At 66.4% G+C, this 57,671-nt stretch carries 50 protein-coding genes and 2 tRNA genes (1 of these 52 running past the window's edge); 24 read left to right on the top strand and 28 right to left on the bottom strand.

All coding sequences use genetic code 11. The features are described from left to right. Positions 1-48 precede the first annotated feature (48 nt). Genes ACORJG_RS05380 through ACORJG_RS05370 form a run of 3 tightly spaced genes read left to right on the top strand, consistent with a single transcriptional unit; the run spans position 49 to position 1,906 of the window. Positions 49-393: a hypothetical protein gene (locus ACORJG_RS05380; protein ID WP_303713433.1), complete on the top strand. Its 345-nt coding sequence runs from the start codon at positions 49-51 to the stop codon at positions 391-393. Then, positions 390-755 carry a hypothetical protein gene (locus ACORJG_RS05375; RefSeq protein ID WP_427792208.1) on the top strand — a complete coding sequence of 122 codons (366 nt, stop codon included), beginning with the start codon at positions 390-392 and terminating at the stop codon, positions 753-755. Before ACORJG_RS05380 ends, ACORJG_RS05375 begins: the two co-directional genes overlap by 4 nt. Beyond that, positions 737-1,906, top strand: a complete 1,170-nt coding sequence (locus ACORJG_RS05370) for a site-specific integrase (RefSeq protein ID WP_427792206.1) — start codon at positions 737-739, stop codon at positions 1,904-1,906. Before ACORJG_RS05375 ends, ACORJG_RS05370 begins: the two co-directional genes overlap by 19 nt. 87 nt (positions 1,907-1,993) lie before the next feature. Here the strand turns inward: ACORJG_RS05370 and ACORJG_RS05365 are convergent. Then, positions 1,994-2,070 (bottom strand) — tRNA-Lys (locus ACORJG_RS05365). A gap of 233 nt (positions 2,071-2,303) precedes the next feature. On the opposite strand from ACORJG_RS05365, the gene ACORJG_RS05360 reads away from it, so the two are divergent. The 4 genes from ACORJG_RS05360 to ACORJG_RS05345 all read left to right on the top strand — a co-directional run bounded on the left by ACORJG_RS05360 (position 2,304) and on the right by ACORJG_RS05345 (position 9,802). Continuing rightward, positions 2,304-2,561 carry a hypothetical protein gene (locus ACORJG_RS05360; protein WP_427792204.1) on the top strand — a complete coding sequence of 86 codons (258 nt, stop codon included), beginning with the start codon at positions 2,304-2,306 and terminating at the stop codon, positions 2,559-2,561. 56 nt (positions 2,562-2,617) lie between these two features. Next, positions 2,618-4,405: an autotransporter assembly complex protein TamA gene (locus tag ACORJG_RS05355; RefSeq protein WP_427792203.1), complete on the top strand. Its 1,788-nt coding sequence runs from the start codon at positions 2,618-2,620 to the stop codon at positions 4,403-4,405. Continuing rightward, positions 4,402-8,640, top strand: a complete 4,239-nt coding sequence (locus ACORJG_RS05350; protein WP_427792200.1) for a translocation/assembly module TamB domain-containing protein — start codon at positions 4,402-4,404, stop codon at positions 8,638-8,640. Before ACORJG_RS05355 ends, ACORJG_RS05350 begins: the two co-directional genes overlap by 4 nt. Before the next feature lie 85 nt (positions 8,641-8,725). Beyond that, the gene (locus ACORJG_RS05345) at positions 8,726-9,802 is read left to right on the top strand and encodes a PA0069 family radical SAM protein (RefSeq protein WP_427792199.1); all 1,077 of its coding nucleotides are present in this window, start codon (positions 8,726-8,728) and stop codon (positions 9,800-9,802) included. Here the strand turns inward: ACORJG_RS05345 and ACORJG_RS05340 are convergent, their stop codons facing one another. After that, on the bottom strand, positions 9,803-11,047 hold the full coding sequence (locus ACORJG_RS05340) for a class I SAM-dependent RNA methyltransferase (RefSeq protein ID WP_427792197.1): 1,245 nt from the start codon (positions 11,045-11,047) through the stop codon (positions 9,803-9,805). It abuts the gene before it with no gap. Between the two features lie 156 nt (positions 11,048-11,203). Here ACORJG_RS05340 and ACORJG_RS05335 point away from each other — a divergent pair, with 156 nt between their 5' ends. Beyond that, on the top strand, positions 11,204-11,872 hold the full coding sequence (locus ACORJG_RS05335; protein WP_427792195.1) for a glycine zipper 2TM domain-containing protein: 669 nt from the start codon (positions 11,204-11,206) through the stop codon (positions 11,870-11,872). 73 nt (positions 11,873-11,945) lie between these two features. Here ACORJG_RS05335 and ACORJG_RS05330 read toward each other — a convergent pair whose 3' ends face one another. From ACORJG_RS05330 to ACORJG_RS05305, 6 genes are all read right to left on the bottom strand, one after another. Next, the gene (locus ACORJG_RS05330; protein WP_427792193.1) at positions 11,946-12,671 is read right to left on the bottom strand and encodes a TlyA family RNA methyltransferase; all 726 of its coding nucleotides are present in this window, start codon (positions 12,669-12,671) and stop codon (positions 11,946-11,948) included. A gap of 11 nt (positions 12,672-12,682) precedes the next feature. Then, on the bottom strand, positions 12,683-15,424 hold the full coding sequence (locus ACORJG_RS05325; protein WP_427792192.1) for a valine--tRNA ligase: 2,742 nt from the start codon (positions 15,422-15,424) through the stop codon (positions 12,683-12,685). A gap of 137 nt (positions 15,425-15,561) precedes the next feature. After that, positions 15,562-18,939, bottom strand: a complete 3,378-nt coding sequence (locus ACORJG_RS05320; protein ID WP_427792190.1) for a class I SAM-dependent DNA methyltransferase — start codon at positions 18,937-18,939, stop codon at positions 15,562-15,564. Between the two features lie 157 nt (positions 18,940-19,096). Beyond that, positions 19,097-20,320 (bottom strand): imidazolonepropionase, encoded by a 1,224-nt coding sequence (hutI, locus tag ACORJG_RS05315; protein WP_427792189.1) that lies wholly within the window; start codon positions 20,318-20,320, stop codon positions 19,097-19,099. Between the two features lie 439 nt (positions 20,321-20,759). Beyond that, positions 20,760-21,650, bottom strand: a complete 891-nt coding sequence (locus tag ACORJG_RS05310) for an agmatinase family protein (protein WP_427792187.1) — start codon at positions 21,648-21,650, stop codon at positions 20,760-20,762. Between the two features lie 20 nt (positions 21,651-21,670). Further along, complete coding sequence (locus ACORJG_RS05305; RefSeq protein ID WP_427792974.1) at positions 21,671-22,372, bottom strand: UTRA domain-containing protein; 702 nt, start codon at positions 22,370-22,372, stop codon at positions 21,671-21,673. An 86-nt stretch (positions 22,373-22,458) separates the two neighbouring features. Here ACORJG_RS05305 and hutU point away from each other — a divergent pair, with 86 nt between their 5' ends. From hutU to ACORJG_RS05290, 3 genes are read left to right on the top strand one after another with little or no spacing between them, the layout of a single operon-like run. Then, entirely contained in the window at positions 22,459-24,135 is a 1,677-nt protein-coding gene (hutU, locus tag ACORJG_RS05300) for a urocanate hydratase (protein ID WP_427792186.1), read from the top strand. Positions 24,136-24,139: 4 nt separating this feature from the next. Beyond that, entirely contained in the window at positions 24,140-25,672 is a 1,533-nt protein-coding gene (gene hutH / locus ACORJG_RS05295; protein WP_427792185.1) for a histidine ammonia-lyase, read from the top strand. Positions 25,673-25,724: 52 nt separating this feature from the next. After that, positions 25,725-26,213 carry a hypothetical protein gene (locus ACORJG_RS05290; RefSeq protein WP_427792184.1) on the top strand — a complete coding sequence of 163 codons (489 nt, stop codon included), beginning with the start codon at positions 25,725-25,727 and terminating at the stop codon, positions 26,211-26,213. Positions 26,214-26,248: 35 nt separating this feature from the next. Here ACORJG_RS05290 and ACORJG_RS05285 read toward each other — a convergent pair whose 3' ends face one another. The 3 genes from ACORJG_RS05285 to ACORJG_RS05275 are packed head-to-tail and all read right to left on the bottom strand — an operon-like array spanning position 26,249 to position 29,925. After that, positions 26,249-27,010, bottom strand: coding sequence for a peptidase (locus ACORJG_RS05285; protein ID WP_346528417.1), 762 nt, complete (start codon positions 27,008-27,010; stop codon positions 26,249-26,251). 51 nt (positions 27,011-27,061) lie between these two features. Beyond that, positions 27,062-28,081 (bottom strand): type 2 isopentenyl-diphosphate Delta-isomerase, encoded by a 1,020-nt coding sequence (fni, locus tag ACORJG_RS05280; protein WP_427792183.1) that lies wholly within the window; start codon positions 28,079-28,081, stop codon positions 27,062-27,064. Positions 28,082-28,110: 29 nt separating this feature from the next. Further along, complete coding sequence (locus ACORJG_RS05275; protein WP_427792182.1) at positions 28,111-29,925, bottom strand: PPC domain-containing protein; 1,815 nt, start codon at positions 29,923-29,925, stop codon at positions 28,111-28,113. A 94-nt stretch (positions 29,926-30,019) separates the two neighbouring features. On the opposite strand from ACORJG_RS05275, the gene ACORJG_RS05270 reads away from it, so the two are divergent. From ACORJG_RS05270 to ACORJG_RS05250, 5 genes are all read left to right on the top strand, one after another. Continuing rightward, positions 30,020-30,943 (top strand): bifunctional methylenetetrahydrofolate dehydrogenase/methenyltetrahydrofolate cyclohydrolase, encoded by a 924-nt coding sequence (locus ACORJG_RS05270; RefSeq protein WP_427792181.1) that lies wholly within the window; start codon positions 30,020-30,022, stop codon positions 30,941-30,943. 99 nt (positions 30,944-31,042) lie between these two features. Beyond that, positions 31,043-31,729, top strand: coding sequence for a LemA family protein (locus ACORJG_RS05265; protein WP_427792179.1), 687 nt, complete (start codon positions 31,043-31,045; stop codon positions 31,727-31,729). A 7-nt stretch (positions 31,730-31,736) separates the two neighbouring features. Further along, positions 31,737-32,594, top strand: a complete 858-nt coding sequence (locus tag ACORJG_RS05260) for a TPM domain-containing protein (RefSeq protein ID WP_427792177.1) — start codon at positions 31,737-31,739, stop codon at positions 32,592-32,594. After that, positions 32,594-33,277 (top strand): TPM domain-containing protein, encoded by a 684-nt coding sequence (locus ACORJG_RS05255; RefSeq protein ID WP_427792176.1) that lies wholly within the window; start codon positions 32,594-32,596, stop codon positions 33,275-33,277. The genes ACORJG_RS05260 and ACORJG_RS05255 overlap by 1 nt, the downstream gene beginning before the upstream one ends. Positions 33,278-33,349: 72 nt before the next feature. Next, positions 33,350-34,105: an endonuclease/exonuclease/phosphatase family protein gene (locus tag ACORJG_RS05250; protein ID WP_427792174.1), complete on the top strand. Its 756-nt coding sequence runs from the start codon at positions 33,350-33,352 to the stop codon at positions 34,103-34,105. Here ACORJG_RS05250 and ACORJG_RS05245 read toward each other — a convergent pair. Next, the gene (locus tag ACORJG_RS05245; protein WP_427792172.1) at positions 34,090-35,568 is read right to left on the bottom strand and encodes a phospholipase D-like domain-containing protein; all 1,479 of its coding nucleotides are present in this window, start codon (positions 35,566-35,568) and stop codon (positions 34,090-34,092) included. The two genes, ACORJG_RS05250 and ACORJG_RS05245, sit on opposite strands and share 16 nt — an antisense overlap. A gap of 161 nt (positions 35,569-35,729) precedes the next feature. On the opposite strand from ACORJG_RS05245, the gene ACORJG_RS05240 reads away from it, so the two are divergent. The 3 genes from ACORJG_RS05240 (at position 35,730) to ACORJG_RS05230 (ending at position 39,396) form a co-directional block, all read left to right on the top strand. After that, complete coding sequence (locus ACORJG_RS05240) at positions 35,730-35,921, top strand: hypothetical protein (protein WP_427792170.1); 192 nt, start codon at positions 35,730-35,732, stop codon at positions 35,919-35,921. A 285-nt stretch (positions 35,922-36,206) separates the two neighbouring features. Beyond that, positions 36,207-38,651 carry a tipN gene (locus ACORJG_RS05235; RefSeq protein ID WP_427792168.1) on the top strand — a complete coding sequence of 815 codons (2,445 nt, stop codon included), beginning with the start codon at positions 36,207-36,209 and terminating at the stop codon, positions 38,649-38,651. Between the two features lie 133 nt (positions 38,652-38,784). Further along, positions 38,785-39,396 (top strand): hypothetical protein, encoded by a 612-nt coding sequence (locus tag ACORJG_RS05230; RefSeq protein WP_427792167.1) that lies wholly within the window; start codon positions 38,785-38,787, stop codon positions 39,394-39,396. Here the strand turns inward: ACORJG_RS05230 and ACORJG_RS05225 are convergent. Beyond that, positions 39,382-40,551: an MFS transporter gene (locus ACORJG_RS05225; RefSeq protein ID WP_427792165.1), complete on the bottom strand. Its 1,170-nt coding sequence runs from the start codon at positions 40,549-40,551 to the stop codon at positions 39,382-39,384. The genes ACORJG_RS05230 and ACORJG_RS05225 overlap by 15 nt on opposite strands. Before the next feature lie 49 nt (positions 40,552-40,600). On the opposite strand from ACORJG_RS05225, the gene ACORJG_RS05220 reads away from it, so the two are divergent. Together ACORJG_RS05220 and pip are read left to right on the top strand one after the other, a co-directional pair. Further along, positions 40,601-40,969, top strand: a complete 369-nt coding sequence (locus tag ACORJG_RS05220) for a DUF423 domain-containing protein (RefSeq protein WP_427792163.1) — start codon at positions 40,601-40,603, stop codon at positions 40,967-40,969. A gap of 41 nt (positions 40,970-41,010) precedes the next feature. Then, complete coding sequence (pip, locus tag ACORJG_RS05215) at positions 41,011-41,973, top strand: prolyl aminopeptidase (RefSeq protein ID WP_427792161.1); 963 nt, start codon at positions 41,011-41,013, stop codon at positions 41,971-41,973. A 63-nt stretch (positions 41,974-42,036) separates the two neighbouring features. On the opposite strand, the gene ACORJG_RS05210 is transcribed toward pip, so the two are convergent. From ACORJG_RS05210 to ACORJG_RS05175, 8 genes are all read right to left on the bottom strand, one after another. After that, positions 42,037-42,513 carry a DUF6173 family protein gene (locus ACORJG_RS05210; RefSeq protein WP_427792159.1) on the bottom strand — a complete coding sequence of 159 codons (477 nt, stop codon included), beginning with the start codon at positions 42,511-42,513 and terminating at the stop codon, positions 42,037-42,039. A gap of 29 nt (positions 42,514-42,542) precedes the next feature. Continuing rightward, entirely contained in the window at positions 42,543-43,700 is a 1,158-nt protein-coding gene (rodA, locus tag ACORJG_RS05205) for a rod shape-determining protein RodA (RefSeq protein ID WP_427792158.1), read from the bottom strand. Beyond that, positions 43,697-45,694, bottom strand: coding sequence for a penicillin-binding protein 2 (gene mrdA / locus ACORJG_RS05200; protein ID WP_427792156.1), 1,998 nt, complete (start codon positions 45,692-45,694; stop codon positions 43,697-43,699). The genes rodA and mrdA overlap by 4 nt, the downstream gene beginning before the upstream one ends. Next, a complete protein-coding gene (locus tag ACORJG_RS05195; RefSeq protein ID WP_427792972.1) occupies positions 45,691-46,185 on the bottom strand; it encodes a hypothetical protein in 495 nt (164 codons plus the stop codon). The genes mrdA and ACORJG_RS05195 overlap by 4 nt, the downstream gene beginning before the upstream one ends. A 20-nt stretch (positions 46,186-46,205) precedes the next feature. Then, entirely contained in the window at positions 46,206-47,339 is a 1,134-nt protein-coding gene (gene mreC / locus ACORJG_RS05190; protein ID WP_427792154.1) for a rod shape-determining protein MreC, read from the bottom strand. Between the two features lie 117 nt (positions 47,340-47,456). Then, entirely contained in the window at positions 47,457-48,497 is a 1,041-nt protein-coding gene (locus ACORJG_RS05185) for a rod shape-determining protein (RefSeq protein ID WP_003168146.1), read from the bottom strand. A 252-nt stretch (positions 48,498-48,749) separates the two neighbouring features. Next, entirely contained in the window at positions 48,750-49,367 is a 618-nt protein-coding gene (locus ACORJG_RS05180; protein WP_427792152.1) for a glutathione S-transferase family protein, read from the bottom strand. Positions 49,368-49,380: 13 nt separating this feature from the next. Continuing rightward, a complete protein-coding gene (locus ACORJG_RS05175) occupies positions 49,381-50,103 on the bottom strand; it encodes a TVP38/TMEM64 family protein (protein WP_427792150.1) in 723 nt (240 codons plus the stop codon). A gap of 122 nt (positions 50,104-50,225) precedes the next feature. Between ACORJG_RS05175 and ACORJG_RS05170 the strand changes: the two genes are divergently transcribed. After that, complete coding sequence (locus ACORJG_RS05170) at positions 50,226-51,431, top strand: pyridoxal phosphate-dependent aminotransferase (protein ID WP_427792149.1); 1,206 nt, start codon at positions 50,226-50,228, stop codon at positions 51,429-51,431. A gap of 4 nt (positions 51,432-51,435) precedes the next feature. On the opposite strand, the gene ACORJG_RS05165 is transcribed toward ACORJG_RS05170, so the two are convergent. Then, positions 51,436-51,849, bottom strand: a complete 414-nt coding sequence (locus ACORJG_RS05165; protein WP_427792147.1) for a hypothetical protein — start codon at positions 51,847-51,849, stop codon at positions 51,436-51,438. Further along, complete coding sequence (locus ACORJG_RS05160; RefSeq protein ID WP_427792970.1) at positions 51,849-52,823, bottom strand: polyprenyl synthetase family protein; 975 nt, start codon at positions 52,821-52,823, stop codon at positions 51,849-51,851. Before ACORJG_RS05160 ends, ACORJG_RS05165 begins: the two co-directional genes overlap by 1 nt. A gap of 142 nt (positions 52,824-52,965) precedes the next feature. Between ACORJG_RS05160 and ACORJG_RS05155 the strand changes: the two genes are divergently transcribed. Then, positions 52,966-53,736: a tRNA1(Val) (adenine(37)-N6)-methyltransferase gene (locus ACORJG_RS05155; protein WP_427792145.1), complete on the top strand. Its 771-nt coding sequence runs from the start codon at positions 52,966-52,968 to the stop codon at positions 53,734-53,736. A gap of 61 nt (positions 53,737-53,797) precedes the next feature. On the opposite strand, the gene ACORJG_RS05150 is transcribed toward ACORJG_RS05155, so the two are convergent. After that, on the bottom strand, positions 53,798-54,499 hold the full coding sequence (locus ACORJG_RS05150; protein ID WP_427792143.1) for a hfsB: 702 nt from the start codon (positions 54,497-54,499) through the stop codon (positions 53,798-53,800). A gap of 49 nt (positions 54,500-54,548) precedes the next feature. After that, a complete protein-coding gene (locus ACORJG_RS05145) occupies positions 54,549-55,940 on the bottom strand; it encodes a GumC family protein (RefSeq protein WP_427792142.1) in 1,392 nt (463 codons plus the stop codon). Positions 55,941-56,117: 177 nt separating this feature from the next. Here ACORJG_RS05145 and ACORJG_RS05140 point away from each other — a divergent pair, with 177 nt between their 5' ends. After that, on the top strand, positions 56,118-56,840 hold the full coding sequence (locus ACORJG_RS05140; RefSeq protein ID WP_427792140.1) for a polysaccharide biosynthesis/export family protein: 723 nt from the start codon (positions 56,118-56,120) through the stop codon (positions 56,838-56,840). A 51-nt stretch (positions 56,841-56,891) separates the two neighbouring features. Here ACORJG_RS05140 and ACORJG_RS05135 read toward each other — a convergent pair whose 3' ends face one another. The 3 genes from ACORJG_RS05135 to ACORJG_RS05125 all read right to left on the bottom strand — a co-directional run. Continuing rightward, positions 56,892-57,167: a GNAT family N-acetyltransferase gene (locus ACORJG_RS05135; RefSeq protein ID WP_427792969.1), complete on the bottom strand. Its 276-nt coding sequence runs from the start codon at positions 57,165-57,167 to the stop codon at positions 56,892-56,894. 207 nt (positions 57,168-57,374) lie between these two features. Continuing rightward, positions 57,375-57,451: transfer RNA gene (locus tag ACORJG_RS05130), tRNA-Pro, on the bottom strand. 67 nt (positions 57,452-57,518) lie between these two features. Beyond that, positions 57,519-57,671, bottom strand: the end of a protein-coding gene (locus tag ACORJG_RS05125; protein WP_427792138.1) for a DUF192 domain-containing protein. 324 nt of this gene lie beyond the right edge of the window; the window shows 153 of its 477 coding nt (coding positions 325-477); its start codon lies off the right edge, out of view — the gene reads right to left on this strand; it ends in the stop codon at positions 57,519-57,521.

Below are 57,671 nucleotides of genomic sequence, written 5' to 3'. Positions count from 1 at the left end.
CGGCGCGGCCGGGCCGGCCCATCCCGACCTGTTCCAGGAAGCGACGGCATGATCATCGACCTGCGCCGCGCCATCATGAACCGCGCCTGTGCGGCTCTGGAAGACGCCCGGGCGGCGGCGATCGCCGAGGCCTTCGACCTCCAGCCGGGCGCCGCGTGGATTCTGGCGCGCATGGAGGAAGAGCCCGCTGCGCTCTCCCGCTCGGCCATCCGGCGCTATCGGCCGCGCAGCGACCTGGCGGTTCTTCGCCGCCTCCCGGCGATCGGCCCGCTGATCGAGGAGATCGCTCAAGCCCTTGGCGCCGACGCCCTTCTCACCGAGCCGGGCGGCTACCGTCTCACGCCGCTCGGCCGCATCCGCATTCGCAAAGCCCTCAAGGAGCCAGTGCTGTGACCGCCGCCCTGTTCCCGCCCGGCCATCCCCGCCACATCCCCGAAGCCTGGCCCGCCCTGCTCAGTCGAGACCAGCTCCGCGCCTATGTCGGCGGCATGAGCGACGAAACCCTGTCGAAAGTCTGCCCGGTCGCACCGGTGGAGCTCGGCGCCAACCTGTTGCGCTATCCACGCGACCAGGTCGACCGCTGGGTCGCCGGACTTCAGCCGCGTCCCGGCGGATTGCGCAAATCGCCGCCTGAGCCCAAGATCGAACCGACCCCGCCGGATGACCCGGTCGGAGCCGGTGATCATGCCGCCCGCGCGCTCGAGCGCATCAGGGCGCGCGCCAAAGGGAGCCGCCGTTGTCGGACGATGGACTGATCAAGGTCAGATACGTCCAGCGCCAGAAGGCGGCGGATGGCGGCGATCTCCTGTACTTCCGCAAGGGCGGATACCGAGAAGGACCGCTGAAGTCGCCTTTCGGAACGACGGCGCTCCGAGACGAAGTGCAGCTTATTCTGGACCGGATTGCCAAGATTGAGCTGGCCAACTCGACGCCCCGTCCCGGCACGGTCGGCGGCATGCTCAAGGCCTACAGAAAATCCAGCGAGTTCCTGACCCTCGCCCAGATCACTCGCTCCGGTTACGAAGACTACATCGAGGAGCAGATCGCGGACATCGGCGACGTCCTCCTGAGCGAGGTCACTCGGTCCTGGATCATCGGCCTGCGCGATGCCTGGGCGTTGCGCGGCCACAACGCCGCCAACAAGCGGATGCAGGTGCTGAAGAACGCCCTGGCGCCTGCCATCCTGGACGAGAAGGACGGCCGCATCGCCGGCGATCCTTTCCACAAGGTGGCCAAGGTCAAACGGCCCCACGAGGCCGGCGAGGCAAATCCCGCCTGGCACGATCACGAAGTCACAGCGGCGATCGAGGACGCGATCGCGCGCAACACTCCGGGCTTGGCCCGCGCCATCGCCTTGGGACGCTATGGCGGTTTCCGGCGCGGCACGATCTGCAACCTGCCGCTTCACGCCCGCCTCAAAGGTCATGACGATCACGGCGAGGTCGAGCGTCGCCTCTACTGGATGACCGAAAAGCGGATCGTCCTGTCCGACAAACGTGAGGATCACCGGCTGACGGAGCTCCTCGCCCGCACGCCCAGCCGCGCTCTCACGATCGCCTACAACGCCAAGGGCATGAAGTGGAAAGAGCGTCAGCTCAATCAGGCCATCGAGCGCCTACTCGACCGCCTCGCCCAGGCCGGAAAAGTGCGCGCTGCCACCGATGACGACGGCAACATCTACTGCCCCCTGACCATCCACGGCCTGCGCCACGCGCGCGGCGTCGAGCTGGCCCTGGCCGGCGCCTCCGACAGCGAGATCATGTCCCAACTGGAGCAGGCCTCCGAGGCCGCAGCGAAGATCTACCGCCGCCAGGCCGAACGCAGACGAATGGCTGACTCTGCCCAGGACAAGATCGACAACGTCATCAAGCTTCGCACGCGCAAAAGCGCCAAGAACGCGGGGTGAACGCGAAGTGTATATAGCGCTGTATATGTGCTGTATATGCCTTCGCCGGTTTCAGCGGTTCCACCCGCTAACCCTTTGAAAAGCGAATGGTACGCCCCCCCGGGCTCGAACCGGGGACCCTCTGATTAAAAGTCAGATGCTCTAACCAACTGAGCTAGGGGCGCACATCGCGTCTGCGAAGAGGCGCGGAACATACGGATGGGTTCCGCGACGGGCAAGAGGAAATTTCACTAAATTTTCCGACGTTAAAACAAGACTCTCGCCGCCCGGAAATGCCCCTCAAAAGCGTCTGGCTGATGTCGATTCATTCCGGGTTCACATCGATCAGTTAAATGGGAACCGGCGTGTCTTCCCGGCGTTTCCAGCCCTCAAGAGGGGCCAAATCATGAACCGACCCATGTTGAATCGTATTCTGCTCGGCGCCGCACTGTGCGCCACCGGCTTTCTGTCCGCCTGTGAACAGCCCTATCGCGAACCGGAACCGGTGGAGGCCCCCGCGCCTGCGGAGGCGGCGGCCGCCGAAGACGCCGCTGCGCCCGTCGTCGCAGAGACGCCCGCCGCACCTGTTCCTGTCACGCCGGTAGAAGCCCTTCCGCCTGATCATCGTTCATCGGAACAGACAGTCCAGCCTGAAAGCGATACGCTGTTTTACTGATTCCTCTGGCGAACGGGACTAAGCGCCCGAGATCGTCTCGCAACCAGGGTCCGGATTTGACGTCGAGGCTTCCCCTCCTTCTTGCCGGCGCAGCCTTATGCGCTCTCGCAAGCCAGGCCGTCGCAGAACCTCGCGCGCAGATTCGCGGTGATGTAGACGGTGATCTGAAGCGTCAGCTCCAGCAGGCGATCGGTGACGTGGACGGCGCGCCGTCCAGTCGCTTCGAGGCCCGTCGCCGCGCCCATGCGGCGCTGACCTCCGCCCAGGCCCTGTTACGGTCCGAAGGTTATTATCAGGCCGAGGTCGAGGAACTTGTCGAGGGCGATGACAAGCCTGTCGCCGCTATTCAGGTCACGCCCGGCCGCCGCTTCCTGCTGGGCAAGACCTCGGTCGACTGGAGCGCGCCCGCGCCGGACGCTGAGACGGGAGCCGCGGTCATCGAGGACATCCGCCTGGAACCGGGCGAACCCGGCCGCGCCGCCAATATACTGGAGGCTGAAGGACGGATCATCGCTGATCTCACCCGTCGCGGCTATGCGGACGCCACGGCCCTGCCCCGCCGCGTCGTCGTCGATCACGCCACATATCTGGTCGAGCCGGGCTTCAACATCGCCTCAGGCGAACTGGTTCGCCTGAACGGCATACAGTTGCGAACGCGCGGTCCCAGCAAGGAGAGCTGGGTCGAGGGACTGGTCCCCTGGAAGGAAGGCGACCGCTATGATCCCGAGGACGTCGCCGAGCTGGAGCGGCGGCTTCAGGATACCGGCGTCTACGATTCGGTCAGCGTCTCCCTGTCGCGGCTGGATGATACGCGCCCGGACGGGCTGCGCCCGGTCGTCGTCAGCCTGGCCGACCGTCCGGTCAGCCTGCTGGAAGCGGGCGCCACCTATTCGACCTATGAGGGCATCGGCGTCGACGTCTTCCGCACGCGCTACAACCGGTTCGGTCGCGCCGACACCTTGCGTTACGGCGCGCGGATCGCCAGCATCGACAGCCGCATCGGCGGCGAGTGGTCCCAGCCGCACTGGCGCAAGCCGGGCCGCACGCTGAAGCTGTCGTCCTATATCGTCAACGAACAGACCGACGCCTATGACCGCAACGCCCTGACGCTGGCGGCGGACCTGTCCCAACGGCTGGGTAAGACATCCTGGTTCAGCTATGGCGTCGGCGTCGATGCGGGTCGCTATAAAGAGCACCGCTTTGATCCGGTCAGCCAGGCGCCGATCACCTTCGACCGCGATCTGGCCATCGTCACCCTGCGCGGCAGCGCCTTCATGGATCGCACCAACGATCCGCTGAACCCGACGCACGGTTATCGACTGTCCCTGTCGAGCCAGCCGACGGCGGTGACGGGGCAGGACACTGTGCTGTTCCTGCGCAACGAGGGCATGGCCACGACCTATCGGCCCGTCGGCGCAGACGCCAAGACGGTGCTGGCCGGTCGGGTGCGCATCGGATCCATCATCGGCGGCGAGGAACTGACCGTGCCGTCGGATCGCCTGTTCTATTCCGGCGGCGGCGGCTCGGTGCGGGGTTATTCCTATCAGAGCATCAACCCGCGTCTGCCCAACAACCGCCCACGCGGCGGCCTGTCGCTGTTCGAGTCGTCTTTTGAAGTGCGGCGCGACATCGGCGAGAAATTCCAGGCCGTGGCTTTTGTCGACGGCGGCGCCGTGGGCTTTCAGGCAACGCCGAACCTGAACAACATGCGCTATGGGGCGGGCGTCGGCGTCCGCTACAAACTGCCGTTTGGCCCCGTGCGCGCCGACATCGCCTTCCCGCTGAACAAGCGTGAGGGCGACTCTGAATTCCAACTCTACCTCAGCATCGGCCAGGCGTTTTGACCGACACACCTCCGCCTCACGAAACGGGCGCAGACGCCGCCGAAACGCCCGCAAAGAAGGCGAAGCGCAAACGCACGCGCCTGCAATTGGCCGCCTTCATCGGCGCAATGATCATCGCGGGCCTGTTGGTGCTGACCATCGTGCTGGCAGTCGGCGGACGGATGTATCTGCTGTCCGATTCCGGGCGCAATCTTGTCACCAGCTTTGTCGCCGGCAAGCAGATCAGCCGCTATGGCCGCATCAACGTCGAGGGACTTCAGGGCGACCTGTTCAGCGATTTTCGCCTGAAGCGCGTCACTGTGACCGACGAAAAGGGCGTCTGGCTGGAAGCCAGCGACATCCATGTCGACTGGTCCTATTGGCCGCTGCTCGCCCGTCGCTTCCACGCCAAGGACATCAGCGCGGGCCAGATCCGCGTCCTGCGCCGTCCGGAGCTTGAGCCGCCCAGCGAACCTGGCGGGCCGCAGCCGATCGACATCAATATAGATCGCTTCAGCGCCAATATCGAGTTGATGGAGGATTTCTCCAAGGAATACGGCCGCTGGAGCCTCAACGGCGACGCCGCCATTCCGCGCAAGGGCGTGAAGAAGGCCAACGTCGACGCCAAGAGCCTGAACCGTCAGGGCGACTTCCTGCGTCTGGCCGCCGCCTTCGGCGACAAGCCCGGCGACCTGCGTGTCAATCTGCGCGCCAATGAAGCCCAGGGCGGCCCCATCGCCGGTGCGCTGGGCTATTCGCCGAACCAACCCTTCTCAGCCGTCGCCGTGGTCAATGGCGAGGTCATTGATGTGACGGTCCAGACCGGCCAGTTCCGTCCCCTGCTGGTCAAGGGGACCTATGGCGACAAGGGCGCCAAGGTGTCAGGCTATGCCGACTTCTCGGGATCGGACCTGCTGGAGCCCTTCATCGACCGCATCGGCCGTACGGCCCGATTCGGGTTCGCCATGACGCCGGACGCAAAGCGTGAAGACTATCAGGGCGTGGCCTGGCGCCTGTATGCTGACAACATCGAATCCAGCGCGCGTGGCCTGATCCGCACCACGGACAACACCGCGCCCGAAGGCGTCAGCCTGGAGGTGAAGACCCCGTCCCTCAGTCGTCTGGTGGGCAGCCCCGTCGCCGGTCCCGCCGCCTATACGGGCGTGTTCAGGGGCGACGCCAATGTCTGGACCCTGCAGGGGTCGGCCAGCCTGCAACAGGCCGACATCGCCTCCTATCGCGCGACGCGCATTTCCGGCCCGGTGAATATCGCCGCCAACAAGGGCCGCATCGATGTGACCACGGACGTTCAGGCGGCCGGAGGCTCGTCTGCGGGCATCATCGGCGGCCTGCTGGGCGCCGCGCCGCGCATCCAGTTGGAAGGCACACGCATGGCCGACGGCGCCATGCTGCTGAAGAAGATCGACGCGCGCGGACAGGGGCTGACTTTGACCGGATCGGGCGGACGCACGTTGAATGGCGGGCTGAACTTCAACGGCCGCGCCGACCTGACGGATCTGGGCCGCATCCAGCCCGGCGCACGCGGCGCCTTCGGCGGGCCGATCCGCGCCGGATCAGCGAAGACGGGCGCGCCCTGGACCCTCAGCTTCGACGGTCGCGGCTCACGCATGGCCATCGGCATGGAAGAGTTGGACCGCCTGCTCGGCGCGACGCCGCGCCTGCAACTGGCCGGGTCGCTCAACAACAACGTCATCTCCATCGATCGCGGCGAGCTGACCGGCGCAGCAGGGCGCGCGGGCGCCAAGGGCCTGATCGAAGGCGCCAAGCTGCGGCTGGCCCTGAACTGGAACGCCCATGGTCCGTTCGGCGTCGGCCCGGTCGCCATCGACGGCGCCATGTCGGGCGACGGCGCCCTGACCGGCACGCTGGCTCAACCGCGCGCCGACCTGCGCGCCGCCTTCGACAAGGTTGAGGCGGCCGGCCTGATCCTGACCAAGGCCGATCTGATCCTCAGCTTCCGCAAGGGCGCCGACGCCTCTGACGGGCGCGTGGTGCTGAACTCCGGCTCCAACTATGGACCGGCGCGCGCCTCGGGGAACTTCTTCCTGGGCGGACCGCGTCTGCGCCTGTCGGACGTGGACGTGAACGCGGGCGGCATCACGGCGCAGGGCGACGTCGCCTTGTCGAACAACTTCCCCTCCAGCGCCGACCTGACCTTCACCGCGCGCCAGGGCGCCTTTCTGGCGACGGGCGAGGCCAACGGCCGTGTGCGCCTGACCGAGGGCGCGGGCGATCAGACCGCTGTGCTGGACGTCACCGGCCGCAACATACGCATGGCGGGCCAGGACTGGACCCTTCGCAACCTGTCGCTGAAAGGTCAGGGCACGCTGGACCGCCTGCCCTTCACTCTGGCCGCCGATGTGGGCGGCGAAAACCCGGTGCAGTTCAACGGCTCGGGCGAGTACGCGCGTCAGGATCAGGCGCACAGCCTGACCCTGCGCGGCGGCGGTCGTGTGCGCGACATCCGCTTCAACACCCGCGCGCCCGCCGTCTTCGCGCTCAACGGCGACGGCCGAGTGGCTCGCGTGGATCTGGGCGTCGGCGGCGGCTTCCTGACCGGCGAACTGAAACAGGACAGCAAGGGCAGCGCCATTCAGGCCGACCTGAACAATGTCGAAATGGGCTCCCTCGTCCCTGACCTGCGCGGTCAGGTGACCGGCCGCCTGTCTCTGCAGGGTCAGGGCGACAACCTGAGCGGAACGGCCAATGTCGATCTGAGGCAGCTTCGCAGCCTCGACGCGCCCAGCGGCCTGGCCGTAGACGGCGCGCTGAACGCCGATCTCAGCGGCGACACCCTGCGTCTGCGCGCGCAGGCCCGCAACGGCGCGACGGTTCAGGCCTCGGCCGATGTCACCCTGCCGGTCGAGACTTCGGCGGCGCCCTTGCGTCTGGCCATCGCGCGCACCCGCGATCTGTCGGGTCAGGTATCCATCCGTGGTCAGGTTCAGCCGATCTGGGACCTGTTCCTGGGCGGCGCACAGTCGCTGTCAGGTCAGGTGAACGGTCAGGCCACCCTCGCCGGCACCCTGAACGCACCGCGCCTGAACGGACGGCTGGACCTGAACGAAGGAGCCTTCCGCGACAGCATCACCGGGCTGCGCCTCGAAAACGTGACCCTGGCCAGCCGCTTCAACGACAGTCAGGCCGTCATCGAACGCTTCCAGGCCACCGACGGCCAGAAGGGCGAGGTGTCGGGCAGCGGCGATCTGGGTCTGCGTGAAGGTTCGCCTTCGACCCTACGTCTGGAACTGGCGCGCTTCCGCGTCATCGACAACGACATGGCCAAGGCTCGCGCCAACGGCCGCCTGACCGCCGTGCGCGGCGCCGACGGCAACATCCAGCTGACCGGCGACATCAACATCGACGAAGCCCAGATCTCGCCCGACATGCCCGGCTCGACCGGCATCGTGAAAATGGATGTGGTCGAGATCAACCGCCCCGGCGGCGACACGGTCGAGGTCGAGAAGAAGGCCAAGGGCGGCCCGCAGATCGGCCTGAACATCAATCTGACCGGCCGCGAAATCTATCTGCGCGGGCGAGGTTTGAACGTCGAACTGCGCGCTGACGCCCGTGTGCGCGGCACCATCGCCCAGCCGGACCTGAGCGGCACGGCAAATGTGGTGCGCGGCGACTATGAGTTCTCTGGCAAACGCTTCGTCTTTGACGACCGCGGCTCGGTCACCCTGTCGACCGATCCGGCGCGCATCCGCCTGAACCTGGAGGCCGTGCGCGAGGACCCTGCCCTGACCGCCATCATCAAGGTCACCGGCACAGCCGTCGCGCCCAAGATCGAACTGACGTCCAAACCCGAACTGCCGCAGGATGAAATCCTGTCGCGGGTGCTGTTCGGTCGCTCGGCGGCTCAACTGTCTCCGTTCGAGGCGGCGCAACTGGCCTCGGCCGTGGCGTCCCTGGCGGGCGGCGGCGGTTTTGACGTGGTCGGCAACCTGCGTGAGCTGGCCGGGCTGGACCGACTATCCTTCAGCGGCGAGGCGTCCAGCCTGACCGTCGCCGGCGGCCGCTACATCACCGACGACATCTATCTTGAGGTCATCGGGGGCGCCGAGCGCAGCGCGGCGGTCAAGGTCGAGTGGCAGGTCCGACGCAACCTGGCCGTCACCTCCCAGTTCGGCGGCGAAGGCGACACCGCCCTGTCCGTCCGCTGGCGCCGTGAAGGCCCCCGCCCCGGCGGCGACCGTCGCGACCGCCGTCCCAACGCCTCAGCACGACGCTAGAATAGACAACCCGCCCTCAACCGGCGGGTTGTTTTTCGCCTATTTTGTTCTTGCTTTGTTCCATTCCATTCCGCATCATGCGGCCATGAACAAGGCGATCAATGGACGCGGCGCTCGTTCCAACGCCTCGGGTCGGTATGAAGCCGACCGACGCGAGGCCTGGGACGACGGCTGGACGGATCAGGATGAGGCGGTCGCCCCGCTTCGCACCACCCTGTCCCCGGAACACGCCCGCACCATCATCGCCCGCAATACGAGTCCCGACGTCGGCTTCGATCGCTCCATCAACCCCTACAAGGGCTGCGAACATGGCTGCATCTACTGCTACGCCCGTCCGTCCCATGCCTGGATGGGCCTATCCCCGGGCCTGGATTTCGAGAGCCGGATCTTCTTCAAGCCGGACGCCGCGCGTCTGCTGGAACAGGAGCTCTCAAAACCCCGATACGTCTGCCGGCGCATCCACATAGGCGGCAACACCGACCCTTATCAGCCGGTGGAACGCGACACCCGGTCGACCCGCTCGATCCTTGAGGTCATGCAGCGTTTCAATCACCCGTTCAGCATCATCACAAAGTCTGTGTTGATCGCGCGCGACGCCGATATTTTGGGCGACATGGGGCGTCAGGGGCTGGCCTCGGCCTTCGTCTCCATCACCACCCTGGACCGCAAGCTGGCGCGGGCGATGGAGCCGCGAGCCTCCACGCCGGCGAAACGGCTGGAGGCGATCAGCCGCCTGGCCGAGGCGGGATGCCCGGTCGGTGTCGGTTTCGCCCCGGTCATCCCGGGCCTGAACGATCATGAACTCGAAGCGGTACTGGAGACGGCGCAGAAAGCGGGCGCGACCTCGGCCATGTATGTGACCCTGCGCCTGCCGCTCGAAATCAAGGATCTGTTCCGTGAATGGCTGGCCGACGCCCGCCCCGACCGCGCGGCGCGGGTCATGTCCCTGATCCGCCAGACACGCGGCGGCAAGGATTACGACCCCGACTGGTCTCAACGCATGAAGGGGACCGGCCCGGTCGCCGAACTGATCGCCACGCGCTTCAAGGCGGCGCTCAAACGCTATGGGCTGGATGCTCCGCGTCAAACGCTGGACATCAGTCGGTTCCGCGTTCCACCCGACGCCCGGCCGCAACTTGATTTGTTCGACCTGGCCTCGTGATCAGCGCCGGAAGACGCCAACCAGTTCGATGTGCGTCGACCAGATAAACTGGTCGATCGGCGTAACCTTCTCTAGCCTGAACCCAGCGTCGACCAGAACGCGTGCATCGCGGGCGAAGGTCTGGGGGTTGCAGGACACGCCGACGATGACCGAGGCCTTGGTCCCCGGCAGTTGCTGCGTCTGCTCCAGAGCGCCCGCGCGCGGCGGGTCCATGACGATGGCTTCGCAGCCCTTCAGATCATAAGGCGACAGCGGACGGCGGAACAGGTCGCGCGCCTGGGCCTCAATGCCTTTCAGCCCCTGCGCCGTGCTGACGCCTGCCTTCAGCGCGGCGATGGAGGCGGGGGCGGAATCAGCGGCGGTCACGCTGGCGACCTCAGCCAGAGGGAAGGTGAAGGTTCCTGCGCCGCAGAAAAGGTCAGCGACCTTTTTGGCGCCCCTCACCGCCTCGACCGCGCGCGTGACCATGGCCGCTTCGGCGGCGGGCGACGCCTGTAGAAAGCCGCCCGCAGGCAAGGGCACGGAGGCGCGGCCGAAACGCACACGCGGCTGGCGCGCCATGACCAGCGTATCGCCATCCAGACTGAGCCGCGCCAGATCAGCTTCGGCCGCCGCCGCAATAGCCAGCGCCAGTTGGTCGCCGTTCAAACCGCCCGAACGCTTCTCGACGCCCGTCACATCGACGTCCAGTCCGCTGTCGGTCAGGGTGACGTGCAGGGTCGGCGCCGATTTCGGATGGCCCAGAAAAGGCGCTGCGACCTTGGCCAAGGCGGGCAGAGCCGCTGTCAACTGCGGGTCCGACAATGGACAATCGGTCAGTTTAACCACGCGCCACGATTTACGCGCCTTGAACCCCAGAATGACGCGCCCGTCCGGTCCCATACGGGCGTGCAGCGCCAGTCGGCGGCGGCTGGCCAGCGACGTGGCCACGGCGGCCTCGACCTCAGTCTCCAGCCCTTCACGTGCAAGCGTCTGGACGACCACTTCGCGTTTCCACGCCAGATAGGGTTCATCGGCCCAGTGCTGCAGCGGCGCGACGCCGCATTCGGCATAGGTCTGCGAATGAATCGGACGCCTGTCGGGACTGGCCTGGATCAGATCGAACCGATCGGCCCGACCGTCCCTGACCTCGGCGGCGACCACCTCACCCGGCAGAGCGCCCGGCACGAAGACGGGGCCGTCGGCGGTGTCGGCGATCCCGTCGCCCTGATGGCCCATGCGGGATATGGTCAGCGTCTGCGTCATACCGGCGCTTCTAGCGGCTTCCGCACGAAAATCGAAACATGAACGAAGATGAACACCGCGATCAAAAGCCGTTCAGCTTCACCGCCCTATTCATGGCTGCAACAGACGCCAGCCTGATCCGTTCAGGGATGACATCTGTCGAAGGATAAAAATACGATGATCGCTCTCATCTCGAAAAAAGCCTCGGCCGCCGCCATCGCCGCCCTGGCCTGCGCCTCGGCCGTCGCCCTGCCCGGCGTCGCCTCGGCTCAGAGCTATGGCTATGACTATCCGCCCGCCTATGGCTATGGAAACGGCAGCTACAATCAGGGGACCTATTACGACCCCTGCGCCCGCGATCAGCGTCAGCGCGCCACGACCGGCGGCCTGCTGGGCGCCGCGATCGGCGCCGTTGCGGGCTCGCAAATGGCCGCGCGTGGTCGCCGCACCGAGGGCAGCGCCCTGGGCGGCGTTCTGGGCGCCGCGATCGGCGCGGGCGTGGGCAACAGCTCGGCCGCCTGTGACAGCAGCAATCGTCGCGATGTGCGCTACCCGACCTCCGGCTATTCCGGAACCTATGTCCCGCCGGCCTATGGTTACGACAACCGAGGCTATGACAATCGCGGATACGATAACCGCAACTATGGCTACGACCGTCGCTATGACGATCGTCGCGATGGTTACGACTATTATCAGGAGTATCCGGACACCCGCGCTTCCGCGCCGCGCGACGCCGATCAGTGCCGCCTGGCCGAGAGCAACATCCGTCTTCCCGACGGTCGTATGGAGACGCGCTATGTGCGCACCTGCATGGACCAATCGGGCCGTTATCGCGTCGTCGATTAAGTTTCAGCCCCCCTGTCAATCGACGATGTGAAGAGGGCCGCCGGATCACCGGCGGCCCTCTAATCTTTTGCGTTCAGGCCTTTTGCGCCCAGAGCAGGAACTCGACGTTGCCATCGCCGCCGGTGACCGGACTGTCGGCGACCTCGCGCACACGCCAACCGCCAGCTTCCAGCCAGTCGCGCACACGGGCCACGGCTGCGGCGTGCGCCTCGGGGTCCTTGACCACGCCCTTCTTGCCGACCGACTTGGGACCATCCGCCTCGAACTGGGGCTTCACAAGCGTGATCAGGTCCGCGCCCGGCGCCGCCAGATCAAGGGCTGCGGGCAGCACCTTCGCCAGACTGATGAAGCTGGCGTCACAGACGATCAGGGACGGCGCGTCGGTGATGATGGCGGGGGTCAGGTCGCGGGCGTCGGTCTTTTCCAGATTCACCACGCGCGGATCGGCGGCGACCGAAGGATGCAGCTGCCCTGTCCCGACATCCACGGCGAAGACCTGCGCCGCGCCGCGATCCAGACAGACCTCGGTGAACCCGCCGGTCGAGGCGCCGACGTCCAGCACCGCGCGCCCCTCGACCGCCACCGGCCACAGGTCCAGCGCACGCTCCAGCTTCAGGGCGCCGCGACCGACCCAGCGATGGGCGGCCTCGGCCTCGATGACGGCGTCTTCCGCAACCTTTTCCGAAGGCTTGGCGATCAGGCGGCGGTCTGCCTTCACCAGCCCCGCGTCGATAGCGGCGCGGGCGCGGGCGCGACTATCGAAGACGCCCCGCGCGACGAGAAGCTGGTCGATCCTCACGGCTGAAGTCCTTACAAGGCTTCCAGCCGCTTCAGCGCTGCCTGTAGGCGAGCCTTGCCTTCTTCGGCCTCGGCCAGTTTGGCGCGTTGTTCCTCGACCACCTCGGCGGCGGCGCGGGCGACGAAGTTGGGGTTGCCCAGCTTCTTGTTCACATGGCCGATGTCAGCGTCGAAGACGGCGATCTCCTTTTCCAGACGTACACGTTCGGCGTCCAGATCGATGATCCCGGCCAGCGACAGGGCGACCGTCGCCCCGCCCGAGACGAAGGTCACGGCTCCGGTCGGCGCGGCCTCGACCACGGCGACCTCGGACACGCGGCCCAGGGTCAGGATCAGGTCGCGATGGCGCGCGATGCGCTCGGCCGTGGCGGCGTCCGGGGCGACGAAGGCCAGCGGCGGCTTGGCCGACGGCGGCACGTTCATCTCGGCCCGCAAGGCGCGGATCTCACCGATCAGATCGACCAGCCAGCCGATCTCCGCCTCGGCGTTTGCGTCGACGAAGGCGTCCGGCAGCACCGGCCAGGTCTCGCCCATCAGCAAACCGTCGCGAGCCGGGCCTTCCCTGCCCAGTTCCGCCCACAACTCTTCGGTGATGTAGGGCATGACCGGGTGCAGAAGTTTCAACGTCTGGTCGATGGTCCAGGCCGTCATGGCGCGGGTCTCGGCCTTGGCGGCTTCGTCCGAACCGTTGAACACCGGCTTGGCCAGTTCCAGATACCAGTCGCAGAAGACGTTCCAGATGAAGCGGTACAGCGCGCCCGCCGCATCGTCGAAACGGCCGCCTTCGATAGCGTCGGACACCTGACGCTCGGCCTTGGTCAGCTCGCCGCGAATCCAGCGGTTGATCGTCTGTTGCACGTGTGCGGGGTCGAAGCCCTCGACGCGGCGCGCCTCGTTCATCTGGCTGAAGCGGGCCGCGTTCCACAGCTTGGTGCCGAAATTGCGGTAACCTTCAATGCGCTGCTTCGACAACTTGATGTCGCGCGTGCCCGACAGGATCGCCATGGTGAAGCGTAAGGGGTCAGCGCCCAGCTCGTCGATGATGTTCAGCGGGTCGATGACGTTGCCCTTGGACTTCGACATCTTCTGGCCCTTCTCGTCGCGGACCAGACCGTTGATGATGACGCGCTTGAACGGGACTTCGCCGTCCATGAAGTGCAGGCCCATCATCATCATCCGGGCAACCCAGAAGAAGATGATGTCCGCCGCCGTAACCAGGTCGCTGGTCGGATAGAAGCGCTCCAGATCCTCGGTCTTTTCCGGCCAGCCCATGGTCGAGAAGGGCCACAGAGCGGAACTGAACCAGGTGTCCAGAACGTCCTCATCCTGGGTCAGCACGACCTCGGAATCATAGTCCGACAATGCCTGTTCGCGGGCGTCCTCTTCCGTCTCGGCGACGTAGATCTCGCCGTTCGGGCCGTACCAGGCGGGGATGCGGTGGCCCCACCACAGCTGGCGGGAGATGCACCAGGGTTCGATGTTGCGCAGCCATTCGAAGTAGATCTTCTCATAGGACTTCGGCTCGAAGACGGTCGCGCCCTCCTCGACCGCCTTCAGGGCAGGCTGGGCCATGACCTTGGCGTCGACGTACCACTGGTCCGTCATCCACGGCTCAATGACGACGCCCGAACGGTCGCCGTGCGGAACCATGTGCTTGGTCTTCTCGATCTCGCGCAGCCAGCCTTCTTCCTCGGCGCGGGCGACGATGGCCTTACGCGCGGCGAAGCGATCCATGCCTTCATATTCGGCGGGCACGTCAGGCGTGTCAGCGGCGGTGATCCGGCCGAAGGCGTCCATGACGTTCAGGGCTTCTAGTCCCGCACGCTTTCCGACGCCGAAGTCGTTGAAATCATGGGCAGGCGTAATCTTCACTGCGCCCGATCCCTTGGTCGGATCGGCGTAGTCGTCGGCGACGATCGGAATGCGGCGCCCCGTGATCGGCAGGGTCACGAACTTGCCGACCAGACCCTTGTAACGCTCGTCCTCTGGGTGAACGGCCACGCCGGTGTCGCCCAGCATGGTCTCCGGCCGGGTCGTGGCGACGACGATGAAGTCGCGCGTCTCGAACTCGGTGGCCTTGCCGTCTTCATCGAAGGCGATCGGGTGCTGATACGTCACGCCGTCCGACAGACGATAGGCGAAGTGCCAATAGGCGCCGTCGACCTCTTTCTGCTCGACCTCAAGGTCCGAGATGGCGGTCTGGAAATGCGGGTCCCAGTTCACCAGCCGTTTGTCGCGATAGATCAGGCCGTCCTTGTGCAGTTGAACAAAGACCTTGCGGACGGCGGCGTTCAGCCCTTCGTCCAGCGTAAAGCGTTCGCGCGACCAGTCGCAGGATGAGCCCAGACGGCGCAGTTGGCGGACGATGGTCCCGCCGGATTCGGCCTTCCACTCCCACACCTTCTCGATGAAGGCGTCGCGGCCCATGTCGCGGCGGCCGATATTGCCCTCAGCCGCCAGCTTGCGCTCGACCACCATCTGGGTGGCGATACCCGCGTGGTCGGCGCCAGGCAGCCACAGAACGGCCTTGCCCTTCATGCGGTGATAACGGGCCAGAATGTCCTGAAGCGTATTGTTCAGGGCGTGGCCGATGTGCAGGCTGCCCGTTACGTTCGGCGGCGGAATGACGATCGAATAGGCATCTGCAGAGCCGTCGGTCGGCTTGGCCGCGCGCGGGGCGAATAGGCCGCTGTCCTCCCACTGGGCGTAGATGCGCGGCTCGGCGGCCTTGGGTTCGAACGTCTTCTCAAGCATGGTCATCTCGTTTCCCCGAGGCGTAGCGCGAATGCGCCGCCGATCGGGGCTGGAATTCTTCGGTAAAGCAAAGGGCGGTCCCGCCGGAACCGCCCTTATGTGACTTAATGATCGCCGCGCCCGACGGCTAGGTCAAATCAGAAGCCGCGCGGCGAGAACCACCCCTGCCCCGCCCGCTGAACCGATCCCACAACGGCCAGGATCGCCAGCATCTGCTCAACGCGATCCGTCTTGCGGCGACCGTTAGGTCCGGCGAAACGGCTCGACAGTTCCCGCAGCGACAGCGGGCCGCCCTCCAACCGCAGAATATCCAGCACCTGTGCGGCCAGCTCTGCGGGCGCGTCCGGCAAGGGGCGAATATCGGCGGCTCGTGGGCGCGGCGCCGACGCCGCTCGGAGACGACGCGCCGGTTTCACGCGATCCTGCTGATAGTCCGGACGCAGAAAAAGGACATCTCTCGTCGCCTCCTGCTCGGCGCGGGCCCTGTTCAACGCCAGCAGAGCCGTCAGCGCGTCCTCGTCCGCCATGTCCGAGGGCCAGCCGTAAGCCTGATAAACCACAGCGTCCAGGCGCCGGTGCAGATGATCCAGAGGCCGGAACTGAGCTGAATCTCGCTGATTATAGAGCGCCGTCATCGTCAGGCAGCAATCCTGAGCGATCAACTCATTACGCAGCGCGTCGATTTCCTCGGCGATGGCTCCGATCTCATGCCCCACGAAGCCATCCAGCGGCGGGAAGGGAAAGGCGTCGAAGCAGACCTTCTTGTTATAGACCGGGCGATCTTCCAGACGCCCGCCCATCGCCAGCGCCCAGACACGGTGCGCCCGCGAAGACAGCACGCCCAGAATGCGCGGATCGTCCGAGGCGATCGCCACCACCGTATTGTCAGGCAGGACATCCGCATCGAGAAAGCGGAACCAGCGATGCTTGGATCTCTCGACCGTGGCGATGTAGCGAGGCAGTCCGTTGAGGGCCTCACGAAAGGCGCCTCTCGGCTCGCCGAACACCCACCAGTTGTCGCGATAGGCCGCCCGGCTGTTCCGGTCGCGCTCGACCTTTACCGTGTCTGTCAGATGCTGGAAAATCCGGGGGAGATCACGTCGAACCTCGTTTTCGCCAAGGCCGTACAGGTCGATCACCTTCACGCCTCGGGGTCGGGCCGCCAGATCGCGCCCATTGCGATAGGCACGGATCGGCGGCGCCTCTTTCATGCCTCGCGTCAGTGCAGCAGCCTCACGTGCGGAGACGATAAAGCCTGCGCCATGCAGTTTCACGCCCGGCGAACACAGCAGGGCGTTGGCTCTTAGGGGCTGCGCATGGGACAGGGCGCGGCCTATGGTCAGATCTGCGCCGATGTCGCCTCGCTGTTCATCAAACTGAGGGACAATCATCCCGCTCGCATCCAGCTTCTCTTCGCGGATGGTCAGCAGGCGCCCCTGCCCGTTGGGCGCGCCGCGCTCGGCCACCGTCATGGCGATGCGAACCTCGGCGCCCCGTTCTGCCCCCTTGCTCCACGGATGGTCGGGAATGGCGAAGACCAGCCGCATGGGCGGCTCGCCGTTCAGGTGGTGCTCCAGCACGCGCCGTGAGAAGGTCTGGGTTATGGAGTTGGTGGTGATGAAGCCGAATCGCCGCAGCGGGCTCTTGGGCGCCGTCAGGATTTCAGCCGCGCGATCCCACCATGCCATGACCAGATCCGCCGAGCGGAAACGTCCCTGCCGGATCTGCCACAGGGCGTCGACATAGCCGTCGCCCAGATCACGACGCAGATTCTTGCCCGCCATGAAGGGTGGATTACCGATGATAAAGTGCGCCACAGGCCATTGGGTCGGCTGGGGATCGCGATATCGGACGACCTCCGTCTCCTGATTGAAGCGCCACAGACTGATCGGCCGCCCACGCGCATCGCGATGAAGGTCTTCGCCTGCCGACACCAGCAGGGCGTCTGCCCTGATGATCCGCTCGCGGCCGCGCCGTGGGGCCAGTTCGCCGGAGGCGGCCAGTTGCGACGGTGCCTCTCCGTTGCGGATGCGCCATTGCAGATATCCGACCCACATGACGATCTCGGCGATGGAGGCCGCGTGATCGGATTTCTCAATGCCCCAGAACTGATCCGGACCAACCCTGCGTGTCACGTCGGCGGCAGATGTGTCGTCTCCCAGTTCCCTCAAGGCGGCGAGGACCTGACGCTCCAGGTCCTTCATCATGGTCATGGCGAAATAGAGGAAGTTGCCGGTTCCGCAGGCCGGGTCCAGAACCCTGATCCTGCACAGGTCATGATGGAAGCAGCGCACCGCCTTTCGCGCCGTCGCCGCATCCCCCCTGCTGAAATCCGCCGAAGCACAGGCCTTCAGCGCCTCCCAGTCTGTGCGCAGCGGGTCGATGATGGTCGCTTCCACCAGCCGCTGCACATAAGCCTTTGGCGTGTAATGGGCGCCGAGTTCCGTGCGGTCGCCCGGCTCCAGCGCCTGCTCCAGAAAGGTCCCGAAGATATCAGGCTCGACAGCCGACCAGTCGCAGCCCGCCGCGCGGATCAGCACCTCCAGATCCACCTCGCTGAGAGGCAGGGCCGCCTCTTCGCGAAACAGCCCGCCGCCGAACGCAGGCACGTCCTGTCGCAGGGCGGCGCAGTGCCCGCCGCGCGCCATGCTGCGAAAGACGGCGGCGGCGCTGAGGTGAAAACGGGCCGAATGGCCGCGATAGCTTTCCAACAGCGTCAGAAAGCCCCGGTCACGGATCAGGCCCACGCTGTCCGCATACATCGCCAGGATGCACTGCATCACGAACATGAAGATGCGGCGATCCGTGACCGGCTGGAACGTCTGCGCCGGATCATGCAGCACCCGCGCCCGCATCGAGCGGACAAGCTGTCCGAGCAGTTCGGCAACTTCCTGCGTCGCCCCATTGATCCGGTGTTGAGGATCAAGGCTGCGCGGATCATTCCACACCCGGCGCAGACGTTCCCTGATCTGTGGATCGCGCAGATCCGTCAGGTCGATGCGACTGCTCTGCGCATCCGGAAACGGCGCATAGCCCTTCCCGCTGCGCTCGAAGTCCGCCCACAGGTGGATGGCGACGCCGACATCGACCATCATCAGGAACGGCGGGCATTCAGGCAGTGCCGCAGCATAGTCCTCAGCCTGAACCCGAGCCCGGCTCATCAGGCGGTCCAAACCCTGCGCGCCTGCCTGTGGCGCCTTTCGCCCCCGACCGTTCAACAGCATCGCCAGTTGACGCACATCCAGATCACCGTCCGGCGCGCGTTTGGGCGACTGTTTCATCTCCATCACGAAAGAGCCGCTCTTGAAACAGTCGATGAATCCGCTGTGGTCAGCGCCGCTCCGTGTCCGAAATTTCACCGCGCGCTCGAAACAGTAATCGCGGTCCCCGACCACCTGCTGCCCCGGCGCCGCGACGCCCAAGACGGCGCATAGCTGGATGATGAAGCTCTGACAGTTCGCCCTTTCGCTGATCGTCGCCTCGCTCCAGCGCGCAATAAAAATCTCGACGTCCATAGGCGGTCCCTCCCGTGAAGAACTCACCCATAACGGGAATATGTAAAATATGGCAACTAAGAGTTGCGTTCAGCGAACATACAACCCGAGCCGTCGCCTCACATGAAGACGCCCCGGCTCCGTCATGAAGCCGGGGCGTCCTATGAAATCAGACCGTTCAGCCCTGGGCCGCGTGTCCCGCCAGATAGCGACGGTGCAACAGCGGCTTGCCCAGCCAATAAGCCAGTTCCGCCGGGCGGCTGATGTCCCAGACGGCGAGGTCGGCGGCCTTGCCCGCCTCCACCGTGCCGATCTCGTCCTGCAGACCCAAGGCGCGGGCTGCGTTGCGGGTCGCGCCCGCCAGCGCCTCTTCCGGCGTCAGGCGGAACTGGATGCAGGCCTGATTGATCGCCGCTGTCATCGAAGCGACCGGCGAAGTGCCCGGATTGCAGTCCGTCGCCACCGCCATCCGCGCGCCATGCTGACGCAGCAGGGCGATCGGCGGCGCCTGCGTCTCGCGCAGCATCAGGAAGGCGCCCGGCAGCAGCACCGCCACCACGCCCGCCTCGGCCATCGCCTTCACGCCCGCCTCGGTCGTGTGCTCGATATGGTCGGCCGACAGCGCCTGATAGCGGGCGGCCAGCGCCGCCCCGCCACCGTCCGACAACTGGTCGGCGTGCAGCTTGACCGGCAGGCCCAGTTCCTCAGCCTTGTCGAAAAGGCGGCTGACCTCCTCGACCGAGAAGGCGATGGGCTCGCAATAGGCGTCGACGGCGTCGACCAGCCCCTCGGCATGGGCGGCGGGCAGTATCTCATCCACAGCCTTGTCCACATAGACGGCGCGGTCGGCCTTATGCTCCGGCGGGACGGCGTGCAGACCGAGATAAGAGGTGCGCACCCGCACCCCCGCCTCGCGCCCGATGCGGCGGGCGACGCGCAGCATCTTCAGTTCGCTGTCATGATCCAGACCATAGCCGGACTTGATCTCGACCGTGGTGACGCCGGTGGCCTTCAACCCCTCCAGCCGCGCCAGAGCCGAGGCGTAGAGCTGATCCTCGCTCTCCTCGCGCGTGGCGCGCACGGACGAGACGATGCCGCCTCCGGCGCGGGCGATCTCTTCATAGGTCGCGCCTTCCAGCCGCCGCTCGAACTCGCCCGAACGGTCGCCGCCGAAGACCAGATGGGTGTGGCAGTCGACCAGCCCAGGCGTGACCCAGCGCCCGCCCAGACGGTCGGTTTCCACAGCCTTGTGCACAGGCAGGTCCGCGCGCGGTCCGACCCAGACGATGCGCCCATCCTTGATCAGGATTGCGGCGTCTTCGATGGCGCCATAGGGAACGCCGCCCTCCGTCATTGCGGCGACGTGGCAATCGGTGATGAGACGATCGTAAGTCAGTGTCATTCGTCAGTTTCCAGCCTTCCAGCGGCCTGTCTCAAAGCTTCAACCATCTGTGGATCGACGACCTCGGCAGGGGTCAAATGGCTGATCACGTACCAGCGCCCCCAACGCCAAGGTTCGAAAGGCATATCGCTAACTCTAATGCGGCGGGCAAAAGCGATCACAACACCATCAGCGGGCGTCTCACCACAATTGGTACTGACATTGGCCACACTTTTCCTAGGAGGAGTACTTCCTTGAATGGAAAGCACAGAGCGGAGCTGGCTCCGAGCCTCCGTTTCAGGTTTAGCTCTAGCTAGGAAAACGGCGTCTGCATCGCTCAACAAACCCTGCTGAAAGTCCAGATTCTCGGCGTAGGTCGGCACAAAGTACGAGCAGGACCAAGCGGGAGCAGCGCCTACACATCCTAGCAGGAGAACAAGGGTCGCCACCCAACGTCCTGTCATCGGGCGGCGACTCCAGCCAGAATTTCACAGAACCAGCGCCCGGCCGTCAGAGAGCCGAGATCGCCGACTTCCAGCGACGGGTCGTATTCGGTCAGGTCGACGGCGCGGACCTTGGCATGGGCGCCGATGGCGCGGGCGGCGTCGAAGAAGTCGTGCACCGACACCCCGCCCGGCCGCGCGCCGGGGCTGGCGGGCCACTGGCTGCGGTCGATCACGTCGATATCGAAGTCGACGTAGATGACCTCGCACAGAGACGACAGGCGCTCCAGTTCCTCGACCACGATGTTGGCCAGGCCGCGCTGGCGGCATTCGCGGGCGGTGCGGACGCTGATGCCGGCGGACTCGGCTTTCTCGTGGGCGCGGCGGGTGTTGGCGAAGGGCGCGAGGCCGACTTGGCTGATGCGGCGACCATCCATGCCGTCATCCAGCAGTGCCTGTATCGGGTTGCCGTTGGTCAGGCCCTGGTCGGTGTCGCGCAGGTCGAAGTGGGCGTCCAGCGTCAGCACGCCGACGCGCTCTAGTCCCAAAGCATGGGCGCCCGGCCGGGTGATGGCGTTGTTGCCGCCGACCAGAATGGTCAGGTCGCGATGGGCCTGCGCCGCCACCGCATCGCGCACCGGCTCGAAGGCGTCGAAAGGCGAGACGGCTTTCAGCGCCACATCGCCCGCGTCGTGGACCCTAATCTCGAGTTCCATGCTCGTCTCGACATCATAGGTCGACAAACGCGGCAACACGCCTCGCAGGGCCTTCGGCCCCAGGTCGCAGCGGCCCGGCGTCAGCGACCGCTCGTTCAGCGGCGCGCCGATCAGGGCGACAGGGGCGTCGGGATGGTTCCCCACCAGATCGCCGACAGAACGCCAGCCCAGAGCTTCAGACGGTTCGCCCATCAGGGTCATCCTTTGGCCAATCAGCCTTTAGTCGGAGAAAAGCGCGCGACCAGATCATAGGCCGCGCCGGGGAAAATCTGCGAGGCCCAGGTCACGCCCTGACCGTCGCGCCAGGTGCGGCGCTCCAGCCTCAGACAGGGCGCGCCGTCCGCCAGCCCGAGCCCCGCCGCCGTCTCATGATCGGCGCCGACGGCAGAAATGCGGTGCTCGGCCTCGGTCCAGGGCATGTGGGCCAGCAGCCAGCCGCCCGGCGGCTGCGTGGTGAAGTCGGCGGCTTCCGCCTCGGGCGCCGCCGTCAGGGAGATCAGGCGCCGCTCGAACACGAACGGCAGGTCATCCGCCAGATGCAGGGTCTGCAGTTCGATCACCCGCTCGCCCAGTCCCCCTTCATCCTCTCCAGCGGGCCGCACGATCCGGCCCAGCAGGCGGTGGGAATAGGCCAGCCCCCGCCCCTCGACCTCTGACTGAATGTCGGGAATCGCGACCAGAGCCGAGGAATGCACCGGCGGATGGGCCACCACGGTTCCCGCGCGGCGACGGCGAACGACCAGCCCCCGCGCCGCCAGATCGGACATGGCGCGCGACACCGTCATGCGGGCGCAACCGTATTCCGTCGTCAGTTCAGCCTCGGTCGGAATGCGGAAGCCCGGCCGCCACTCGCCCGAGGCGATGCGGCGCTCGATGTCGCTCGCGATGCGACGATGAAGCGGCTCCTGATCCATCATGCGAAACTGCCCCTTGCGCGCATTAATGTCTAGACATAACACTGAGCCCAACATTCGACGGCCGAAGCCGCATGGAGGATTCGATGTCCACGCCCAACACTCGCCAGAATACCAGAGTGATCCGCAGTCCGCGCGGGCCGGAAAAGACCGCAAAAACATGGGCCGCCGAAGCGGCCATGCGGATGCTGATGAACAACCTCGACCCCGAAGTGGCCGAGCGTCCTGAAGACCTGGTCGTCTATGGCGGCATCGGCAAGGCCGCCCGCAACTGGCAGGCCTTCGACGCCATCGTTGACCAGCTTCAGAAGCTGGAAGCCGACGAGACGATGATGGTGCAGTCGGGTAAGCCGGTCGGCGTGTTCCGCACGCATCTCGATGCGCCGCGCGTACTGATCGCCAACTCCAACCTGGTGCCCAAATGGGCGACCTGGGACCATTTCAACGAGCTCGATAAGAAGGGTCTGGCCATGTACGGCCAGATGACCGCCGGGTCGTGGATCTACATCGGCACCCAGGGCATCGTTCAGGGCACCTATGAGACTTTCATGGAAGCGGGTCGCCAGCACTATGGCGGCGACTGGTCGGGCAAGTGGATCCTGACGGCGGGCCTGGGCGGCATGGGCGGCGCCCAGCCTCTGGCCGCCACCATGGCCGGCGCATCCTGCATCACCATCGAGTGCCAGCGCAGCCGCATCGAGTTCCGCCTGCGCACCCGTTACGTCGACGTCATGGCCGAGACCCTGGACGAGGCGCTGGCCCTGTTGGAGCAGTCATTCAAAGACAAGAAAGCCTTGTCGATCGGCCTATTGGGCAATGCGGCTGATCTTCTGCCTGAAATGGTCAAGCGCGGCGTCCGCCCCGATCTGGTGACGGATCAGACCAGCGCCCACGACCCGGTCAACGGCTACCTGCCCTCGGGCTGGACCGTCGCCGAGTGGGAAGAAAAGCGCGTCAGCGACCCGGCCGCCGTCGAGACCGCCTCCCGCGCGTCGATGGCGACCCACGTCAGGGCCATGCTGGACTTCCAGAAGATGGGCGTCCCCACGACCGACTACGGCAACAACATCCGTCAGGTCGCCTTTGACGAAGGCGTCGAGAACGCCTTCGACTTCCCCGGCTTCGTCCCCGCCTATATCCGCCCGCTGTTCTGCCGCGGCATCGGCCCGTTCCGCTGGGCCGCCCTGTCGGGTGATCCCGAGGACATCCGCAAGACGGATGAAGCGATGAAGAAGCTGTTCCCCGACAACGCGGGCCTGCACCGCTGGCTGGACATGGCAGGCGAGCGCATCGCCTTCCAGGGCCTGCCGGCGCGCATTTGCTGGATCGGCCTGGGCGATCGCCACCGCGCGGGCCTGATGTTCAACGAGATGGTCGCTTCGGGCGAACTGAGCGCCCCCATCGTCATCGGCCGCGACCACCTGGATTCAGGCTCCGTCGCCAGCCCGAACCGCGAGACCGAGGCTATGATGGACGGCTCGGACGCCGTGTCCGACTGGCCGCTGCTGAACGCCCTGCTGAACACCGCGTCAGGCGCCAGTTGGGTGTCGCTGCACCACGGCGGCGGGGTCGGCATGGGTTATAGTCAGCACTCGGGCGTCGTCATCGTCGCCGACGGCACCGAAGAAGCCGCCAAGCGGCTGGAGCGCGTGCTGTGGAACGACCCGGCCACCGGCGTCATGCGCCACGCCGACGCCGGATACGACATCGCCAAGGACGCCGCGCGCGAACATGGCCTGAACCTGCCCTCGCTGGACCTGTAAGCTTATGACCACCACCATCGAAATCGGCGCCGCGCCGCTCACCCTCGCCCAGCTTCGCTCCGTCCTGAACGGCCCGGTCACAGTCAGCCTGACCGACGCCGCCTGGGCCAATGTCGAAAAGGGCGCGGCGACCGTCGCCGCCATTCTGGACGAAGGCCGCACGGTCTATGGCATCAACACCGGCTTCGGCCTGTTGGCCAATACCAGCATTGCGGCGGAAGACCTTGAAACCCTTCAGAAGAACCTCGTGCTCAGCCACGCCTGCGGCGTCGGCGAGCCGCTGAGCGAAGACACGACCCGTCTGCTGATGGTGCTGAAGATCGCCAGCCTGTCGAAGGGCGCTTCGGGCGTGCGTCGTCACACGCTGGAGACCCTGATCGGCATGGTCAACGCCGAGATCCTGCCGCTGATCCCGTCCAAGGGTTCGGTCGGCGCCTCGGGCGATCTGGCGCCGCTGGCCCATATGTCGTGCGTCCTGATCGGCGTCGGCGAGGCCCGCTATCAGGGCCAGACGCTGGACGCTGTTTCGGCGCTGACCAAGGCCGGACTGAAGCCGGTCGTTCTGGGCCCCAAGGAAGGTCTGGCCCTGCTGAACGGCACCCAGTGTTCGACGGCCCTGGCCCTGACCGGCCTGTTCGCGGCCGAGAACGTCTTCGCCGCCGCCATCGCGGCGGGCGGCCTGTCGGTCGACGCCCTGCTGGGTTCGGACGCGCCGTTCGATCACCGCATCCACGCCCTGCGCGGCCAGCCGGGTCAGATCGACGTGGCCCGCCGCCTGCGCGAACTACTGAACGGCAGCGCCATCCGCGACAGCCACCGCCACGACTGCGCCAAGGTGCAGGACCCCTACTCCCTGCGCTGCCAGCCGCAGGTCATGGGCGCGACGCTGGACGTGCTGCGCAACGCCGCCGCCATGCTGGAGCGTGAAGCCAACGCCGTGACCGACAATCCGCTGGTCTTCATCGAGGACGGAGATGTCATCTCTGGCGGCAACTTCCACGCCGAACCCGTTGCTTATGCAGCCGATCAGATCGCCATGGTTCTGTGCGAGATCGGCAATATCAGCGAGCGCCGCACCTCCATCCTGGTCGACCCGAAGATGACGGACCTGCCCGCCTTCCTGGTCAAGGACAGCGGCGTGAACTCGGGCTTCATGATCGCCCAGGTGACGGCGGCGGCCCTGGTGGCCGAGAACCGCATGGTCGCCCACCCCTGCGTCATCGACACCGTGCCGACCAGCGCCAATCAGGAAGACCATGTGTCGATGGCCACCCACGGCGCCCGTCGCCTGCTGGACATGGCCGCCAATACGGCGACCGTTGTGGGCATCGAACTGCTGGCCGCCGCCCAGGGCATCGAGTTCCGCCGCCCCCTGACCTCGTCGCCGGAGCTGGAGCAAACCTACGCCATCGTGCGCGAGGCCTGTACAGCCTATACCGAAGACCGCTATTTCGCGCCGGACATCGCCCGCGCGACGGAAGGCGTACGCGCGGGTCGTTACCGCGCCTTCGCCGGAAATCTGCTGCCTTCGGCTTGAATAAAAGGCGGTTGGGCGCTTTCGTAGCGGCGACGAACACAGGGACGCCGCCGTGAACACGCGCACCGCCATTCTGGCTTCCGCCGCCCTGATCCTGACGGGATTGGGCGCGGCGGGCTGGGCCATGTGGAATTCGACATCTGCCGCTCATGGCGGGCGGGTATCGGGTTACGGCGTGACGGTCGAGGTCGTGCCGCCGGTCGAACCGGTCCTGCCGCCCGGCTCCATCCTGACGGTGGGCGAACTTCGCGACGGCTATGAACATGATCCCGAGCGTCTGGCGCCGCTGAATGATCCTGACGAGAGCGCCATCGACAGCGCGTGGGTGGAGTTGACGCCCGCCCTGGCCGATGAAGCCGTTGCGCAGCCTGTTCCTCCGGTCGTCACCATGGTGACGCCGTCACGGCCGGAACTGGGGCCGGATGACTACGGCTTCGGCTTTGATGCGCCCCGGCCCGATTATCAAGCCGAGCGACAGGCGCGCCTTTCCGCGTTGGACGGCAGATCGCCGGACAATGCGGACGAGAACCCTATCCAATAAAAAAGGCCCCGGTTTCGCCGGGGCCTTTCTTGTGATCACCGCATGGTGGTGACCGTCACCGTGTAATCGCCTTCCTGGCTGTCGCGCAGGCTGTTGGCGCGGAAGGAATAGGAGCCCGGACGCAGCTCCTGAACGATCATGGCGCTGAGACCACCGCCGCTGTCGTCGTCGGAGGCGATATTGTCGCCGTCGCACTGAGGTCCTTCGTGCAGAGCCAGATAGGAGTCGAACTCCGACGAATCCATACGGATGGCGACCTTGCCCGCACGGCTGATCGTCAGGGCGTAGCAGTCGTAATAGGAGCCGTCGTCAGCCTGACGATCGCTGAACTCCAGGCGGCCCTGATGGCTTTCGCCAACCGTGATCGGCACGATCTGGGTCGTCGGACGCAGGCGCTGACCTTCAGACACTGACAGGCGGAACGAGCCCGTCTGATCACCGCTGAGGGTATTGGCGCGGATCACCCACGGGCCACCGCTTGCACGGAAACGCAGCTGAGCGTCCGTGCCCATATCGGGGCCGTCATCGTTGCTGATGCTGGTCTCGTCGCAGTCACTGCCCATACCCGCCATCAGGTAGGCGTCGAAATCATCCGAACGCATGGTGACGGTGTAGACCATCTCCGGCTGGGTCTGGACGATATAGCAGCGGTAGTGCGAATCGTCGTCCATGCGAGCGTCCTTGCTGCTGAAGCTGGACGTCACCGTCTGACCGGGACGGATGGTGCTTTGGGCGGCGGCGGCGCCGGCCAGAAGCAGGGAAGACGTCAGGATCGACGTCATCAGCAGGGCGCGCATGGGAATCTCCTTGGGTGCGACGCAAAAACTCAGGGGGCGGAAATGCCCGACTTATTTGACAGGAAGCAATGGAACTCGTTTCAGCGCCGCTAAATTTGAAGCGTTTACGCAAAAACAGGCGGTACGCAGTTGTCGGATGGCCAACTGAAAACGCTCAATGACCGCTTCCGTTGATACAGTCGCAGCCTGAATGACGCCTGAAGCCATACCAACCACATCGGCGCCCAGCCGGATGGCCTTGGCCGCATCGACGCCGTCGCGAACGCCCCCTGAGCCGATCAGCAAAGCGTCCGGCAGAGCATTGCGGATCTCAGCCAGAGCGCGCGCCGTAGGAATGCCCCAGTCGGCGAAGGCCAGGGCGTGCGCCTTGTCCATCGGATCGATCGCCCGCTCGCCCTCGATCAGGCCCCAGTTGGCGCCCCCGGCCCCGGCCACATCCACGCCCGCCGCCCCCATTGCGATCAAACGCTGGGCGGTGACGGCGGAAATGCCCGCGCCCGTCTCCTTGACGATAACCGGCGCGTCCAGATCGCGGATCAGGGCCTGAAGCGCAGCGCCCACGCCCCACCAGTCGCGATCGCCTTCCGGCTGACAGGCCTCCTGCAGCGGATTCAGGTGAACGACCAGGGCGTCGGCGCCGATCATGTCCAGCGCGCGTCGCGCCTCGTCCCGGCCGAAGCCGCGCGTCAGCTGCGCCGCGCCGATATTGGCAAGGATCGGCGTGTCCGGCGCCTTCAGGCGCAGGGAGAAGTCCAGACCATCCGCCGCACCGCCTTCCAGCGCCGCACGTTGAGAGCCGACGGCCAGGGCGATGCCCAGGTGCTGGGCCGCCTCGGCCAGCCGGGCGTTGATGGCCCCGGCGCGCGCCGGACCGCCCGTCATGGCGCTGATCAGGAACGGCGCCCGCAGACGCAGCCCCAGCAGGTCGACGCCCAGATCGATCCGCGCATGATCGAGATCCGGCAGGGCCTCGTGCACGAAACGCCAGTCGTCGAACCCCGCCGACAGGGCATGACGCCCGCCGCCCGCCAGCACCACGTCGAGGTGCTGGTCCTTGCGGCCCAGGATCAAGGCCGAAGCGGCGGGGTCGGCGACCTCGTTCAGGGTTGGCGCTCCGTGATCAGGACATAGTCGCCGGTCGAGTTGGAGCCATAGCTGCGGGCGCGCAGCACATAGGTTCCGTCGCGCGGCGCGGTCCAGTTCAGGCGGGCGTGGGTGTCGGACAGGCTATCGTCGTCCTCGTCCAGCTTGAAGTAGTCGCCGTCCTTCTCTTCGCCGACTTCGACCACGGCGTCGAAACTGCCCGCGATCAGGGTGAAACGCAGCTTCTCGTCCGCCTTCGCCTTGAAATGATAGGCGTCGTAATAGACGCCATCGTCGGTGATGCTGGCGCGCTCGGTCAAACGGCCGCGAACGGTCGATCCGATCATCAGGCTGCCCGGTGCGGGCTCGCTGCCCAAATCCAGGAACTCCAGCGAATAGAGGCCCTTGGACTCACGCGACCAGGCCCGCGCCCGCAGCACATATTCGCCGCTTTCCGGCAGGGTGAAGATCAGACGCGCGTCGTAGCCCTGACCCAGACCGTCGTCGTCGCTGGCGATCTCGTCGAAATCCTCGGCGCCCTGCCCCAGTTGCAGATAGGCGTCGAAATCGCCCGATCGCATAATGGCCTGAATGCGCTGCCCTTCGGCGCCCGTGAAGGAATAGGCGTCATACGAACGACCGTCGTCGTCGGTGGCTGCACTGGCCTGCAGTTCGCCTTCAACCGTTTGCCCAAAGGCGATGGGGGTCGGCGGCGGCGGCGGGGCGATTTCTTCGATCTTGAGCGTGTAGGGCCCTTCCCCACTGGAGAAGGCGCGGGCTTCGATCAGGTAGTCGCCGTCCTCGGTCAGGGTATAGGTCAGGCGTGCGTTCAGGTCGCCGGCGCTGTCGTCGTCCGTGCCCAGACTGTTGTGGTTGGCGTCGAACAGCTCAAGGTAGGTGTCGAAACCGTCGGCCTTCATGGTGATGGCCAGCCGTTGGCCCGCACGACCGCTGAAACGGTACAGGTCGGCCTTGGCGCCGGAATCGCTGGTGGCGCTGTCGGACGATAGACGACCGCGCTTTTCGTCGCCGATGGCGATGGCGGTCGCCGTGGGCGCAGGCGGCCCCTGCTCCAGAGACAGGCGGAAATCGCCCTGAGCCGAGCCGTTATAGGAGGTGGCCCGGATCAGATATTCACCGGCCTGCGGCGCCGTGAACACCAGACGGGCGTTCAGGCCGTCGCCGCCGTCATCGTTCTCGGCCATCTGGATAAAGGCGCCGTTGGCGATGCGGCCGACACGCAGGAAGGAGTCGAAATCATCCGACTCCAGGTCGATCTTGACCCGTTCGCCCGCCGATGCCGTGAACGTATAGGCGCTGTAGCGCTTGCCGTCGTCGTCCTCAGCGCTGTTGCTGCTCAGTCGTCCGTTTACACTGCGGCCGACGGCGATGCGTTCCGCGCGCGGCAGACGCGGCGCGACACGCTCTTTCAGCGTCAGGTGATAGTCGCCTGTCGCCATGCCCGAGAAGTTACGGGCGCGTACGATGTAGACCCCGGCCTCCGGCGCGGTGAAGCGCAGGCGCGCGTTCAGGTCGCCCGCGCTGTCGTCATCACTGGCCAGCGACTGGCGCATGGCGCCTTCGGCATAGACTTCCAGATAGGTGTCGAAATCATCTGACGTCAGTTCGGCTTCCATCCGCTGACCGGCGCGCAGGTTCACGCGATAGTCGGCATAGCGGTAGGAATCACCGCCGCGCGAACGCGAGGCCCCCTCTTCCAGCCGTCCACGGATGTCATCGCCCAGCCGGGCGTCAGTCGCCGCTTGCGCCCAGACGGCGCTGGTGGACAGGATGGCGGCCGCACTGACCGCCGCGAACAGGGAATAACGCATAAAGACCTCTTTGCTGGCGTCAGCATAGACGCCGAACCGCAGCGCCTGTAAATCGCGGCCACGCTTTCCAGTTCCCGGCAGATGGAGCCAATTTATGGCTGTCGAACCCGCACGCGCCACCTTGATCGATGGCAAGGCCTTCTCTCAGACCCTGGTGGAGCGCGTCGCCGCGGCCTCCGCACGGCTGGAATCCGCCCATGGGGTCAGGCCCGGACTGGCCGTCGTCATCGTCGGCGAAGATCCCGCCAGCCAGCTGTATGTTCGCAACAAGGGCGAGACGACGCTGAAGGCCGGAATGCGTTCCGACACGCACCGCCTGCCGGTGGAAACGACTCAAGCCGAACTTCTGGCCCTGATCGCGACGCTGAACGCCGATGCAGGCATCCACGGCGTGCTGGTGCAACTGCCCCTGCCCAAGCACATCGATTCGGCCGCCGTGCTGGACGCCATCTCGCCGGACAAGGACGTGGACGGCTTCCACGTCGTCAACGCCGGGCGTCTGGCCGTCGGCCTGCCGGGCATGATCCCCTGCACGCCGCTGGGCAGCCTGATGCTGCTGAAGGATCAGCTGGGCGACCTGTCGGGCCTGAACGCCGTCATCGTCGGCCGCTCCAACATCGTCGGCAAGCCGATGGCGCAACTGCTGCTGGGCGAAAGCTGCACAGTCACCGTGGCCCACTCGCGCACCCGCGACCTGCCCGCCCTGTGCCGCACCGCCGACATCCTGGTCGCCGCCGTCGGCCGCCCGGAGATGATCAAGGGCGACTGGATCAAGCCGGGCGCGACCGTCATCGACGTAGGCATCAACCGCGTCCCCTCGCGCGATCCGGCCAAGGCCGCTGAAGGCAAGACCCGCGTGGTCGGCGATGTGGACTTCAACGAGGCCGTCGAGGTCGCCGGTCGCATCACGCCGGTTCCGGGCGGCGTCGGCCCCATGACCATCGCCTGCCTGCTGGCCAACACCTACACCGCCGCCTGCCGTGCGGCGGGCGTAGCGCCGGAAGACCTGAACGGCTGAGCCCTCGCGCCAAAAAATCCAGCCTTGAAGCGGAGCCTTTCGGCCCCGATACTCATTAGCGATCAGCGGTCACGAAGGCCGCCGCGCAGGAGCTTCTTCATGGCTGGATTTTCGCCTCGCATCGCGGCCGTCGCCGCTGTCGTCGTCCTGGCCCCCGCCGTGGGCGCCTGCGGCTACAACACCATTCCGACCAAGCAGGAGCGCGCCGAGGCCGCCTGGGCCGACGTCCAGAGCCAGTATCAGCGCCGCGCCGACCTGGTGCCCAATCTGGTCGCCACCGTTCAGGGCGCGGCCATTCAGGAACGCACCACCCTGACCCAGGTGATCGAGGCCCGCGCCAAGGCCACCAGCGTCAACATCGACGCCTCCAACCTCGATAACGCCGCCGCCTTCCAGCAGTATCAGCAGGCGCAGGGCGAGCTCTCCAGCGCCCTGTCGCGGCTGCTGGTGACGGTCGAAGCCTATCCCCAGCTTCAGGCCAACCAGAACTTCCTGACCCTGCAGTCGCAGCTGGAAGGCACCGAAAACCGCATCGCCGTGGCGCGCCGCGACTACAATGAGGCCGTGCGCGACTACAACACCGAGCTGCGCACCTTCCCCAGCGTGATCTGGGCCAAGACGCTGCACGGCGGCTCCAAGCCGATGCAGCTGTTCACCGCCACGGCAGAGGCCCAGTCGGCGCCGACCGTCAACTTCGATCTGGGCGCCCAGCCCGGCGGCGGCGCGCCTGCGACCACGCCCGGAGCCGCGCCGGGATCGACGCCGCCCGCCCCGGCGGCGCGGTAAGGCGGGCGTGATCCCTTCGCTCCTGACTGCGGGCGAGCGCGCGGCTCGGGGGCTGATCCCCGCGCTGCTGCTGGGCCTTGTGCTGTGGCTGTCCGCCCTGCCCGGAGCCAGCCTGGCCGCCGAAATCCGCTATCCGGCCCTGACCGGGCGGGTGGTCGATGACGCCCAGCTACTGACGCCCGCGCAGGAGCAGGCCCTGACGGGCAAGCTGGCCATGCTGGAACAGCAGACCGGCGATCAGTTGGTCGTCGTCACCCTGCCCTCGCTTCAGGACCAGGAGATCGAGGATTTCGGCTATCAGTTGGGCCGCCACTGGGGCATCGGGCAGAAGGAAAACGACGGCGGCGCCCTGCTGATCGTCGCGCCGAACGAGCGCAAGGTGCGGATCGAGGTCGGCTATGGGCTGGAAGGCGTCATGACCGACGCCTATTCGTCCCTGATCATCCGCAACGACATCCTGCCGGCCTTTCGTCAGGGCGACTATGCGGCGGGCATACTGGCCGGAACCGACGCCATCATCGCCCAGTTGACCGCCGATCCGGCCGAGGCTCAGGCTCGCGCCGAAGCAGCGAAAAGCGCCGCCGGTCAGTCTGAAAAGCCTGTGATTCCCGCCATCGTCATCCTGATGGTCTTCGCCTTCATCTTCTTCAGCATGGTCGGCGCGGCGTCGGGCGGGCGCAAGCGGCGCGGCGGACGCGGCGACGGCCTGTCGCCCATCCTGATCTGGGCCGCCAGCGAAGCGCTGAAGGATCGCGACCGCGGCGGACGCGGCGGCGGTTGGGGTGGAGGCGGTGGTTTTGGCGGCGGCGGATTTGGCGGGGGCGGCGGCGGCTTCGGCGGCGGCGGCGCCTCGGGGGGATGGTGATGCAGTTCACGAAAGACGATCACGCGCGGGTCGCCCGCGCTATCGCCACGGCTGAAACCAAGACGGCGGGTGAGATCTTCTGCGTCGTCGCGCGTCAGGTGTCCTCCTATCGCGACGTCAGCGTCGGCTGGGCGGCGGCGGCGGCCCTGCTGGCGCCGCTGGCGCTGATCCCGTTCGGTTTCAACGGCGACTGGCTGAGCTTCGGAAGCGGCTGGGAGGCGGCCCATGATGCTGAACGCGCGGCGGATATCGGTCGGGCGCTGGGGGCCTATGCCCTGGTGCAGGCCATTGTGTTTCTGGCGGTCTTCTTCCTCAGCCTGATCCCGCCGGTGCGGCGTCTGCTGACCCCGCGCGCCCTGCGCCGCACGCGCGTCCGGCGCGCCGCCATGCAGCAGTTCCTGGCCCACGGCCTGCACGTCACCGAGGCCCGCACCGGCGTCCTGATCTTCGCCGCCATGGCCGATCATCAGGTCGAGGTGGTGGCCGATGAAGCCATCCACGCCTGCGTCAGCCCTGAAGTCTGGGCCGACGCCGTTGCGGCCCTGACCGGCGCCCTGCGTCGCGAACAGCCGGTCGAGGGGTTTGAAAAGGCCGTCGCCCTGTGCGGTCAGGTGCTGGCCGAGCGCTTCCCGCCCAGCCCGGACGATGTGAACGAAATCCCCGACAAACTGGTTGTCATCTAGTCCGGTTAATCAGGGCCTCGCGACCGCCGCATTGCCGCGCAAAAGTCGCGCAGGATCGCAGGCAGGGAATTCATGCCGAGACTTCTGACCTATAACGTCCACCGCTGCGTCGGCGTCGACCGCAGGCTGGACGTGGGCCGCATCGCCGACGTCATCGCCGAGTATGCGCCGGACATCGTCTGCCTGCAGGAACTGGACGTCGGACGCGCCCGCACCGGCCACGTCGATCAGGCCGGCGTCATCGCCCAGCGTCTGGCCATGAGCGTGCAGTTCCACCCCGCCATGACGGTCGAGGCCGAGCTTTATGGCGACGCCATCCTGACCACCCGGCCAGAACGGCTGGTGCGCGCCGCCGCCCTGCCCACCATGCCCGGCCTCAAGGGGCTGGAGCCGCGCGGCGCCCTGTGGTCGGCGATCGATTTCGACGGCGTCACCGTCAATGTCATGAACACCCACCTGGGCCTGATCCCGCGCGAGCAGAGGCTTCAGACGGAGGCCCTGATGGGCGAGGACTGGCTGGGCGATCCCGCCTGCACCGGGCCGACCATATTGACCGGCGACTTCAACGCCACCTCGATCACCCGCCCCTATCAGACCCTGGCCAAACGGCTGGACGACGCCCAGCGGCGTCTGGCGCTGAAGCCTTCGATAAAGACCTTTCCGTCCAACTTCCCGGCCATCCGCATCGACCACTGCTTCGTCAGCCCCGAGATCCGGGTGACGGGCGTTCAGGCGCCCTCGTCCCTGATGGCGCGCACGGCGTCGGACCACCTGCCGCTCATCCTCGATTTCGAGATCGACCTGTCGGGCGCTCAGCCCGGCGCCTGACCGCCTTCAGATTTCGGCCGGGTGCGTTGTGAGCGGTTCAGCCGCTTCCACGGCCGCCAGGCGTCCGTCGCCGAGACCGGATCGCCGAACTGCCACTCGGCGAACATCCGCTCGACCCGCGTCGGCTTGGCCGTTCCCAGCAACTTCATCCGTCCATGCCCGAAGGTCTGGATCGCCTGCCCCATCGAGCCCATCAGGCTTTCCGCCTGAGCAAAGGCGGCACCGGTCACGCCGATGAAGTGACCGAGCGAGTGGTGGCGGAAACGGCGGATGACCTCACGCTGCGCCTCATCTCCGGCCTCGAACGAGGCGTCGCATTCCGTATCCAGGCCCATCGAGCGGTTGTTCAGATTGCTGGAGCCGATCCGCAGCAGCTTGTCGTCGATGATGGTCATCTTGGCGTGGACGATGATCCGCTCGCCCTCCTTCGTCACCGGATAGAAGGCGGTGAAGCGGTCGTGAATATCAGCCTGCTCCAGCCGGTACAGCACCTCCGCCCGCGCCGTATCCATGGTCAGGCCATCGAACCAGCTGGGGCTGCGTCCGGTCGACACCAGCACCACCTCTGGCCCGTCCGGCTCGGCCAGCCGTTCAGCCAGCGCCGCCGCCAGCGTGGGCGAAGTGAAATACTGGTTCTCCATATAGATCAGCGACTTTGCGCGCTTGATGGCTTCAAGGTGCAAGGTTTCGTTTTCGCGCACCTCTGTCCTTCGACGCACCTGCGGCTCGGTGCGCGACAGGCCCATCGGGATGTCGTGCAGGGTCGGCTGAACCCCGTCGGGCCAGGCGTCGCGATTACGCCAGACGGTCGTATCCAGCACCTCGCCCGTGGCGCGTCGCCAGCGTTCGCGCGCCAGATCGCCCAGGGTTTGCGCCGCCGGCCCGTCCACCACGCACATGACCTCATGCCGGGGCGAAGGGATCACGCCTGTCGGCTCGCACCGACGCGGGTCGCCCGACAGGTGCGCCTCGGAATCCCAGCGGTCGGTCGAGATGTCGCCCCCGCCGCAGAAGGCGATCTGATTGTCGATCACCACCACCTTCTGGTGATGACAGGCGCCCAGAAGGCCGGGCCCGTCCAGCCGGAACTCGACGATCCGGCCGCGGAACCAACGCTGGGCCTTGTGCGGATAAAAGCCCTGCGACGCGGCGATCAGCAGCGGCGAGCGCCAGATCAGCAGCCTAACCTCAAGCTCGGGCTTGCGCCGCACCAGCGCCTTCAACTGGTGACCGATCTCGCCGCGACGATCCAGCAGCGGGCTTTCAGGGTCCAGACGGGTGCGCGGGTCGAACTGCCAGCCCAGGATCAGAATGGAGCGCTCGGCCTTCTGCAACGCCGAAGCCAGGGCGTCGAAATAGGTCTTGTTTTCCATCAACGGCGCGAACCGATGCGCCGTCGCGGACCGCCAAACGCCGTTGGGGGTCTCCAGCAGGCTGCCGTCATAGAACTGGTCTGCTCGCATACCCCCCGCAATGGCTGATTCGCGTGACGACGGGATGTGGTCACGATCTCTTCAGACGCCAGCCGGTGCGGATCGTTCCATTTTCCGCGCTCCCCGGCAATGAGGGCTGACGCCATCATCGCCACATTGTGGAAGAGCCCGATTTCTGGCACAATCAGGGGATGCAAGCTCTGATCGAGATGCTGGCCGGTTTGATCGCCCTGCTCGCCGCAGCGGCGCTGTCGCAATTCGGCGTCGATCTGAACCCTGCGCACAAGTCCGACCGCGAGGTTCAACGCGTACGCGATTGCGGCGAAAGCCGCCCGGCTGCGGGCGTCGCCGCCGTTCACGTCAGCACGCCTCCCACCTGCTGATCCACAGATCACATTGATCCGGGTCGTCAAACGGCGATCTAATCCGCGCTCCAGCCTTTTCGCCTCACGATCCAGCCGTTAGGGTCCAAGGCTTGCGCCCTTCGTCGCCCTGGCGGCGATCAGTGATCGGGATCGACGCCCATGAAATCCAGCCATCGGCCGCCGCTCAACCAGACCGAGCCCGATTCCGCCGCGCCGGATGCGGAGCCTTTTGACGCGTTTGATGCGGTTGAAGCGCCTGATGACGCGGCGCCAGGTCCTCTGCCGGAAGCGCCGTCTCGCCCCATGTCCGAACGTCAGCGCCGCCGCCTGGCCGAGCAGCAGGCGCTGGCCGAACAGCGCGCCGCTGAAGCTGACAAGGCCGAACGCGCCCTGTCGCCTTTCGCTGAATCCGCCGACGCCCCGCCCGCCACCATCATGCCCGCCTCGCCCCCGGCCAAACGCGGCGCCAAGCGTGCGGCCAAGACGCCGAACGCCGGCGGCAACGTCTATCTGATCGCCGGGCTGGCCTCGGCCCTGTGGATCGGCGGGCTGGCCTCATGGTTCGCCTATGAACTGGGCTCAGGAATGATGGAACTCGATCCCCTGCGGATCGCGGTCTACGTCCTGATCCTGCTGGCGCCGGTGGGTCTGTTCATCCTGCTGGCCCACGCCATCCGACAGGGCGCCGGACTGGCGCAGGAGACGCGGCGCGCACGCGAGATGGCCGACGCCATGGTCGCGCCGACCGCGATGGCCGCCGATCAGGCGGGTCATGTCCTGAACACCCTGCGCGAGGACATCGACCGCGCCGCCCAATCGGCTGAACGCGCGCGCAATGACCTGTCCGCCCTGCGCGAAGCTCTGGCCAAGGAATCCGGCCTGCTGAACGACGCTGCTGAACTGGCGGGCGGCACGGCGCGCCGTCTGGCCGAACAGCTGTCGCAGGAACGCGAGCAGATGGGCGTGCTGGGCGGCAAGCTGGAAGGCCAGGCCTCGGCGGTCGTCGAGACGGTCGAACGCCAGTCGCGCATGGTGGCCGACGCCTCCGATCTGGCCCAGACGCAGTTGCGCGAAGCCGAGGCCGCACTGGCCGCCCGCGCCGCCGATCTGGCCGCCGCCGCCAATGAAGCGCAGGAAGCCGCCCGCGCCGCTGCCGATGATCTGGCCCGCCAGACCCTGCGTCTGGAGACGGCCGGTTCCGGCGTCGCCGAACAGATTCAGTCGGTCGAGGAAGGTCTCGGGCAACAGCGCGCCGCCCTTGTCACCGCCGCCTTCGCCCTGCGCACCGATCAGGAAGACTTCTCGGCCCAGATCGAGAGCCAGCGCGCCCAGCTTCTGGATCACCTGTCGCAGACGCGCACCGCTGCCGACGACATCAGCCAGCGCGGCGGCGCCGCCGTCGCCGCCATCAAGGCCCAGGTCGACGCCGTGCTCGATCAGTTCAAGGCGCTTGTCGAGATGTCCCAGCGCGAGGCCGACGGGTTCGACCACGCCACCAAGCTGTCGCTGGATCGCTTTGAGAGCCTGGCCGCCGAATCCCGCGACCTGCTGGTCGAAGAGACGCGCCGCTCGCTGGAGGCGCTTCAGGCCACGGCGGATGAACAGCGCGCCGCCGCCCAGACCGCGATCGAACAGGCCCAGATCCGCGCCGACCGTCTGGGCGAATCCCTGTTCGACGCCGCGCAGAAGGCGGACGAAGCCGCCGAGGCCCGCATCGACGGCGCCCGCCGCATCGTCGCCCAGACCGCCGACATGGTCGACCTGACCGGCCAGAAGCTGGTCGACAGTCTGCAGACGACGCTGGCTCAGGTCACCGACGCCCTGACCTCGATCGAACAGGCGGTGGCGGACATGGATCAGCGCGCCGCCCGACTGCCTGACGAGGCCCGCGCCCGCGTCGATTCCGTGCGCGCCGCCGTGGAAGACGGTCTGAACGCCCTGACCGCCGCCTCGCGCAAGGCGGCCGAGGACACCGAGGCGCTGGACGCCGGGTTCCAGGATCGGGTGCGCCGCAACTATGAAATGCTGACCGAGGCCGTGCGCCTGATGGGCGTGGTGTCTGCCGATGGCGGCGCCCGTCGTCGCCCGCCCGCCGCCGCACCTGTTCAGGCGCCGGCGCCGACGCCTGAACCGCCTCGCCCGGCGCCCACGTCGTCGGGGCTGGTGTCCGGCATCGCTTCTGGTCTGGGGCTGCGCGGGCGACTGCGTTCGGACAGCCCGTCTGAGGCTGAGGTCGTCCCGCCGTCTGTATCGGCTCCCATTCCTATTGAAACGCCGTCGACCGAGCCGGAACGCATCGGCGACGCCCTGAACTGGCGCGATCTGGTTCCGCCGGAACAGGCGCCCGCCGCCCCGCTGGAGTTGAACGCCGCTATCGGCACGCCCGAGGAAATCGACGCCCTGGCCGGTCGCGTGACGGCGGCCATCCGGCGTATGGGGGTCGACCCCAACGCCCTGCTCCCGCGCCCGCGCGTCGAGGAGGCGGCGCAGGCTTTCGCCGGACATGATCCCGCCCGTGCGCGTCAGATCGTCCGTCGCGTGGCGCCCGCCGCCGTGCGAAGCGTCTCGCGCCGGGTGCTGGCCGACGACGCGTTGCGAATGGACGCCGAAACCTATGTCCGCACCTTCGCCCACGGGCTGAAGATTCAGGCAGATCGCGGAAACGCCGAGGATGTGCAGATGCGTCTGGCCACCGACGAAGGCCGCGCCTTCATGCTTCTGGACGCCGCCGTCGGCGATCTGGGCTGATCGTCATAACCACGCGCTCACGCCGCCCCCACAACAGGACAGACGTCGACATACTTGACCTGTCGGCGCTTTTCACCGCACCGTCCGCCGAACGGCGCGCCCGAACGGCGCTCATTGAGGTCTTCTTCCCTTGATGGACCAGGCTTCCAACGCTCCTCCCGGTCTGCGCGCTGATCGTCGGCCGGGAATCATCATCTGCGCCTGGGAGCCGTCCTGGACGGCATGGGATCCGGTCGAGGATCTGTCGGGCGAGCCCTGGTGTCCGCCCGGCGCGCGCACCCTGGCCATTCCCGGCGACGCCGCCCCCGATGGACTGGTGGAAACCCTTACCGGGATTCTGACGCAGGAAGACTGCACGGCTCTTCTGCTGTTGGGACGCACCATCCACACTGGGCCGGTGCGGGTGCAGATGCGCGCCGAGAACCGTCGTCTGGAGGCGCAGGGCCGTCTGGATGAAACCGATCCCGGCATCACCCGCGTCACGGCGCCGGTCGCCGACATGCTGCGTGATCTTCTGGAGGCGGGCGTTTCCGCCATCGCCACATCCGACGCCGAAGAGGACGCCGGAAGCTACGTCCTCTATCGCATTCTGGCGGAACTACCGGACACTCTGAACTCGCCGTCCATCGGCCTGCTGCGGATTCCCGACGGCGAAAGCGAGGCGATGGTGCGCACCGCAGTCAAGACCGCCGCCTCGGCCATGGCGCGCCGTCTGTCGCCCCTGCCCCGCTCAAGCGCGGCCTGACGCCGCCCCTTTCGCACGCGCCCACAGACCGACCAGACCGCCGCTCAGGGCCAGAACCGCCATCGCCAGATAGGCCTTCAGCCCCACGGCGTCATACAGGGGCCCGCTGGCCAGCGTCGCCAGTCCGATCAGCACACCGGCCGACAGCGCAGAACTGAGCGTCTGGGCGGCGGTATGGCTTTCCGGCGGGCACAGGCGTTCGACGATCTGCACCCCGGCCAGATAGGTGGCCGCAAAGGTCAGGGCGTGCAGCATCTGCAACGGGATCAACATCCACAGCGGCGGCGCAAAGGCCATCAGGCTCCAGCGCAGAACCGCCGCCCCAGCCCCGATGAACAGCAGCGTCCAGGGACCGACGCCGATGCGACGACGCCACGGCTCGACCCACCACATGAAGCCGATCTCGACCACGACGGAAAAGGCCCACAGCATCCCCGTCACGCTTTCGGCCAGCCCCTGCGCCCTCCATGCGATGGCGGAAAAGCCGTAGTAGAAGGCGTGCGCCGCCTGAACAGCGCCGACGGCGTAAATGGCCGCCATAAAGACCGGCTGGCGCAACAGCCGCCCCAATCCCCGGAACCGCTCCAGCCCTGAAACAGGACCGCCCTGCGACACCGGCTCGTCCGGCAGCACGCGCCACGCCGTGATGGCGATCAGCAACGAAGCCGCCACGGCCCAGACGATGACCGCGTCCGACGACACCCGCGTCAGCAACGCACCCATGACCAGATTGGCGAAGACGAAGGCCGCCGAGCCGCAACCCCGCGGCAGGGAAAAGACGAATCCGTCACGCCCGGCCACGCGCAGGGTCATCACATCGCTGAGCGGGATCAAGGCCGCCGCCGCCGTCGCGCCCAACAACCAGAAGAAGGCCCAGCCGACGAATCCTTCGACCAGACCCGCGCCGCCATAGCCGACCGCCATGACCAGCCCCAACAGGGCGATCGGCGTGCGCCGCAAAACGAAGCCATCGGCCCAGACCGCCAGCAACGGTCCCGTCACCGCCCGCGCCAGCATGGGAATCGCCAGCAGGGCGCCGATCTGTGCGCCGCTCATGCCCTGGTCGCGGAACCACAGCCCGGCGAACGGCAGGGTCACGCCGCTGGCGCTGAACAGCAGGATATATTGCAGCGCCATGCGCGATGCGGATTTCATCGCCGCGCGATAGCAGACTTCACCGTTTTTGTAGTCTAGACACCCTGATATGAATCCTGACCGCAAACTCCTCGCATTCGCTGGTTTCAACGGCGCCATGGCCGTGATCATCGGCTCCTTCGCCGCCCACGGGGTCGCGCCCGAAATCAGGGACCTGTTGGCGACCGGCGGCCATTATCAGATGGTCCACGCCGCACTCACCGCTGCGCTGGCCCTGTTCGGCGCCGGGCGCCTGCTGCGACTGGCCGGGTGGCTGGGCGGCGCCGGCGGGCTGATCTTCTGCCTGTCCCTGACCATGGTCGGACTGCTGAGCCTGCCGATCATGGGCGCCGTAGCGCCGATCGGCGGCCTGCTGATGATCGTGGCATGGGTGCTGCTGGTCTTCGCCGCCTTCCCGTCCAAATCCGCCAAGGCCTGATCAACGCCCTGACGCTTCGTTCCCCAGAAGGACCTGTCTCCGTGACCGATACTGCGCGCCGCGACCTCTATCCTGAAATCGAAGCCTACGCCTCGGGCTGGATGCAGACCGACAGCGTTCACGAGGTCTATTACGAGGAAAGCGGCAATCCGCACGGCGTGCCCGTCATCGTGCTGCATGGCGGCCCCGGCGGAGCGGTCAATCCGGGGATGCGCCGCTATTTCGATCCGGCCAAATATCGCATCGTCATGTTCGATCAGCGCGGATGCGGCCTGTCGCGGCCGAACGCCTCGCTGGAAAACAACACGACCTGGGATCTGGTCGCGGACATCGAACGCCTGCGCGAGAAACTGGGCATCGACAAATGGGTGGTCTTCGGCGGGTCATGGGGTTCGACCCTGTCGCTGACCTACGCCATCAAACACCCGGACCGCTGCCTGTCGCTGGTGCTGCGCGGCATCTTCCTGCTGACGAAGAAGGAACTGCACTGGTTCTATCAGGACGGCGCCTCGATGATCTTCCCGGACGCGTGGGAAGGCTTCCTGGCCCCCATTCCCGAGGCCGAGCGCGGCGACCTGATGGCCGCCTATTACAAGCGACTGACCGGCGACGATGTCGAAGAGCGCAACCGCTGCGCCGTCGCCTGGGCCACCTGGGAAGGCAACACCGTCAGCATCCAGGGCCCTTCCGGCAAGCCGGACAAGTTCGCCGACCCTGATTTCGCCGTGGCCTTCGCCCGTATCGAAAACTGGTACTTCACCAACGGCGGCTTCTTCGACAGCGAGAACTGGATTCTCGAGAACATCGAAACCATCCGCCACATTCCCTGCTGGATTGCGCAGGGACGGTTCGACGTGGTGACGCCGATCTCGGGCGCCTGGTCCCTGCACCGCGCCTGGCCCGAGGCCAAGCTCGACATCGTCGGCGACGCGGGCCACGCCTCGTCCGAGCCGGGCATCATCGACAGCCTGATCCGCGCCACAGACTGGGCGGCGTTGCTTTAAACGAGCCTGCACCACCTCCAGCCGCCGCCCAGCATCCAAGCGAAGCGTCGGCTGGCCACAGCGCTATTTCGGATTGGTCTTTTCGACCATTTCGCTGAGTTGGAAGCCGATGCGGCGCGCCTCGCGCTCTTCCGGCTTCTTCATGGCGCTGAGGACCACATTGATCTGGCTGTAGTGCTGGATCAGGCGCACCGGCTTGCCGTCGGCGTTGCTGCCGAAGAACATGATCAGGTCCGGCCCCCAGAAGCCGACGTCCATGATCTGCATGGCGCCGTCGCCCGGCAGGCCGACCATGCGCGCGCCGATTTCTTCGTCCTTATCGAGGTTAGCCTCGAATTCCTCGATCAGCTTGGACAGGCGGACAAAGGCCCATTCCGCGGGATTGTCGCGCATCCGCACGCCCTCGGCCTGAACCGCCGCTTCATTCCGGGGATCCGCCAGGACGGGCTGCGGACAGGGCATGGCGGCACAGTCGGAAAACATGGCCGGATCAGCCTTGGGAATCTCGGCGGCTTGCGCGTCAGGCGCCTGGACGGTCATGGCCTTAGCCTAACTCCACGCATCCTCGACTAGAACAGACCCTGGCTCTTGGGCAGTTCGGCGTAGCGGTGAACCCGAGTCGAGAGAACCAGTCCGAAGCCGACCATCACCGTCATCATCGACGACCCGCCATAGGACAGCATCGGCATGGGCACGCCCACGACAGGCGCCAGCCCCATCACCATCGCGCCATTGATCAGAACGAAAAGGGCCACAAACGATGTCATGCCCGCCGTCGCCATGCGGCCGAAATGGCTGTGCGACAGAGCCGCTATGCGCAGCGATATCAGGATCAACGCCACGTAACAGGCCAGAACGGTGAACGATCCGATGAAGCCGAACTCCTCAGACACTGTCGAGAAGATGAAGTCGGTGTGCCGCTCAGGCAGGAACTCAAGCTGGCTCTGACTGCCCAGACCGTAACCTTTGCCCATCAGCCCGCCCGAACCCAGGGCGATCTTGGACTGGATGATGTTGTAGCCCGTGCCGGACGGGTCAGCCTCCGGATCCAGAAAGGTTAGAACCCGATTGCGCTGATAGTCGTGCATTCCGAACATGACGAAGGGTGGAATGACCGCCACAGCCGCCGCCAGTCCAGCAGCGATGACGCGCCAGCTCAAACCGCCCATGAACATCATCGCTGCGCCGGTCAGACCGATGATCATGGCCGAACCCAGATCGGGCTGCTTGGCGACAAGGATGAACGGAACGCCAATAATCCCGGCTGGAATCAACAGTTTCCACGACCAGCGCGCATCTTGAGCCGACGCGCCGTGATACCAGCGCGCCAGGGCCAGAACGAGGCCGATCTTGACGAACTCGGCGGGCTGGATGCGGATGAAGCCCAGGTGCAGCCAGTTCTTCGCCCCGCCGGCCACATAGCCCAGCGGCGTGAACTCGACCAGCATCACCATGAACAGCAGGACGCCATAGACCGGATAGGCCGCATGGAACCACCACTTGGGGTGCACCATGGCCAGCGCGATCATGCCCGTCAGAAGCACGCCGAAACGGATGAGATGCTTGGCCGCCCACGGCTGCCAGTGTCCGCCCGCAATCGAATAGAGCATCGCCGTGCCGATCCCGGCCAGAATGCACAGCAGGCCGATGATGCGCCAATCCAGTTCGGCGAACTTGGTCGAAAGGCGGTCGCGTTCGCCAGGGCGTGTCAGGGCTGATGCAGTCATTGTCCCGGCTCCGTCAGCGGGGGCGGGTTCGGGGTCGCAGCATCGCCGCCGTTGGCGGGTTCGCCTCGCGCTTCCGCCTCGCGCACGCCTTCATCTTCCTGCGCCTCAAAACCCGCCGATTCGATGCGGGCGCGGATTTCAGGGTCCTTCAACAGGGCGACCTTCATGACCTCGCGCGCGCGCGGCGCCCCGGCCGTGCCTCCGCCCAGACCGCCGTGCTGGACGATGACCGAGACGGCGTACCGCGGATTGTCCGTCGGCGCATAGGCGATGAACAGGTTGTGGTCCTTCTGGCTCCACGGGCGCCCGGCCCCCTTGCGCGAGCCTGAACCATAGTTGCGCGCCTGCGCGGTGCCGGTCTTGCCCGCCATCTTGACCGTGCCCAGACCCAGCTGGCTGTTGCGGAAGCCGGTGCCGCCCGCAGCCGTCACCGCCTCCATACCGTCGCGCAGGACCTTCAGCATCTCGGGCGTATAAGGCAGGTCGGCGAAGGCGGTGCCCTTGGTCTGTTCCACACCGCCGATCGACTTGATCAAACGAGGCACGACCGCCTTGCGGCCATTGGCGATCCGCGCCGTATAGACCGCAAGCTGAAGGGCGTTCACCGTCAAGGCGCCCTGCCCGATGCCATAGCTGGGATTCTCGCCCGGGTACCAGTTCGGGTCGCCACGCACAGGATTCTTCCGCCGCCACTCGCGATCCGGCACCAGTCCGGCCTTCTGGCCCGGAATGCCGATGTCGAAGGTCTGGCCGAAGCCCATATCGCGTGAGGTTTCGGCGATGGCGTCCGGCCCCATCTCGCTGGCCAGAGTCATGAAGTAGACGTTGCAGGAGGCCTTGATGGCGCCGCGCAGATCGACCGCTCCGTGGCGTCCCAGACAGGCGAACCGTCGCCCCAGATAGAAGCTGCCGTTGCAGAAGATCCGGCGACTGGGATCCAGCCCACGCTTCATCGCCGCCAGGCCGACAATCGGCTTGAAGGTCGAGCCCGGCGCGAAGGTCCCGCTCAGCGCCTTGTCCAACAGCGGCCGACGCTCGTAATCGGCCAGGGCGCGATAGACCCTGGTTGGAACGCCTGACACGAACAGGTTGGGGTCGAACGACGGCGACGACACCATGGCCAGAATGTCGCCGTTTCGGATATCCATCACGACGAGGCCCCCAGCCTCTTCGCCAAAGACTTCCAGCGCGCGCTGCTGAACATCGTTGTCCAGCGTCAAAACGACCTCGGCGCCCTGAACTGCGGGTCGTGAACCGGCGATGTCTTCGGCCACAACGCGACCGCGCGCGTTCACCTCGACCCGTTTGCCGCCCTCCACGCCACGAAGCTCGAGATCCAGAGAACGCTCAATGCCCTGACGGCCGATGCGGAAACCGGGGTTGAACAGGATGGCAGGGGGCTGTTCGCCCTTGTCGCGGATCGCCTTGACGTCGCGATCCGACACCTTGGCCACATAGCCCACCACATGGGCATAGGCGCCGCCGTGCGGATAGTAGCGGGCCTCGTTCATGTCAGCCATGACGCCGGGCAGTTCGGCCGCGTGCAGATTGACCTTGGAGAACTCCTCCCACGTCAGGTCGCTCTTGACCGGAACCGGCGAGAAACGCGGCGCGGCGTTCACCTCGCGGATGATGGTGCGGCGACGGTCCAGAGTGTCGGGCAGCAGTCGCCCCAACAGGTCCAGCGTCTGGTCCAGATCTTTCGTCTCGTCGCGCACGACCAAAACGCGGAAGCTGGGCCGGTTGCCGGCGATGACCACGCCGTTGCGGTCCTTGATCAGGCCCCGCGGCGGCGGCACCTGACGGAAGTTGAACTGGTTGCGCGTCGCCAGAGTAGCGAACTCTTCAGACTTGATGATCTGCAGGTGCGCCAGACGGCCCACCAGCGCCAGGCCCCCTATGACCGTCCCCGCGCCCAGAATCATGGTGCGCCGCAGGAAGGAGCCCTGCCGCTCGTTGACGTCCGAAAAGAAGATGTTCGGTTCGCTGCTCACAGGAATCGGACGTCCGCGTCGTCAAACCGCTCGATCAACAGATGAGCCAGAGGAAACAGCAGCAGCGTCGGAATCATCTGTCCCAGAACGGCCAGAAAATGAGGGGCCGCGCCCAGCTCCATCAGGGTGACGAACCAGGCCACGGCGAAGGCCATGCCGGTTGAGGCCACATAGAGTGCGAACAGAACGATCGTCGCCTGTCCTGCCAGATATTTCGACGCCAGGAGCATGACGCCGTAGATCAGCAGCAGGCTTAGAGCCCACAACCCTGTCTGACCACCCCAGAAGAAATCCAGGAACACGCCCAGTCCGAACAGCACCAGAGGCGCCAACATCGACGGACGGATCAATGGCCAGGCGAACGCCAGCACCATGGGCCAGACCGGTTCGGGCAGGGTCATGCCGAACAGGCGCAGGGGAATGGCGAACAGGATGGTGGAGACTGCGGCGATCAGCGCCGGGTAGCCGATCCACTGCATCGGACCAACCATCCGCACCGTGATCGTGCGTCTCACTCCCCGCCTCCATCAGGCGCGGCCGGGGCCTGTGACGCGGCGGGCGTCGGCGCAGGCGAAGCCCGCCGCACAGGAGCGCGCGTCGGCGCCGGGGGCGGCGTCTGGGCCCGAGCCGCAGCTTCAGGCGGCGGCGCGGCATTGGCGGCGCGCACGCGCTCAGCCGCGACCTGGGCCGCCGCGGCGCGGCGCGTGGCGACATCCTGGATCGCAGCGGCCTGCGCGGCGTCCGGCGGCGGCGCCGTGCTGAGACTGAGCAGCGGCGGCGCGTTCAGCGCATCCTGATCCGCCAGTTGGCCGAAGTCCTGGAACAGCAGGACACGCACATAGTCGATGGCCGCGCGGTCGCTGTACAGCTTGATCCGCCATGTGCCGTCCACGCCCTTGGCCACCACTCCGACAGGCAGGCCACGCGGGAAACCGCCTCCGTCGCCGGATGTAAGGATACGGTCGCCTTCCTGCACCGAGCCCTGCCCCCGCACATAGTCGAGACGCGGGCTGCGGCTGCCGTCGCCGGTCAGCACGGCGCGGGCGTCCGTACGCTCGACCAGCACCGGAATGCGCGAGGCGACATCCGTCAGCAGGATCATGCGGCTGTGCGCACCCGAAGCTCCGGCGATACGGCCCACCAGACCATGCTCGCCCAGAACAGGATTGCCCACGCGCACGCCCTTGTCGGCGCCCACGTTCAGCAGGCGCGAACGGGCGAAAGGCCCTCGCGCATCGCTGATGGCGCGGCCCGCCGTCATGGCGATCGGCGGCTCGGTCTGGATTCCCAGCAACCGTTCATAGCGGCCATTGATGTTCTTCAGCGCCAGGGCCTCGTCGCGCCAGCCGCTCATTTCGGCCAGTTCCGCGCGCAGACGGCGGTTTTCGGAAACGGCGAAGAAGTAGCCCTTGACGTAATCGACCGCATCGCCCGACCAACGGACGGGCGCGGCCAAAACCCCGGTCCCGGCCCCGGCGACACGGTCGAACCCGGCGCGTGGCGGATCCAGCTCATCCACCGCAGGTTGCGGCTTGTCGACAAGCAGAAGCATGATCGCTGCGATGATGCCGCCCACGACCATGATCGCCGCGGTCCAGACCAGCGGCACCTTCAGATTCTCGAACGGTCCGTCGCGAAACGCCACGGCCAGCCTTCCTGCTAGAGCGTAGGAATCGACGGGCCTCAGCCCGTCGAAGATGTAAACCTGTTACAGGAATCCGCCCTTTTCAGGATTACGGCGCCTGCGTCAGAACAGTCAGCCTCAGAGCGATGCTTCGAGGACGCCCTTCATCCACGACGGGTGCTCCAGCACCTTGCCGCAGCCGATGGCGACGCACGACAGCGGATCGTCCGCCACCTGAACCGGCAGGCCCGTGTGGTCGCGGATTTCGGTATCCAGCCCGCGCAGCAGCGCGCCGCCGCCCGTCAGCATGATGCCCTTGTCGGCGATGTCGGCGGCCAGTTCCGGCGGCGTGGCTTCCAGAGCGACCTTCACGGCCTCAACGATCTGGGCCACCGGCTCGGCCAGAGCTTCCGCCGCCTGACGCTCGCTCATCTTCACTTCGCGCGGCACGCCCTGCATCAGGTCGCGGCCCTTGACCTCGATCGACAGGCCTTCGCCGTCAGCCGGGACACGGGCGGTGCCGATGTCCTTCTTGATGCGCTCGGCGGTCGTCTCACCGATCAGCAGGTTATGGTTACGACGCATATAGGCGATGATGGCGTCGTCCATCATGTCGCCGCCGACGCGCACCGAACGCGAATAAACCACGCCCGACAGCGACAGCACGGCCACCTCGGTCGTGCCGCCGCCGATATCGACGACCATCGAGCCGGTCGGCTCATGGATCGGCAGGCCGGCGCCGATCGCAGCCGCCATAGGCTCAGGCAGCAGGCCGACGCGACGCGCCGAGGCGTTCAGGCAACTGTCGTGAATGGCGCGACGCTCAACCGCCGTGGCGCCCGAGGGGACGCAGACGATCATCTTCGGGTTCACAAAGCCCTTGCGGTTGTGAACCTTGCGGATGAAGTGCTTGATCATCTCTTCGGCGACTTCAAAGTCGGCGATGACGCCGTCGCGCATGGGGCGGATGGCTTCCATGTGGCCGGGCGTCCGGCCCAACATCTGCTTGGCCTCAAGGCCGACAGCGTGGACGATCTTGCGACCGCCGACGTTGCGCAGGGCGACGACCGACGGCTCGTTCAGGACGATCCCCTTGCCGCGCATGTAGATCAGGGTGTTGGCCGTACCCAAATCCATCGCGATGTCATTGGAAATCATGCCGAAGAGGGGTGAAAGCATGGGCGTCGGTTACCGCTTTAGTTCGGGCCTGCAAGGGCGTGAATTATATTCGTCCGCTGTGGCGACGCCCTACCCCCGCTTCGCGTAACCGCAAAGCCGTCCTGACCGTCTTCGCCGAGCCGACTACAGGCCCGTTTGCCCTCATGCTGCAGGGATTGCAAGCGCCTATGGCTTCTCGATCACAGGCTTGTCACAGCAAGGCTTGGAAGCCTTGCTGTGACAGTTTTCCTGCCCCGCTTTGCGACAGCGCGCTCAGACGGCGGCGATGCCTTCGGCCTCAAGCACACGTTGCACGGCAGGTCGGGCCTGCACACGGTCGAGGTGAGCGTTCAGCTTCGGGAAACGCGCTGCGTCCAGCAGACCCGCCTGACGCGCCCAGCGTGTGAACACCATCAGATAGCCGTCCGCCATCGAATGATCTTCGCCCATCACCCACGGACCGGCGAGATAGTGATTCTCGGCCAGATCGTATTTTTCGAGCGCGATCTTCACCGCTTCGTCCTTCGCCTCGCCTTCCAGCGGCGGCTTGGAGAACAGAGCCTTGCCGATGGCGGGGTGCAGCGACGACGCCAGCCAGCCGTTGAAGGCCTGAAGGCGGGCAAAGGCGAACGGATCGTTCAGATCGGCCAGGCCCGCATTCGGATGCGTCTGCGCCACATAGGCCAGAATGGCCGAGTTCTGGGTGATGACGCCCTGCGACGTCGCCAGCGCCGGGGTCACGCCCGCCGGATTGATCGCCAGATATTCAGGCGTCCGCTGCTGACCCGAGCGCAGGTCGATCTTTTCGACCTCATAGTCGACGCCCGCCTCTTCCAGTCCGATGTGCGAGGCGATGGCGCAGGCGCCGGGGGAATAATACAGCTTCAGCATGGTCGTTCTCCGATCAATCAACTGACAGGTTGCGGGCGGCCTCGCGGCGCTTCACCCACTCGCGCACCGCCAGCATCAATACAAGCCAGACCGCAGCCACCGCCGCCAGGATCACTGAGGTCCAGACCCCGTCGCCGCTGACCGCCGCCATGAACGACCCGCCGAAGAAGGCGACCAGCGCCGTCTTGGGCAGAACCCCCAGCGCGCACCCCGCCAGATAGGCCGGGAACGAGGCGCGCACCGCCCCGAACGCCATGTTCACAACGATGAAGGGCGCCGAGGGCACATTGCGGATGATAAAGCTGGCCGAAAAGGCGTTGCGGCCGACGAACCTGCGGATGCGCTCAACCGTCCCGCCGCCGTATCGCTCCAGCGTGCGGGCGGTCGGGCCGCGCCCCAGCCAATAGGTCACGGCCGCCGAGGCGATGGTGGCGATCCAGCTATAGAGAAATCCGAACCACGGCCCGAACGCCACCACGCAGGCGGCGATCAGCAGGAACTGCGGCACGCCGATGAAGGCCGCCAGAGTGAAGACCACGATCGCAGCGACCAGCCCCCACGGCCCGACGCGATACCCCGCCAGCCAGTGCTCCAGCCGATCCTCGGCCCCCAGCGCCAGCTGCGTCTTGCCCACGGCGAACAGGGCGATGATTCCCGCCAGCAGCAGCAGGGTCACGGCCAGGGCGCGCCACCGTCTGGCCTCCATGTTCAGCAGAAAATCGACGACCCGCCGCATAAATTTCGCCCAAATCGCCTTTTGATCGTCCGGGACGCGCACAAACATTGTGCGGCCCTGCGGGGTTGCGTATCAAGTCGCAGCCTCCCCGGCTCTCTTCACATCCTCCAGACGGGATAGCCATGTCCAGCCTTCAGTCCGCCTCTCTCGCCCGCGTCAAGCCTTCGGCCACCCTGGCCGTGACCGCACAGGCGCGCGAACTGAAACGTCAGGGACGCGACGTCATCGGCCTGGGCGCCGGAGAGCCGGACTTCGACACCCCGGACAACGTCAAGGCGGCGGCCATCGAGGCCATCAATCGCGGCGAGACGAAATACACCGACGCCGACGGCATGCCCGAGCTGAAGGCGGCCATCGTCGCCAAGTTCGCCCGTGAAAACGGCCTGACCTACGAGACCAACCAGATCCACGTCGCCTCGGGCGGCAAGCCGGTGATCTACAACGCCCTGGTCGCCACGCTGAACCCCGGCGACGAAGTCATCGTCCCCGCGCCCTACTGGGTGTCCTATCCCGACATGGTGCTGCTGGCGGGCGGCGAGCCGGTCAGCGTGATCGGCCACGAAGCCGACGGCTTCAAGCTGCGCCCCGAGGCGCTGGACGCCGCCATCACGCCAAAGACCAAGTGGATCATCCTGAACTCGCCGTCGAACCCGACCGGCGCCGCCTATACCCGCGCCGAACTGGAAGCGCTGGCGGCCGTGCTGCGCAAGCATCCGCAGGTCTGGATCCTGACCGACGACATGTATGAGCACCTCGTCTATGGCGACTTCGACTATGTCACCATGGCCCAGGTCGCGCCGGACCTTTATGATCGCACCCTGACCTGCAACGGCGTGTCCAAGGCCTATGCCATGACCGGCTGGCGCATCGGCTATGCGGGCGGCCCCAAGCCGCTGATCGACCTGATGCGCAAGGTCGCCAGCCAGACGACCTCAAACCCCTCCTCCATCAGCCAGTGGGCGGCGGTCGAGGCCCTGAACGGCCCGCAGGACTTCCTGCCCGTTCGCGCCGCCGCCTTTGAAAAGCGTCGCGACCTGGTCGTCTCCATGCTGAACCAGGCCGACGGCATCCGCTGTCCGAAGCCGGAAGGCGCCTTCTATGTCTATCCGTCGATCGAGGGCCTGATCGGCAAGACGGCGCCGTCGGGCGTGGTCATCACCGACGACGAGACCTTCACCAGCGAGCTGCTGAACGCCGAGGGCGTGGCCGTGGTCCAGGGCGCAGCCTTCGGCCTCAGCCCCTATTTCCGCATCAGCTACGCCACCTCTGACGCAGTGCTTGAAGAAGCCTGCACCCGCATCCAGCGCTTCTGCGCCAGCCTGAAATAAGACCTCAGTGAACCGGCGCCGGCGGAATATTCAACGTCGGCGCCGTTTTCAGGATGAAGCCGCTGCACCAGGCGAACGCGCGGTGCGAGTTATCGACAACGCCTCCGGCAATGCGTGACAGGCGGCAGGCGGCGTCCGGCTCTCCATCCACGCCCGGCCCGGCGTAGAGCACCATCGGGCCATCCGGCAGACTTCCCTCACGATACAGCATGATGATCGGCGGCACGGAACGCACAGCCAGTTCGGCGTCGTCCCGCATCATATCCTCGCCCAGCAGAGCGCGCGCCTGACGACCGGGATCGCCCGGCTCCAGACGAAACACTTCAGCCCTCAGGGCGTCACCCGGTTCCGGCGTCAGGGTGAAGCGCGGCGGCTCCTGCGCGGCCATCTGCCCGGCGACAAGAAGCGCCGCCAGCATCAGGTCGCCCGGCTGACGGCGAAGTCAGCCAACGCTTCAAGCGCCGCGCGCCACGGCCCGGCGGGCAGAACCTGCAGGGCCGCCTTGGCTCGGTCAGCGTATTGCGTCGCTGTATCCAGCGTGGCTTCGACAGCGCCGCTGCTGACGATCAACTGCCGCGCCCGCTCGAAGTCCTCGGGCTGGCGGTCGCCCTTGGTGATGACGCGATCCCAGAACAGGTCCTCTGTCCCCTTGGTGCGCTGAACGGCCAGCAGCAGCGGCAGGGTCGCCTTGCCCTCGTTGAAGTCGTCGCCGGCGTTCTTGCCCAGCGTCTCGGTCGCGCCGCCGTAATCCAATGCGTCGTCCGCCAACTGGAAGGCGATGCCCAGACCCATGCCGTAGTCGCGCAGAGCCTTAACCTGCTCATCGGTCGCGCCCGCCCCGACCGCGCCGGACTCGGCGGCGGCGGCGAACAGTTCGGCCGTCTTGGCGCGGATGATCTGCAGATAGGTGTCCAGATCCAGGTTCAGGTCGTGGGCGCGCGTCAGTTGCAGCACCTCGCCCTCGGCGATCACGGCCGAAGCCCGCGCCAGAATGCCCAGAGCGCGCAGGGAATCCGTCTCGACCATCAGTTCGAACGCGCGGGCGAACAGGAAGTCGCCGACCAGCACCGATGAAGCGGCGCCCCAGATCAGATGCGCCGCAACCTTGCCCCGGCGCATTTCCGAACCGTCGACAATGTCGTCGTGCAGCAGGGTGGCGGTGTGGATGAACTCAACCGAGGCGGCCAGTTTCTTGGGGCCTTCGATGGCGCCGGTCTGGCCCACCGCCCGCGCCGCCGCGACGGTCAACAGGGGACGCAGACGCTTGCCACCCGCCGACACCAGATGCTCGGCCAACAAAGGGATCACCGGCACATCGGACTGCATCCGGGCGATGATCAGGGCATCGACCGCAGCCATGTCGTCCTTGGCCAGATGAACCAGGGCGTCCACATCGCCCTTGGGACGGGGAGCGACGGCGAGAGCTGCGTCCACGGAAATCTCTTTCAGCACAGGGGCGAAGGGGGAGATTCGCCCGAAATTCACACGCATCCGCTTGCCCGGACGCGATGCGGCGCACAATGGTGGCGGCGCCATGATGGGTCAAGCCGAGTCATCCCTCACTGTCGCCGCAGATGTGACCGAATCCGCCCTTCTGGGCGGACGCGTCCGCCTGCGCCAACCGACAAAGGGCTATCGCGCAGGCATGGACGCCGCCCTGCTGGCCGCCGCCGTCGAGGCCCGTCCGGGCGAACGACTGGTCGAGGCGGGCTGTGGTGCGGGCGCCGTGCTGATGCAGGTCGCCGCCCGCCGCCCCGGCATGCAACTGATCGGACTGGAGCGCGACGCCGCCGCCGCCGCCCTCGCCCGTCAGAACGCGGCGCTGAACGGCATTGCCGCCGACACGACGATCGTGGACGGCGACGTGGCGCGCGGTTTTCGCGCCCTGGACCTGCCGCCCTGCGACTGGGCCGTCAGCAACCCGCCCTTCTTCGACGACCCCGCTGCCCTGCGCGCGCCCGCCGAAGGCAAACTCGGCGCCTGGATGGCCGACGACGGACTGGCCGCCTGGACCGGTTTCCTGCTGAAGGCCGTGCGCGAAGGCGGCCGCATCGTCATCATCCACCGCGCCGATCGCCTGGCCGACATCCTGAGCCTGCTGTCGCCCAAAGCGGGCTCCTTCGCCATCCGCCCGATCCACCCCTACGCCGACCAACCGGCCAAGCGCGTGCTGGTTCAAGCCATCAAGACCGGCAAGGCGCCCCTGCGCCTGCTGCCGCCGCTGATCCTGCACAACCGCGATGGCTCCAAGCACAGCGCACAGGCCGAAGCGATCCTGCGCGGCGAGGCCGGACTGGGTTTTTAAATCTGAAAAACCAGGCGCGCTCAGGGTGTAAGATCGCCCATCGCGAGACCAAACGCCGAATCTAGCCGATAAACCGCTTCAACAGGGCGGGCGGCTGCCATTTGGAGCGGTTCATCACCACGCCCGCAATGCGGCCGCCCTGGGCGTTGATCTCTTCACGCAGGGCCACCGGGCCGGAAGCATCCGTCGTTTCAGCCGCCACGACCAGAACCGTCATATCCACCAGCGGCGCCAGCGTCAGGATCATATCGCTGCGGTCCGCCGCCGGGGCGTCGATGATGATGGTGTCGGCGTGAGCGCGTAAACGCGTCCAGTAACGCGGATCATTGACCGCCTCCACCCTCTGCCCCGCGCGCAGGACCTCATTATGGAAATGGGTGACGTAGAGACGTCCGCCCAGACAGGCCTTGGCCGTCATCAATTGACCCGGCGCCACAGGCTTGCCGTCGCGCCCGCGCATCGGGGGGGTCACGACATAAAAGGCCGACCCGTCCGGCGACGCCTGCACTGACGGCCCCAGACGGCCAAAACGCTCAGGCTCGGCGCCGACCTGGTTCAACTGCGACTGCTGGCTGAGGTCGCCGTCGACCAGCCACACCGGCCGCCGCCCGCGCACGGCGGCCATGCGCGCGAACTCACGCGCGACGGTCGAGACGCCCTCGCCCGTCTGGGCGGCGGCGAACAGGATCACGCGGCCGCGATGGGCCGGCGCTGGCCCCAGCGCCGCCCACAGTCCCGCCATTTCCGTCGTCAGATCGACCATGCGAATCGTTACGTGCGCCTTGTGTGTCTCAGTCTAGCACGGGCGGGGCTCAGGCGCCCTTGGCCGGCGCCACCACCAGCACCGGCGTCTGCAGCGTGCGGCTGAGGGTGCTGGGCATGGTGAAGCCGCGGCGCAGGAAGACCCGCAGCAGGCCCACGCACAGGGCCGTGAACCCCGCGAACCCCAGCACCGCCACCATCAGGGGTAAGCGCAGGCTCTTACCCTTCGACGGCGGCTGGGCGCGCTCGATGACGGTGACGTTGTCGGCGCCTGCCTTGACCAGTTCATTGTCGGCGCGGCTCTGGGTCTCGCGCTGCTGGAACTCGCGGATCGAGGCGGTCAGCACCTCGCGATTGCCCGCCAGAGTCGAGTTGCGCGATTCCAGTTCGGTCAGGCGCGCCTGACGCGCCCGCAGGTCGCCCAGCTGACGGTCCAGCACGGCGAGACGGGCCGCCAGAGAGTCGCGCTCGGCCTGCGCGTTGATGCGGGTCGTTTCCAGTTCAACCCAGATCTGATTGGGTCCGGTGCGGACTTCCTTGGGCCCCACGGCGGCGCCTGTGCCGACATAGGCTTGCAACTGGGCGATCTTGGAATCGATCTCGCGCACCGGTTGGGCGTCGGGCTGATAGCGGGCCAGCAGGCTCTCACGCTCGGTGCGCAGTTGCAGGACCAGATCCTGCGCCGAGACGTTCAGATCCTGATACAGGGCCACTTCGCGCGGCGTGCGCGCCAGTTGGGCCGTCAGGGTCGCCAGACGCTGAGACGTCTGCTGCAACTGGGCCTGAACGCCCATACGTTCGGTGAAGACGGACTGATATGTGCTAGCAACCGTCGCGCGCGCCGTGGCGAAATCGCCGATGGCGTTGGTGCGCAGAAACTCTTCATAGGCGCGATCCGCGTCGTTCAGTTCCTGTTCGAAGGTCTGGCGCTGGGTGCGGATGGCGGCCGTGGCGCGGTCCTGGAAGACTTCGCGACGATAGGTCAGATACTGGTCGATGACCGTGTTCAGAATGCGCGCGGACTTGGCCGGGTCGCCGCTCTTGTAGGTCAGGCCGACCACGGGGCTGAGCGGGGTGACTTCGACGCCCAGGCCGGACGAAACGGCGCGGATGGCGGCGGCTTCCTGGCGTGCGGGGTTTTCGGTCGAGGGCTTGTCGCCCTGAAAGCTTTCAACGCCCAGAGCGCGCACGACGCGGCGCTTGACCTCAAGGCTGTTCAGGATGGCGGCCTCCGACTGGGCCACCTCGGCGGCGGAAGGCGGCATGGCGCGCTCGCCCATGCCGACGCGCGGCTGATAGACGTATTCCTGGCCCACCCCGACGAACAGGCTGGCGCCCGCCGTATAGGTCTTCTTCATCGTCATGACGACGGCCGCGCCGATGGCCAGGATGACCACGAAGATCACGATCATCAGCAACAGTTCACGAAACAGCAGAGCCACGACGTCGGTGACGCCATAACGGGGACGAGCTGTTGCGAGGGAGGCGCGCATGGAGATCGGAAAACCCGCTCAGTGACAATTGTCTGCAACACTGAGGCCCACGCGTTAACCACGCGTTACCTATAAGCCGTCAGCTTCACCACAGACGAAATTTACCGCCCTGGACCGTCCCCGATCATGGATACAGACCGCCGCATCATCCTTATGGCGCTCGCCGCCGGCCTGACCGGATGCGCCAGCGGCGCTCCGGCAGGCGGCGCACGCCCGCGCCCGACCGTGGTCGACGACTTCCCGCCGGGCCTGTCCTTCGCCCCGTGGACCGAGGTCGAGCCGGAATACCGCCTCTATCCCGGCGACGAGATTGAAGTCGCCCTGCCCACTGCATCGGAACTGACGCGACAGATGAAGATCGGGCCGGACGGTCGCGTCTCCCTGCCGCTGCTGGGCCATGTCACGGCGGCCGATCGCAGCCTGTCGCAGCTGGAAGCCGATATTTCCACGGCTTACGCCCCTCACCTGCTGCGGCCCGAGGTCGAGGTGACGCTGCGTCTGGCCGGACCGCTGAAGATCTGGGTCGACGGCGAGGTGCGCAATCCGGGCGTGTTCGACATGCCGGGCGAGATCGACGCCTATCAAGCGGTCATCATGGCAGGCGGCGCCCTGCCCACATCGCGGTCTTCGCGCGCCGCCCTGATTCGTCGCGGACCGGGCGACATGCGCATGATGAAGGTCATCGACCTGAAGGCGCCGCGCGCCGAGATCCAGTCGCTGAGGCGCGGCGACATCATCTTCGTACCGCGCTCGACGCTGGGCGAACTGGCCGCCTTCTTCACCCAGGTGCGGGCCGCCCTGCCGATCGGCTTCTCCTACGCCATCAACGGCGGTTACGCCTCGACCTGAGACTGTCGACGGATCACTCGGCGCGCCTGCGGGCGCCCCACTGATCAGCCGTCAGTTGCCATAGTTCGGCAGGCCAAGGGCGGCGAACCAGAACTCAGCCGTCGCGGCGCAAGCCTCCGCCATCAGGCCCTGCCCTTGCCATTCCGGCGTCAACCAGAAGCCCCGGTTATCATCGGAGTTCGTCATCAGACTGATGACGCCGATCAGCAAATCCGGTTCAGACTTCGGCCGCAAGGACCAGTGCCATTCATGGCCCGCTGTCATGGCGGGTAAGGCGACGTCCCGCAGAAAGCGTAACGCGCCATCTTCAGGATAGGGCCAGGGAATCCGCCGCCGACATCAGCCGGACGACCTCCCACCGCGAGAACTGTTGCTGAATCGCTGGAGCATCCGACACGGACAGCGGACGCAACAGCAGTCGGTCTGTTTGCAGTTCGGGCGTAGAGATCGGATCACTGTTCATCGGCCGTGCCTGCCTGGGAAGGATCGATGTCCTGCCCCTGAGCCTCCACCTGATACAGGAAGCTTAACCCGTGGTCGGGGCGAGAGGATTCGAACCTCCGACCCTCTGGTCCCAAACCAGATGCGCTACCAGGCTGCGCCACACCCCGAACCGACGGAGCGCTCTCATGACACGGCCTAGCCGGCTTCGCAACGGATGAAGCGGCCTATTCCGCTTTAGGGGTGGAAGAAGGCGTGTTTGACCTGGTCGCCAGGGCGGGCGCCGATCTCATCCGCACGGCCTGCACGCAATTCCAGCACGCCGTTGGCGGCGCCGTTCGAGGGAATCGGCGCTTCGGAATAGGGCGTGGCGTGACGGGCGATCGAGAC

Origin of the sequence: Brevundimonas diminuta, from assembly GCF_050310045.1 — a bacterium.
In the GTDB taxonomy this organism is placed as follows: domain Bacteria; phylum Pseudomonadota; class Alphaproteobacteria; order Caulobacterales; family Caulobacteraceae; genus Brevundimonas; species Brevundimonas diminuta_F.
Note: the sequence above shows the minus strand (reverse complement) of the source record. Positions and strands in the feature narration are given on the sequence as shown.

Bases quoted from the DNA above. Each gene is read 5' to 3' on its own strand.
- ACORJG_RS05360 (WP_427792204.1), top strand. From the start codon at position 2,304: ATGTTGAATCGTATTCTGCTCGGCGCCGCACTGTGCGCCACCGGCTTT.
- ACORJG_RS05150 (WP_427792143.1), bottom strand. From the start codon at position 54,499: ATGGTCGATCTGACGACGGAAATGGCGGGACTGTGGGCGGCGCTGGGG.
- ACORJG_RS05220 (WP_427792163.1), top strand. From the start codon at position 40,601: ATGAATCCTGACCGCAAACTCCTCGCATTCGCTGGTTTCAACGGCGCC.
- ACORJG_RS05230 (WP_427792167.1), top strand. From the start codon at position 38,785: ATGGACCAGGCTTCCAACGCTCCTCCCGGTCTGCGCGCTGATCGTCGG.
- hutH (WP_427792185.1), top strand. From the start codon at position 24,140: ATGACCACCACCATCGAAATCGGCGCCGCGCCGCTCACCCTCGCCCAG.
- ACORJG_RS05155 (WP_427792145.1), top strand. From the start codon at position 52,966: ATGATGGGTCAAGCCGAGTCATCCCTCACTGTCGCCGCAGATGTGACC.
- hutI (WP_427792189.1), bottom strand. From the start codon at position 20,320: ATGACACTGACTTACGATCGTCTCATCACCGATTGCCACGTCGCCGCA.
- ACORJG_RS05340 (WP_427792197.1), bottom strand. From the start codon at position 11,047: ATGACGCAGACGCTGACCATATCCCGCATGGGCCATCAGGGCGACGGG.
- ACORJG_RS05240 (WP_427792170.1), top strand. From the start codon at position 35,730: ATGCAAGCTCTGATCGAGATGCTGGCCGGTTTGATCGCCCTGCTCGCC.
- ACORJG_RS05255 (WP_427792176.1), top strand. From the start codon at position 32,594: ATGCAGTTCACGAAAGACGATCACGCGCGGGTCGCCCGCGCTATCGCC.
- ACORJG_RS05245 (WP_427792172.1), bottom strand. From the start codon at position 35,568: ATGCGAGCAGACCAGTTCTATGACGGCAGCCTGCTGGAGACCCCCAAC.
- ACORJG_RS05275 (WP_427792182.1), bottom strand. From the start codon at position 29,925: ATGCGTTATTCCCTGTTCGCGGCGGTCAGTGCGGCCGCCATCCTGTCC.
- ACORJG_RS05175 (WP_427792150.1), bottom strand. From the start codon at position 50,103: ATGCGGCGGGTCGTCGATTTTCTGCTGAACATGGAGGCCAGACGGTGG.
- ACORJG_RS05185 (WP_003168146.1), bottom strand. From the start codon at position 48,497: ATGCTTTCACCCCTCTTCGGCATGATTTCCAATGACATCGCGATGGAT.
- ACORJG_RS05170 (WP_427792149.1), top strand. From the start codon at position 50,226: ATGTCCAGCCTTCAGTCCGCCTCTCTCGCCCGCGTCAAGCCTTCGGCC.
- ACORJG_RS05180 (WP_427792152.1), bottom strand. From the start codon at position 49,367: ATGCTGAAGCTGTATTATTCCCCCGGCGCCTGCGCCATCGCCTCGCAC.
- ACORJG_RS05325 (WP_427792192.1), bottom strand. From the start codon at position 15,424: ATGCTTGAGAAGACGTTCGAACCCAAGGCCGCCGAGCCGCGCATCTAC.
- ACORJG_RS05195 (WP_427792972.1), bottom strand. From the start codon at position 46,185: ATGGTTGGTCCGATGCAGTGGATCGGCTACCCGGCGCTGATCGCCGCA.
- ACORJG_RS05225 (WP_427792165.1), bottom strand. From the start codon at position 40,551: ATGAAATCCGCATCGCGCATGGCGCTGCAATATATCCTGCTGTTCAGC.
- ACORJG_RS05305 (WP_427792974.1), bottom strand. From the start codon at position 22,372: ATGGATCAGGAGCCGCTTCATCGTCGCATCGCGAGCGACATCGAGCGC.
- rodA (WP_427792158.1), bottom strand. From the start codon at position 43,700: ATGACTGCATCAGCCCTGACACGCCCTGGCGAACGCGACCGCCTTTCG.
- ACORJG_RS05345 (WP_427792199.1), top strand. From the start codon at position 8,726: ATGAACAAGGCGATCAATGGACGCGGCGCTCGTTCCAACGCCTCGGGT.
- hutU (WP_427792186.1), top strand. From the start codon at position 22,459: ATGTCCACGCCCAACACTCGCCAGAATACCAGAGTGATCCGCAGTCCG.
- ACORJG_RS05380 (WP_303713433.1), top strand. From the start codon at position 49: ATGATCATCGACCTGCGCCGCGCCATCATGAACCGCGCCTGTGCGGCT.
- ACORJG_RS05310 (WP_427792187.1), bottom strand. From the start codon at position 21,650: ATGGGCGAACCGTCTGAAGCTCTGGGCTGGCGTTCTGTCGGCGATCTG.
- ACORJG_RS05265 (WP_427792179.1), top strand. From the start codon at position 31,043: ATGGCTGGATTTTCGCCTCGCATCGCGGCCGTCGCCGCTGTCGTCGTC.
- ACORJG_RS05250 (WP_427792174.1), top strand. From the start codon at position 33,350: ATGCCGAGACTTCTGACCTATAACGTCCACCGCTGCGTCGGCGTCGAC.
- ACORJG_RS05285 (WP_346528417.1), bottom strand. From the start codon at position 27,010: ATGCGCGCCCTGCTGATGACGTCGATCCTGACGTCTTCCCTGCTTCTG.
- ACORJG_RS05335 (WP_427792195.1), top strand. From the start codon at position 11,204: ATGATCGCTCTCATCTCGAAAAAAGCCTCGGCCGCCGCCATCGCCGCC.
- ACORJG_RS05165 (WP_427792147.1), bottom strand. From the start codon at position 51,849: ATGCTGGCGGCGCTTCTTGTCGCCGGGCAGATGGCCGCGCAGGAGCCG.
- ACORJG_RS05140 (WP_427792140.1), top strand. From the start codon at position 56,118: ATGGATACAGACCGCCGCATCATCCTTATGGCGCTCGCCGCCGGCCTG.
- ACORJG_RS05235 (WP_427792168.1), top strand. From the start codon at position 36,207: ATGTCCGAACGTCAGCGCCGCCGCCTGGCCGAGCAGCAGGCGCTGGCC.
- ACORJG_RS05210 (WP_427792159.1), bottom strand. From the start codon at position 42,513: ATGACCGTCCAGGCGCCTGACGCGCAAGCCGCCGAGATTCCCAAGGCT.
- ACORJG_RS05270 (WP_427792181.1), top strand. From the start codon at position 30,020: ATGGCTGTCGAACCCGCACGCGCCACCTTGATCGATGGCAAGGCCTTC.
- ACORJG_RS05320 (WP_427792190.1), bottom strand. From the start codon at position 18,939: ATGGACGTCGAGATTTTTATTGCGCGCTGGAGCGAGGCGACGATCAGC.